This window comes from Aquimarina litoralis (assembly GCF_019295435.1).
Classification (GTDB): domain Bacteria; phylum Bacteroidota; class Bacteroidia; order Flavobacteriales; family Flavobacteriaceae; genus Aquimarina; species Aquimarina litoralis_A.
On sequence record NZ_WEKL01000114.1, the window covers coordinates 1 to 57,671 of the forward strand.

At 32.2% G+C, this 57,671-nt stretch carries 35 protein-coding genes (1 of these 35 running past the window's edge); 9 read left to right on the forward strand and 26 right to left on the reverse strand.

Annotation, left to right across the window (positions count from 1 at the left end; genetic code table 11):
• The 6 genes from GBO31_RS26635 to GBO31_RS26665 all read left to right on the forward strand — a co-directional run.
• Positions 1-813, forward strand: an 813-nt coding sequence (locus GBO31_RS26635; RefSeq protein WP_219011686.1) for a metallopeptidase TldD-related protein, incomplete at its 5' end; no start/stop codon positions are given.
• Positions 814-997: 184 nt separating this feature from the next.
• Entirely contained in the window at positions 998-1,618 is a 621-nt protein-coding gene (locus GBO31_RS26640) for a DUF4159 domain-containing protein (protein WP_219011687.1), read from the forward strand.
• A 14-nt stretch (positions 1,619-1,632) separates the two neighbouring features.
• The gene (locus tag GBO31_RS26645; protein WP_219011688.1) at positions 1,633-2,634 is read left to right on the forward strand and encodes an AAA family ATPase; all 1,002 of its coding nucleotides are present in this window, start codon (positions 1,633-1,635) and stop codon (positions 2,632-2,634) included.
• Between the two features lie 20 nt (positions 2,635-2,654).
• Positions 2,655-3,551, forward strand: a complete 897-nt coding sequence (locus GBO31_RS26650) for a DUF58 domain-containing protein (RefSeq protein ID WP_219011689.1) — start codon at positions 2,655-2,657, stop codon at positions 3,549-3,551.
• 1 nt (position 3,552) lies between these two features.
• On the forward strand, positions 3,553-4,845 hold the full coding sequence (locus GBO31_RS26655) for a BatA domain-containing protein (RefSeq protein ID WP_219011690.1): 1,293 nt from the start codon (positions 3,553-3,555) through the stop codon (positions 4,843-4,845).
• A 2,260-nt stretch (positions 4,846-7,105) separates the two neighbouring features.
• Positions 7,106-8,860 carry a hypothetical protein gene (locus GBO31_RS26665; protein WP_219011691.1) on the forward strand — a complete coding sequence of 585 codons (1,755 nt, stop codon included), beginning with the start codon at positions 7,106-7,108 and terminating at the stop codon, positions 8,858-8,860.
• A gap of 97 nt (positions 8,861-8,957) precedes the next feature.
• Here the strand turns inward: GBO31_RS26665 and GBO31_RS26670 are convergent, their stop codons facing one another.
• The 12 genes from GBO31_RS26670 to GBO31_RS26725 form a co-directional block, all read right to left on the reverse strand.
• Positions 8,958-10,631: an ABC transporter transmembrane domain-containing protein gene (locus GBO31_RS26670; protein ID WP_219011692.1), complete on the reverse strand. Its 1,674-nt coding sequence runs from the start codon at positions 10,629-10,631 to the stop codon at positions 8,958-8,960.
• A gap of 133 nt (positions 10,632-10,764) precedes the next feature.
• Positions 10,765-12,108: a DCC1-like thiol-disulfide oxidoreductase family protein gene (locus tag GBO31_RS27145; RefSeq protein ID WP_246616003.1), complete on the reverse strand. Its 1,344-nt coding sequence runs from the start codon at positions 12,106-12,108 to the stop codon at positions 10,765-10,767.
• A complete protein-coding gene (locus tag GBO31_RS26680) occupies positions 12,108-12,566 on the reverse strand; it encodes a hypothetical protein (RefSeq protein WP_219011693.1) in 459 nt (152 codons plus the stop codon). Before GBO31_RS26680 ends, GBO31_RS27145 begins: the two co-directional genes overlap by 1 nt.
• Positions 12,567-12,608: 42 nt before the next feature.
• Complete coding sequence (locus tag GBO31_RS26685; protein WP_219011694.1) at positions 12,609-13,652, reverse strand: hypothetical protein; 1,044 nt, start codon at positions 13,650-13,652, stop codon at positions 12,609-12,611.
• 68 nt (positions 13,653-13,720) lie between these two features.
• Complete coding sequence (locus tag GBO31_RS26690) at positions 13,721-14,572, reverse strand: DUF2490 domain-containing protein (protein ID WP_219011695.1); 852 nt, start codon at positions 14,570-14,572, stop codon at positions 13,721-13,723.
• A gap of 141 nt (positions 14,573-14,713) precedes the next feature.
• Positions 14,714-17,557 (reverse strand): CHAT domain-containing protein, encoded by a 2,844-nt coding sequence (locus GBO31_RS26695; protein WP_219011696.1) that lies wholly within the window; start codon positions 17,555-17,557, stop codon positions 14,714-14,716.
• A 171-nt stretch (positions 17,558-17,728) separates the two neighbouring features.
• Positions 17,729-19,375 (reverse strand): S8 family serine peptidase, encoded by a 1,647-nt coding sequence (locus GBO31_RS26700; protein ID WP_219011697.1) that lies wholly within the window; start codon positions 19,373-19,375, stop codon positions 17,729-17,731.
• A 63-nt stretch (positions 19,376-19,438) separates the two neighbouring features.
• Positions 19,439-20,125 (reverse strand): hypothetical protein, encoded by a 687-nt coding sequence (locus GBO31_RS26705; protein ID WP_219011698.1) that lies wholly within the window; start codon positions 20,123-20,125, stop codon positions 19,439-19,441.
• A gap of 70 nt (positions 20,126-20,195) precedes the next feature.
• Positions 20,196-20,765, reverse strand: coding sequence for an RNA polymerase sigma factor (locus tag GBO31_RS26710; RefSeq protein WP_219011699.1), 570 nt, complete (start codon positions 20,763-20,765; stop codon positions 20,196-20,198).
• Between the two features lie 273 nt (positions 20,766-21,038).
• A complete protein-coding gene (locus tag GBO31_RS26715; protein WP_219011700.1) occupies positions 21,039-21,362 on the reverse strand; it encodes a hypothetical protein in 324 nt (107 codons plus the stop codon).
• Positions 21,363-21,679: 317 nt separating this feature from the next.
• A complete protein-coding gene (locus GBO31_RS26720) occupies positions 21,680-22,441 on the reverse strand; it encodes a LytR/AlgR family response regulator transcription factor (protein WP_219011701.1) in 762 nt (253 codons plus the stop codon).
• Between the two features lies 1 nt (position 22,442).
• Complete coding sequence (locus GBO31_RS26725; RefSeq protein ID WP_219011702.1) at positions 22,443-23,486, reverse strand: sensor histidine kinase; 1,044 nt, start codon at positions 23,484-23,486, stop codon at positions 22,443-22,445.
• A gap of 170 nt (positions 23,487-23,656) precedes the next feature.
• Between GBO31_RS26725 and GBO31_RS26730 the strand changes: the two genes are divergently transcribed.
• From GBO31_RS26730 to GBO31_RS26740, 3 genes are read left to right on the forward strand one after another with little or no spacing between them, the layout of a single operon-like run.
• Entirely contained in the window at positions 23,657-23,905 is a 249-nt protein-coding gene (locus tag GBO31_RS26730; protein ID WP_219011703.1) for a hypothetical protein, read from the forward strand.
• Complete coding sequence (locus GBO31_RS26735) at positions 23,902-24,780, forward strand: ABC transporter ATP-binding protein (RefSeq protein ID WP_219011704.1); 879 nt, start codon at positions 23,902-23,904, stop codon at positions 24,778-24,780. Before GBO31_RS26730 ends, GBO31_RS26735 begins: the two co-directional genes overlap by 4 nt.
• Before the next feature lie 12 nt (positions 24,781-24,792).
• Positions 24,793-28,284: an ABC transporter permease/M1 family aminopeptidase gene (locus GBO31_RS26740; protein ID WP_219011705.1), complete on the forward strand. Its 3,492-nt coding sequence runs from the start codon at positions 24,793-24,795 to the stop codon at positions 28,282-28,284.
• 11 nt (positions 28,285-28,295) lie between these two features.
• Here GBO31_RS26740 and GBO31_RS26745 read toward each other — a convergent pair whose 3' ends face one another.
• From GBO31_RS26745 to GBO31_RS26810, 14 genes are all read right to left on the reverse strand, one after another.
• Positions 28,296-29,717 carry a TolC family protein gene (locus tag GBO31_RS26745; RefSeq protein WP_219011706.1) on the reverse strand — a complete coding sequence of 474 codons (1,422 nt, stop codon included), beginning with the start codon at positions 29,715-29,717 and terminating at the stop codon, positions 28,296-28,298.
• Positions 29,718-29,728: 11 nt separating this feature from the next.
• Positions 29,729-30,397: an ABC transporter ATP-binding protein gene (locus GBO31_RS26750; RefSeq protein ID WP_219011707.1), complete on the reverse strand. Its 669-nt coding sequence runs from the start codon at positions 30,395-30,397 to the stop codon at positions 29,729-29,731.
• A gap of 253 nt (positions 30,398-30,650) precedes the next feature.
• A complete protein-coding gene (locus tag GBO31_RS26755; protein WP_219011708.1) occupies positions 30,651-31,394 on the reverse strand; it encodes a GIN domain-containing protein in 744 nt (247 codons plus the stop codon).
• A 51-nt stretch (positions 31,395-31,445) separates the two neighbouring features.
• Entirely contained in the window at positions 31,446-33,878 is a 2,433-nt protein-coding gene (locus GBO31_RS27360; protein WP_219011709.1) for an ABC transporter permease, read from the reverse strand.
• 414 nt (positions 33,879-34,292) lie between these two features.
• Complete coding sequence (locus tag GBO31_RS26765) at positions 34,293-36,671, reverse strand: ABC transporter permease (protein WP_219011710.1); 2,379 nt, start codon at positions 36,669-36,671, stop codon at positions 34,293-34,295.
• Between the two features lie 13 nt (positions 36,672-36,684).
• Positions 36,685-38,994, reverse strand: a complete 2,310-nt coding sequence (locus GBO31_RS26770) for an ABC transporter permease (protein WP_219011711.1) — start codon at positions 38,992-38,994, stop codon at positions 36,685-36,687.
• A 67-nt stretch (positions 38,995-39,061) separates the two neighbouring features.
• The gene (locus tag GBO31_RS26775; protein WP_219011712.1) at positions 39,062-41,416 is read right to left on the reverse strand and encodes an ABC transporter permease; all 2,355 of its coding nucleotides are present in this window, start codon (positions 41,414-41,416) and stop codon (positions 39,062-39,064) included.
• Positions 41,417-41,453: 37 nt separating this feature from the next.
• Positions 41,454-43,838 (reverse strand): ABC transporter permease, encoded by a 2,385-nt coding sequence (locus GBO31_RS26780; protein ID WP_219011713.1) that lies wholly within the window; start codon positions 43,836-43,838, stop codon positions 41,454-41,456.
• Positions 43,839-43,865: 27 nt separating this feature from the next.
• Positions 43,866-46,295 carry an ABC transporter permease gene (locus GBO31_RS26785; RefSeq protein ID WP_219011714.1) on the reverse strand — a complete coding sequence of 810 codons (2,430 nt, stop codon included), beginning with the start codon at positions 46,293-46,295 and terminating at the stop codon, positions 43,866-43,868.
• 42 nt (positions 46,296-46,337) lie between these two features.
• Positions 46,338-48,755 (reverse strand): FtsX-like permease family protein, encoded by a 2,418-nt coding sequence (locus tag GBO31_RS26790; RefSeq protein ID WP_219011715.1) that lies wholly within the window; start codon positions 48,753-48,755, stop codon positions 46,338-46,340.
• A 35-nt stretch (positions 48,756-48,790) separates the two neighbouring features.
• Positions 48,791-51,217 carry an ABC transporter permease gene (locus GBO31_RS26795; protein WP_219011716.1) on the reverse strand — a complete coding sequence of 809 codons (2,427 nt, stop codon included), beginning with the start codon at positions 51,215-51,217 and terminating at the stop codon, positions 48,791-48,793.
• Between the two features lie 28 nt (positions 51,218-51,245).
• On the reverse strand, positions 51,246-53,693 hold the full coding sequence (locus GBO31_RS26800; protein ID WP_219011717.1) for an ABC transporter permease: 2,448 nt from the start codon (positions 53,691-53,693) through the stop codon (positions 51,246-51,248).
• A 55-nt stretch (positions 53,694-53,748) separates the two neighbouring features.
• Positions 53,749-56,133, reverse strand: coding sequence for an ABC transporter permease (locus GBO31_RS26805; RefSeq protein ID WP_219011718.1), 2,385 nt, complete (start codon positions 56,131-56,133; stop codon positions 53,749-53,751).
• 44 nt (positions 56,134-56,177) lie between these two features.
• A protein-coding gene (locus GBO31_RS26810) for an ABC transporter permease (RefSeq protein ID WP_219011719.1) crosses the window boundary here: on the reverse strand, positions 56,178-57,671 show its 3' portion. It continues 912 nt past the right edge of the window; the window shows 1,494 of its 2,406 coding nt (coding positions 913-2,406); its start codon lies beyond the right edge, outside the window; its stop codon occupies positions 56,178-56,180.

A 57,671-nucleotide genomic window follows, 5' to 3' on the forward strand; every position in this document is an offset into this window, starting at 1 on the left:
ACGAATGCCAGCTTTACCGTAACAATGAGAAGTAATGATGGTACGGGATCTGGTTGGGTCACTAGAGATTATAACGATGTTGCTAAATTCAATGCGGCAGAAGCTTCCAAAGTAGCAATTGACAAGGCGGTAATGTCTAAAGAAGCAAAAGCTATTGAACCTGGTAAGTATACGGTTATTTTAGAACCCGCGGCATCAGTAGGTCTCCTTGGAAATATGGCGTTTGCATTTAATGCACGTACCGCTGATGAAGGAAGAAGTTTTATGTCTAAAGAAGGTGGAGGAACCAAACTCGGAGAAAAAATTGTTGATGAACGAGTAAATATTTGGTCTGACCCATTAAATCCTGAAGTGCCTACCGGTACTTGGAACGGATCTGGACAACCTCTCAAGAAAACGAGTTGGATAGAAAATGGAGTCGTAAAAAATCTTGCATATAGTCGCTATTGGGCACAACAAAAAGGAGTAGATCCAGTGCCTTTTCCTAATGGATTTATTATGCAAGGAGGCGATGCATCTCTCGAAGATTTGATAAAAGGAACTAAAAAAGGAATTCTAGTAACTAGATTATGGTATATTAGAAGTGTTGATCCTCAAACCCTTTTATATACAGGATTGACCAGAGATGGAACTTTTTATATAGAGAATGGTAAAATCAAACATCCTGTAAAGAACTTCAGATTTAATGAAAGCCCAATTATTATGCTTAATAATTTGGAAACTTTAGGAAAACAAGTAAGAATTGATGGTAATTTAGTGCCATACATGAAAATAAGAGATTTTACTTTTACAAGCCTTTCTGATGCTGTATAATTGAAATTGCGAAATTAATTTATACTATCTAGCGTAATCATTTAATAAATCTTTTGAGTGTTGTTGTATGATTATGCTAGGTAGGATTTATATATGTATCGTAATAGAATCCTAATTAACTTTAATTTTAGATCATCTTCTTAATTAATGATCTATATTGTTATTTCACCTATTTAATTTAATATTGAGTACTAAGTTTTTCTTTACGCGATTGCAATACGAGTCTGGAGATTGGGATGTTGATCAACGAATGCCTTCTAATCTATTAAACTCACTAGTAGAGTACACTACTTTAAAAGTAGATACTCAGGAAAAAATAATTTCCTTAAGTAGTGATGAAATTTTCAAAAGTCCGTTTTGTTATATCTCTGGTCATAAGTTAGTTCAGTTCACGAAAAAAGAACGAGAAAACTTTAAAAAGTATGTGAATAATGGAGGATTTGTTTTTGCAGATGATTGTAATCATGATATAGATGGATTATTTTCAAAATCCTTTGAACGGCAAATGGCAGATATTTTTGGCCCTCAAGCACTAAAAAAAATACCTAACAACCATGAGTTATATAAGGTGTTTTTTGAGTTTGAAGATGGTCCTCCAACAACTTCACAAGAATTGAATGGATGGGGAGATGATATCGTTCATGATTATCTAAAAGCTATAGAGATTAATGGAAGAATAGGGGTTTTATATAGTAATAAGGATTATGGATGCGAATGGGATTATGATTTTAGAAATAAACGATGGTATAAAATAGACAATACCAGATTTGGTGTTAATATCGTCATGTATGCATTGACGTCATAAAAGAATGTATGTAAATGGATAAAGAGTTAGCAAGTATAGAACACGAAATAGATACACTTACTGGAAAGTTACAAAACCTACGAAAAGAAATAGGTAAAGTAATAACCGGTCAAGAGGAAACAATCGAGCAACTATTAATTACTTTTCTCGCTGGAGGGCATGCTTTATTAGAAGGAGTTCCAGGTTTGGCGAAAACCTTAATGATTCGAACATTGGCAGAGGCGATAGATTTACAATTCAAGAGGATTCAGTTTACACCAGATTTAATGCCCTCAGATATTATAGGTACTGAAATATTAGAAGAAGATTATAGTACCGGTAAGAAATTTTTTAAGTTTAATAAAGGACCTATTTTTTCTAATATCATCTTGGCAGATGAAATTAATCGTACGCCTCCAAAAACACAAGCAGCTTTGTTAGAAGCCATGCAAGAATTTGAAGTTACCTATTCTGGGAAAACCTACGAACTAGATAGGCCATTTTTTATTTTAGCTACCCAAAATCCAATTGAACAATCCGGAACTTTTGCACTTCCCGAAGCGCAACAAGATCGTTTTTTATTATATATTAAAATTGGATATCCAACAGAATCGGATGAGACAACGATTTTGAAAAATACAACGGGTATACAGGATATAACTTTAAATAAGGTAATTTCTGGTGCTGATATACTTAGATTACAACACTTGGTAAGAGAAGTACCTATTAGTGATGATTTGGTTTCTTTCGTAAGTAAAGTAATTAGAGCTACCAGACCAGAGACAACAACAAATTCTTATGTTAAAGAATGGGTGAGTTGGGGAGCAGGACCAAGAGCTGGACAAGCCATGATATTAACTGCTAAAGCAAGAGCTTTAGCGCAAGGAAGATTAGCAGTTACTTTAGAAGATTTGAAACACGTGGCGATACCTGTATTAAGACATAGAGTGATTGTAAATTTCCGTGCAGAATCTGAAAGAATTACATCTGATGATGTTACAAATCACTTATTGAATCAAATTCAAGTCGGAAAATAAGGAAATAAAAACGCAAGTACGTGAGACAGGATTATCATCAATTATTAAAACCAGAATTGATTAAAAGTGTATCTGGCTTGTCTCTTATCGCCCGGATTATTGTTGATGGATATTTATCTGGATTAAATCATAGTCGCAATGTTGGAACTGGAATGGAGTTTAATCAGTTTCGAAATTACGAACCAGGCGATGATTTGCGATTATTAGATTGGAAAATGTTAGCCAGATCTGGAAGGTATTATATCAAGCAGTCAGAAATAGAATCTAATATTTCGATAAAATTTATAATTGATGCCAGTGCTTCAATGTTGCATACAGAGCACAAATTTTCTAAAATGGACTATGCTAGGGTATTGGTCGCTTCCTTAGGATATATCTGTCAAAACCAAGGAGACGCTATTGGTTTATTTGGTTTAAATGAACATCAGTTGTATGATTTGTATCCTAAAATTCAAAAACAACATTATAATCGTTTCCTTTTAGAACTTACTGCCATAGAAAACAAGGGGAAATGGCCAGAAAATCCTAATGTTTCTAAAAGTCTACATACTAGAAATCGTAAAGAAATGATATTTTTTATTTCGGATCTTTATGAACATACGGAAGAGCTAACTTCTTTTATAAAGCAGCTTAAAACGCCAAAAAATGAGGTCATTATATTACATCTTATGGGTGAAAATGAGCTAACCTTCAATTATAAAGGAACCGTAACTTTTGAAGATTTAGAAACAGGTACAAAACTTAAAATAGATACAAAAACTGCTAAAAAGGAATACTTAGCCGCGATGGAAGCAATGATAAAAAAATTAAAAAACACATTGCTTATGAATGATATAGACTATCATTTATGTCAATTGAACCAACCTGTAGAAGAAATGCTTCGGTTATTTCTTAAAAAACGAAATAAATTAGTCTGATATGTCTTTTTTGTATCCTACATATCTTTGGGCTTTATTGGGAGTTATGATTCCAATCGTTATTCACTTTTGGGGTAAAAGAGAAGGGAGAACAATCAAAGTTGGTAGTACTAAATTATTAAATGAATCAGACTCAAAACAATCTAGAAGTATCCAATTAAATGAACTCTTATTACTACTCTTAAGAATAGTATTAATTGGAGTTCTTGTATTACTTATTTCCGGAGTTCAATTCAAACAAAAAACAAACTTTACACCAGTTACATATCTAGTAGAGCCTTCTCTGGTTAAAGATGATCGTATGGCTAGTATATTAGACTCTATAGAAGAAGGAGAATCTCTGAGACTATTGAAAACTGATTTTCCTCTGTTGGATAAAGATCAATTAGATATTGATCAATTAAGTGTTCCAAATTACTGGAAGTTAGCTAGAGAAATGGAAATGTTACCAACAGATAGTATCGTGGTGTTTACCAAAGCTTCTATAGCGGGAATGAAAGGAGCTAGACCAATCATTAATAAAACTATTAATTGGATACCTATTGATATTAATATATCTAATGAGCATGTTTTAAGTGCTCTGGTAAAAGAAGATACCTCTGAGATTGTTAGATTAAATAGTAACAAATATCAGTTGACTTTTAATAAAGAAAGGGTCTCAACTAAAAAACTTGAGTTAACAAATACAGAGGATAGTGTTATTTTTTCCAAAAAAGGAACTCGACAAATAATCCCCATCACTAGTTTTGTTCCCAAAAAAGTAGCATTGGTTTATGAAGACAGTCTTTCTGATCAGAAAAATTTGATAGTTTCTTCATTAAAAGCCATCTCAAAATATATAAATAAAACTATTGCGGTAAAGGAGTTTACAAACACCAATATTAATGATATGACTGGTTTTGATCTTGCGATATGGTTATCTAATGATCCGCTACCAAATACATCAACAAAGATATTGGTATATAAACCAGATGAATTTGCAAAACATAGTATCGAACCAAGTAATTCAAACGAGCTTTTCTTTCTTACGGAATCACTTAATGTTGAAACTATTCTTACTAAAAATGTTTCTGAACAGATTTTAGAGTTGTTAGGTTATCATAAAGAATTTACGAAAGATATCAGAAAATATGATAAAAGAAGTATCGATGTTTCTGAAATTCAACCTTTGGCTCTTAATAAAAATGTAAAGAAGAAGCAGTTTGAGCTTTTAGATATTTCGAAATGGCTATGGTTACTCTTTGGTACAATATTAATTGCAGAACGTGGAATAGCAAAATATAGAAAACAATAATGAAGTTGGGGTATAATATATTGGTAGGATTTAAGCGCAAATGGCAGTTGTTTCTTTGCGTAGAAACCTTATTATATGCTTTAGGCCCTGCACTAATAATTTACTTATTATTTCATAATATCCTCTGGTCATTAATAGTTTGTATGGTGATATGCGGAATAATGCTAATTTTTACAAAACCATGGAAAACTAGCTTAGAAAATGTAGCCAGTTATATAGATCAACATTTAGATGCTACAGAGTATAGCACAGGACTTATACTAAAGACTGACGGAGAATTATCTGGATTAGCTAAAATTCAACAAAATAGAATTGAAAATACGCTTGTTGAAAAACGAAACAAAATACAACCACCGAGTTCTATAAAAAAGGGAGCATTAATTCTTGTTCTATGCGTTTTAATAGGTTTGATATTAAGTTATACAGAAATATTTGATAGGTTTAATCATTCTGGTGTACCACAAAATAATTCAGAAAAAGTAGTTTTTAAAGCTACTGATACGACTGCAACGGTAATCAAACCTCCAAAACTAATACAACAACAATTAGTAATTACATATCCTAGATATACCAAGATCCCATCTTTGACAACTACTGATATGGGAATCAATGCGGTGGAAGGTTCTCGAGTACTATGGACACTACAATTCGATAAAGAAATTAAGGAAGTCTTGATTGAAAGCGCTGGTAATAGTCACTCAATGAAATTAGTTGATGGGATCTATAAAGGAGCATCTGAATTAAGTAATTCAGGTTTTTATAATTTTAAGTTTGTTGATTTTCAGGATAAGTCATATGTCTCTGAATTATATCCTATAGATGTAATAAAAGATAAAAGTCCCGATATACAGGTTTTGGGAATCAAGCAGTTCACTTCTTTTAATTACAATGAAAATAAAAAAGTACCATTTACTACAAAAATAAGAGATGACTTCGGAATTGATGATGCTTATATCATTGCTACCGTTAGTAAAGGCTCAGGAGAGTCTGTGAAATTTAGAGAAGAGAAACTTAAATTTTCTAATTTACAAAAAGGAAGTAAACAGATGAATTTGTCAAAACAAATCAATCTGGACCAGATGAATATGGAACCTGGTGATGAACTTTATTTCTATGTCGAAGCTGTAGATCAAAAAAGACCTGAAAAAAATATAGCAAGAAGTGAAACCTATTTTGCAGTTATAAAAGATACTATTTCGGATTCGTTTGCTGTTGAAGGAACCATGGGAGTTGATTTAATGCCAGATTATTTTCGAAGCCAGCGTCAGCTCATAATTGATACAGAAAAATTACTGAAAGAAAAATCTAAACTATCCGCTGAAGCATACAAATCGAGAAGTAATGAATTAGGTTTTGATCAAAAAGTACTACGACTAAAATATGCCGAATTTATGGGAGACGAGACAGAAGTGGTTCATGCTGCTGAAGGAGACGACCATGAACACGATCATGAAGGAGAACATGATCATGAAGAAGATCATGATGATCATGAAGAACATGACGACCATGAAGGACATGAGGATCATGAGGAAGATCCTCTGGCAAAATATACACACAATCATGATCATGATAATGAACACAATCTTGTACAAGAAGAAGAAAAAAAGAAAGATCCTTTAGCAGAATATTTACATAACCATGATGATCCTGAAGAATCTACATTATTTACCCAATCTTTAAAAAGTAAATTACGACAGGCACTTAACGAAATGTGGGATGCCGAATTGTATTTGAGATTATATACACCAGAAAAGTCTTTACCTTATCAATATAGAGCGTTAAAGCTTATTCAAGAGATAAAAAATAGCGCGCGTATTTATGTACATCGAATCGGGTTTGATCCACCACCTATAAAAGAAGATAAAAGATTAACAGGTGAGATAGATAAAGTGCATGGGTATCGAAAAACGGCTGAATTAGAAGAAGAAGATATACATAAAAATATGCGTTTGGCTATTGCTACATTAGAAGCTTTAATCTTCACAAAAAATAAAGTTACTATTACAGAAAAAGACAAATTAATTTTTAAAGAAGCAGCCAATGAATTAGCTGTAAAAGCTACGCAAACACCAGGAAAATATCTAAAAACATTACAACAATTAAAATGGATATCAGAAGATGTAGAAACTCCTTTAGAAGCTTTAATTGAATTGNAAAAAGGGTTACTCTATGCAATTCCTGAAATGGAAGCAAGTGCTATCAAAAAAGAACAACCAATGAGTGAGATCAATGAGTTATTGTTAAAAGAACTTGAAAAAGAATGAGTAGCGAGATTATCTTTTTACATAGTCATTGGATCATTCCTATAACAATTTGTAGTCTTGTCGTATGGTTGATGTGTATTTGGAAAGAGTGGGTTCATTTTGGAAAGCGTACGTTTTGGATACGAATTTTAGTAGCTTTTTTTGCAATTATATCGATAGCAATAATAGCGTTAAAACCTGCTTTACCAGCACTTCCTAAGAATACCAAAATAGCAATACTTACTCCAAATTATCATCAAGAAGCTTTGGATAGCCTTCAAAAAGTGTATAAAAAAATTAAATTACTTACGTACAAGGAAAATTATCCTATTCTTGAACAGCTTCATACATTAGATACTATTTTTGTATTGGGGAATGGTATAGCTCCTTATGATTTTTGGCAATTAGAAGGTTATAAAACAACATTTATTAAAAGTGATATTCCTTCGGGTATTATAAAATATAGATATAATCAGAAAGCTACTACTGGAGAAAAAATACTATTTAAAGGAATATATAACAATCCAAAAAAAGGTGCTCGATTGTTTTTAGAAGAACCTGGAGGAAGCAATGTCGATTCTATTATCTTACAGGGTAATAAAAATGAGGAAATTCAGCTGTCAACAAAACTTAAAATAGTTGGTAATTATACCTTTAGAATAACTGAAAAAGACTCATTAGGAAATATACTTTCTAAAAATCCTCTTCCTATTCAAGTAGTACAAAGGAAAAGTTTACGAATATTAATAGTTAATGAATTTCCAACGTTCGAAACAAAATATCTGAAAAATTATTTAGCAGAAAATGGGCATGAAGTATTGGTAAAAACCAAAATAACGAAAGGGAAGTTTAAATTTGAATATTTCAACACAGATCGTATACAGATAGGTACTTTTACAGAAAAAAATATAGAATCCTTTGATTTGATAATTTTAGATGCGGTGATTGCTAAAAATCTTGGTAAAACATCAAAATCGGTATTAGAGGCGGCTATACGAAATCAGGGATTGGGTCTTTTTATTCAACCAGATGAAAACCTCTTTCAATCTAGAAAAAGCAGCATTTCCTTTGATTTTAAAAGAGAAAAAAATTCTGAAACTCGTCTAAAAGACGCTACACAATCAAGAGTAATGAAATATCCTTTTTCTTTTAAAAAAGAATTTACTCTACAACCAATACTCTATAGTACTGATGGAGCTATTGTTGCTGCATATAAAAGAGTAGGAAAAGGTAGAGTTGGTACAGCAATTTTTCAAGGAACTTATGAACTTTTGTTAGATGGAAAAAGCACAGCATATAAAGAATTATGGTCTGATATTATCAATGACATTAGTAAAAAGCAAAATACTGGTATATACTGGGATGCCAGCAAAACTATGACTCGTAAAGATCAACCTTATGAATTTACAGTTAGAACTTCTATACCTGATCCAAAAGTTAAGACACAAGAAGGATATCGTATAGGAATGAAAAGAAATATTGATATACCAAGCATATGGAAAGGGAAAACTTTTCCTAAAAAAAATGGTTGGAATCATATAAATATAGCTCAGGATACTACAGCTGTTTTGAACTATTTTGTAGTGGATACAACTGTTTGGCGATCAAATATGATATATCATAAAATTCAAGCAAATAGTCGAAATTTTGATATATCTTCTTCGAATAATGTAAAAACAAACTCTCCTGTAGAACCGATAAACCCTATCGGATTATTTGTGTTTTTTATAAGTTGTTTGGGATATTTATGGTTGATTCCTAAAATAACCTAAAATTAACTTAAGTATATACTATAGCCATCTATCAAGAAAAGATAGATTTTCTAATGTTCTTAGCTTTTAAAACAGGTTTCATGAATATGGTAGAAGCTTATAAATAGTGAACTGCATCAATATGAAAACCTTCGACAGGATGATCATCTAAAAGAATAATGGTTTGTTGATTAGACATATTTTTAAGCATCTGAAGTAGTAAATTTTGAGTTTTTATGTTAAGTTCTTTTAAAGGCTCTTCAAGAATCAAAATAGGTTTTTTAGTTAATAAAGCTCTGCAATACATCAATATTTTTCGTTGCCCAGAGGTTAAGTTAGCTCCTAGATCACCAATTTTACTATCTAATTGGAGTTGATTTTGGTTTTTTTCAAACTGTTGTAAATGTTCTAACAGAAGTTTAGCATTTTTTCGGGTACTTTCTTTTCTATTGTATACTAATGCTTCATATACATTTCTACCATATAAAGGAAAATCTTTTGAAACAATTGCAATATTCTTTCTAATTGTTTTTTCTGATAATAAACTACTGCAAACACTGCCAAATCTTATACTACCATTAGAAGGTGACATAAATTTTGCTAGCAAGCGAATAAAGGTGGATTTTCCTGTTCCTGATACACCTTGTAAAAGTGTGGTGCTTTTAGGAACAATAGTTAGATTAATTTTTTTGAACACAGGTTTAGATGTATTGGGATAGCAATAATTAACATCACTAAAAACGATTTTTTCTAAGTTGAGCATTAAGTTTTCAAATTGCAGTTGATTCTCTTTAGGCAAACAAAAAATATTAATAAGTTTAGAAAAAGATATATTTCCTAATTTCCATACAATACTGACTCTTAAACTTCGTCTTAGTACAGGTAGTGTAGAGATAATTAATAATATCAGTATCAGGAGAGAAGATCCTTCTATAGGCATACTATTTTTTTTTGATGATATAAAAATATATAGCATTATAATTCCGAGCATACTGTATGTAATTGCAGGAATAATAGCCTGAATTATTGAAATAATTTTGGCATAACTTTTTCCTATATCATAAAGTGTGTTTGATCTTTTTCGATATCGTTTTTCTTCTGGTTGATATTTATTAAAAGCCTTGAGGGTTAATATACCGCGTAGACGTGTATTGACAAAGCTTAACATTCCTGAACGACTATTTCTCCTGGCTAGAGAAACTTTGTATAACATTTTATTGAGCATCCAGAGGATTACAGAAGAAATAAGAATACAGACAGTAATGATGAGGGCTAAATAAACATCAAAACATCCAATGACAATAATGGCAATACTCAGCAAGAACACATCTTGCAAAAATCGGATTACTCCGTTTTTTATATAATTTTGAATGCTTTTAAGATCTCCACTATACCGCAGAAGGTACTTGCCAGTACCTTTATTATTGTATACTTCCATGGTAATTTGTAATTGATTAGCAAAGAGTTTTTCTCTTAACTGTTTACTAAAGCTTTCCCCTATTAGTGAAATACCATATCGGTTTAAATATTCAAATATTAATCGAAGTATAACTAATGAAAAGAAAAAGATAAGAAAGGATCCAAAATCAGGAGCATCCATGAATGGAATAAACTTAAATGCTGCCAATCGATGTGAAGAAAAACCAAAGCTAAGTTCGTAGAATTTACCAATACTAATCGGGATCATAATGGTGAGTATATTGTAGTAAAAGCCTGTGAAAAAGGTGAAAATCAGTAATGTAATATGTCTACGAGCAAAGCTATTGATGATATTCCATTTATTGGGTGACATACTATATATAGATAAGAGTTTTATATCGGTTATTGTATCGAGGTAAAAGAATTTTTGGTTTATCCAAGGACCTCCTCCTGAGGAAAGAGAAGGTCTTTTGGACAGACAAATACTGGGGTAACAAACACTATTATTAAGTAGCAGTATTGTCTAAAAAACGTGCTCTTTGATCAGTATCCAGAAGATCGCATTGTTGTTTCTTACCAAACCACATATATCGGTTAGAGGCAACAAAATCATATATACGATCTCTAAATACCTTAGGAATTATTAAACACCATCGTATTAAATACCAAGGGTATCTTAAATTTTCACAGATTCTTAAAATAGCATCACTTTTTTGGTATATGATACCATCTTCTACTAATATTATAGAAGAAAGATCTAGAGATATAGAGTACTCTTTTAATAAAACCTTTGCAGTTTCTGATTGTAACGAGGCAAAATGGTAATGCTTGTTTTTTTCTCTTTTAAGAATAAACTGTACCCAGCTGTTACATAAATTGCAGACACCGTCAAAAAGAATTATAGATGTGGGGATCTTTTTAAGAGTGACTTTTTTTGAGAATGAAACGGTTAATTTCTTTTCTTTAATGTTCCATAGTTTTTCAATATCAAAAAATGATAAGAATATTAATCCAGTCATTTGATAACGAAAACTTATTCCCATTATAAAAAAGATACCCCAATGCATCATCCAGGTCATAATTGACCATGCCATTCCCCAACGTCTTTTTATAAGAGCTAGTGGTGCTCCCAGCTCTAAAATAAAGGTAAGAATACCCATTCCTAGAAATAACCAGGTATGCTCGAATAAAAAGTCGAATAGAGGAGCAGCTTCAGAGCCTAATACTTCTTTGCGTATAGCATCTACGGCAACTTGAGATCGCATAGCAGTTCCATTAGCCCATTCTAAGGCTAAATCTCCAGCAAGTTTAGCGATCCCAGATAAAAAATAAGAACCTGCAGTAACCGCGCAAATTAATTGTATTGGCCATCCATATTGCCAATTTGCCTTGGGAATATGACACCCTTTTTTTAATTTTTTAAAGGCATCCCAGGACCAGGCGTCTGCAGAAGCGACTAATCCAAGTATAACCATATGTAAAATAAGAGCATTACGGTTATGATAGACCATAGACCAACTATTGCGGTATGTGAAAAATAATAATATAATAACCGCAAATAAGGGGCCGGTAAACTTAAACTTCCAGCCAATGATATAGGCTATATTTAACAAAATGACCCCTATAGTGATCCATAAGAAAATTGTAGGAGGAATTGGTTGTTCCATCCAACTTAGTATTCCTATAGGGTCATAAGCTTCTACATTTTTGACCATCTTTTGAAGCATACTAAAACGTGAAAGTAAATACCATAAGCAAAATATACCAGTGGCAATTCGTAATAGCGCTAACCGCTGTGGAGTTACATTTATAAACCAATGATCTCGTATTGTTTTGAAATAAGAACTCATCATTTTTTGATTTTGTGAAAGGCTACCTTTCTTTCATGAACAGGTAATGTATCTTGTTTTAGAAAAAAATTCTCCAAATGATAATACCCTTTAACTAATTCTACGCGTATCATTTTAGAATATGGATATTCATTCTTTGTGGCGATTCTTTCGGCTATTTCTTTAGTAAATTCGGTAGCTTTGCCAGATCGAGCTGCTTTTGTTATTTGTCTCCTAACCTGATTAAATCCGCCAGTTCCCGCTAGTTTGTATGAAATTTTATATCTATTATGAGCAGCATCATATCCAACAAAGTAGTACATACCGTAAGTAGCTTGTCTTTTCTTAGAAAACATGGGATAGTATGATAGCGGGAAACTATCTGTTGGTTTTTTAGCCCAATTTTCGAGTACAGGTGATAAGATGAGTACAATGACAAATATGCTTATCCATAATGCTTGATTCTGTGAATATTGCATAACAATAGTTTTTAAAATGAAAATGATAAACAGATACTTACTTTATACAGCAACATTAACGCGCTCAGAAAGCAGATCAATTAACAAGTCTGATTCTAGTAATTTACTTAACGTAAGTACCGGAATTGAGGACTGACTTTCTACTTCGGTCACTAGAAGTGGGCTTCCGGTAAACAAACCAGCTAAAGCAAACAGACGGTCACCAAAAATAGGTGATAACAACTGCTCTCCACTTTGTACAGCAAGGCTATCACAGCATGATAGAATAACATGATCAATAGTTTCTGTAAATAAAGAATGATTTAAGAGGGCACGTGTTTCTTGTTGGTATAATCCATCTGCAACTTCTATAACTACATAATCCGGATCATTACTTGCTATTTCTGATAATAATCCCTCGTATAAATCCATAATGGTTTCTGTAGAACAGAGATAGGTAGAAGGGAATCCAAATTCAGAAAAATCACTAACTATATCAGCACCGCAATCATATGCCAGCATTCTGTCTTTATTAAATACGGTTCCAGTTAGTTTAATATAGGCGACTTTATATCCGGACGTTTTTAAGCCTCTACATAAATAGGCTGCAGTAGTGGTTTTACCGCTGTCCATACTAGATCCAATGGATAATATAGTTTTGAAATTTCTGACTTTATTTGAATTGAATTTTACCGATCTTCTATGATAATATTTGGTATTGATTACTTGATCTTCCTTTCTGGTAGCGTATCCCACTAATTTTAATTTAGTAGGTCCTTTAAGTTCTAGTTTATAAAACATGGATACCACCGTACCAACGACACCACCTTTACCTATTAGGTCATATGTTTCTTGGTATTTTTCTGGTACATAACCTTCAAATTGATTACTTGCATATCGATTACCAAACGCTAGCATTATTTTATCTCCGGGGAATATATAACTATTTCTGCCTTCAAAATCCTGAATTGCATTTAAAGAGCCTATACTTATAACTTCGAATATGGCTACATCACCTGCAATAGGTTGATGGTTTTGATTCATTGTTCTATCAATTTTATAATCGACTACATTTTTACAGATATTTGATCTTTTAATAGTTTTCATAATTAAGGATATTGGTTAAAAATTAAATATTGATTCTTATTAGATGTTTTATGTGTTTAGCAATCAGTTTAATAGGTCTTGGTGTCTGTGATCTGTACAATTGGTAAAGAAGTCTTTGGAATACGATTACCTATAGATTTTGATCGAGGAGACTTTTGTCTTAAATCCAGTTGATAAGAAAACCTGAACATCAAGACAGAAAAATTGTTAAAAGCTCTTCGTACTCTTCCATTTCTTGGATCTACTACATTTATTTCGCGATACTTGCTACCGATGTTAAATTCTGTTTGCTGCATATAACTTATACTGGCATTGGCTCTTCTGAAGGGTCTGAAGCGTATGCCTAATGTGACTCTATGTGCGTGTAGACCATCAGGAGATTGTTTTACTACCTTATCACCCGATGCATCTCGGTATTGTAATGGTCTTCCGGAAAGATAATAATGCACCTCATTAGTTATAAAAGGAGTGGTTTTAAGTGGTAATCCCCAATTTCCACCATGAATACGAAGTCCATAACGAATACGATATTCAAATTTACTTCTCTCTGGGAAGTGCCATTCCGCTCTTAGACTATTAGCAAAACGTACCTTACCTAATCTGGCATTTAACCGAAAACGACCAGTGATTCGGTTTCTTGCTTCCTGATCCGGATCTGAAGGATCTGATGATCTAAGGTATCCCGTACCAAAACTCATCCTTTTGCTCATTCTATACCTTATGTTTACACTATTTTGCATCGAGGATAGTTCAAAAGGCTCTTGATTAAACAATAATAATTGACCAGCGGAAAGTCTCCATTTTTTGGTAAGTTTTGCTTGAGCGCTATACCCTGTCCATAATTTAAGATCTTCTTGTGCGATTGCGATACTTGTAAAGAAGTATATAAATAATGCGGATATTATCTTCAGTTTAGTCACTTTAGTAATTCTTATTGAGTTAATATTGTTATCTCTATAAGAAAGAAAAGAAGATAGTGTGACAGGCTTTTTTTAGATTTTTTTTTAAACTTGAAAAAAGCTCTACTGTATGAATATAATACTATATAAGTTTAGGTAATTTTATACTTTACGAGTTGATTTAGAATAGCGTAGTAGAAAAAAGAAAAGGACTATTATTCCTAATAATATCATCCAAACTGAAAGACTTTTGGATCCTTGATACTTATCCACCTCTCCTAATAATATAAAATTAGCCCAATAGTAAGGATGTTTTTTATTCGGTTCTGTTTTAGAAAGATAATCTAATTTAGATTGATGTAAAGCTACATCTGTTGCTTGTCCTGAATGTATATTTTCTAGGAAAGAAGTCGTAATGAACAGAGAGCTAGCCTCAGTAGCATTCCATAGACTAGACAGAATATTATGTGCACCTCCTAGTAGAAACGATTTACTCATTCCCTGAACACCTTCTCCACTATATATTTTACCACTGGCAGAATGACAAGCGCTGAGTAATACCAGATTTGCTTTTAACCTGTTTCCATAAAGATCCTGAGAAGAAAGTATAAACTCTTGATGTTGGTCATCAAAAATAATCGAAGATCTACCAGGATCATCCATATCCACTAAACCGTGTAATGAAAGATGAATGATATCGGCATCTGTACTATGTGATATGAAATTTTCTAGAGAAGCTTGATCATTTATAAATGTTTTTCCATCAAAAATTGCAGCACCTCGTTTTATTTCTTCTTGTGATAAAGCAAGTTGCGTCAGGTTTTCGCTTCCGAAAAAACGTTTTCTAGCCTTCAGTTTTTTATTGAGGTTTTCGCTATATTTCGTACCAAACCCAATATAATTATAGGTACGGTTTTGTTGTTTTCTAAATAACAATGAGATTGAATAGGAGTAGGAGATACTGTAGTCCTGAATCAAATATTTTTTAGGTGTTTCATCAGGATCCGTCAACGCTTCAAAAGATAGCTTATGTAATTGGCCATCAGGAATAATGCAAATACGATTGATATTCGAATCGATTTTTTTTAATCCCTGTTGTAAACATCGTTCAAATATTAATTTAGAGAGTTTCTCGGATACTTCAAATGCTGGGTTATGACATTGTGCTATAAAATCGTCAAGAGCTTTTTTAATAACAGTATCATAAGGTGTACTAATAGAGAAAAAATCATCATTTGTAAGCCAAAAACTATACATGGTATTATCCGAAATAAAATATTCTATAACGACCATATCTTTTGGTAAATCTTCTCTAATTTCCTTTAACTTTGGGGGAAGAATAAAGGTGTATTTTTCTTTGAAATAATCGGGTTCTTTTTGTTCTATTTCCTTTAAGTACTTGTCTAATTCATATTGTGCTTTGGTATACGTGTTTAGTAAGGAATCTTGATTGTCTATAGCCTCCATAAGTAATGCTTGTTGTGTATGCATCTCTTCACGGAGGGTTTTTTCTTTTTGAAGAACTTCTTTAGATACATTGGATTTAAAAGCATCAACCTGATTTAACTCATATTGCAACACGATAGCTTTTGTTTTTGAGGAGAAATAATAGGCTTCTTCTAGGTAGTACGTATTGTTAGTAATCTCGTATAGTTGTAAGGCATCTTCTATAGCTTTACCATAATGCTTGAACTTTAGATTTAAAAAATCCAGTTTGGATTGTTCAAATTGAAATGATACTAAACTTCTGTTAATAACAGAATCTATTTTATGCTGTGTACTAAGCGCTTTCTTTAAAAATTGGACATCCTTTGAAGCTTTATATTGAGCTTCGAACGCTCGGATTTTTAACTCTATTAATCGAATAAGATGAGCATCATCAAGCGCTTTAGATATTCTTATAATAGGTAAGTTGTCTTGATCAAAGCTACCAACAGGGACCAACATTTTAAATTCTTTTGAAATATAATCATCTGCTTTTGCAATATCCCCTTTCCGTATTAAAATATCGCTAAGATTTTCATAGACTCTACCCATTTGTTTTTGATTCCCATCCTCTGAGTATAGTTTTTTTCGAATCTCTAAAACACGACCCATGTCTTTTTCAGCAGCATTAAAATTTCTTTCATCTGCATGGATCATAGCTATTATTTCTAAGGCAATCGAATAATAAAAAGGTTCTGTTTCCTCATTTAGTATAAGTAACGATCTCTTTGCCATTTCTTTTGCAGACTGATACTCTTTTAGTTCAAAATATGTGCTACCCGCATTTAGATATACCATCGCTAGATTAAGTTGTGGAATTGCTTCTGGAAAAGAATTGTAAATAGAAAGTGCTTCTTTAATATATTTTTTTGACTTATTATATGCTCTAAAATTATTATTCATTGCTATAAGGTTATTTAAAGCATCAAATTCTTTAAATTTATTGCCACCTTGTTTTCGATATAGATTTATAGCATTTTGATAATATAGTTCAGCACGAAAAGCATCGTTAAGTTCTTTATAAAATCTACCAATTCCATGATATTTTCTGGCTAATTTTTCACTTGGGTAATTAGTGTCGTTTTCAAAAATATTCAAAGCTTGATCTATATATTTTTTAGCAGCTTCCATATTGTTGAGGTATTGGTATGAAACACCAATATTATAGATCGTATTAGCTTTCTCTGATGCTGGTACCTGTGGACAATCCTCCCAAGAATTTAACACTTTGTCTTTATAATATGTTATCGCTTCTTTTTCCCGGTTTAATTTATAATAAGACACTCCGATCTTATGCCAGATTTTTCCTTTTTGATAGCAATCAAGTTCTTGATAACGTGCTTCCTTTTCGAGTTGTTTAATCAGTTGTAGATTGTCCTTATAGTACCCTTGTCTGATATTTTGATTGATCTTTTGATATTGTTCTTTAAAAAAATCATTGTCATTAGTCGAGGCTGCTAAGGAAACAGAAAGAAATAATAGAAAATATGTGGTAATGATAAAGGTGGGGTTCAAAACCATAAGTTAGTTATTTGATAAATACGTAAACTATAACGCTAAATTTTTCATTACTAAGGTAATGAAATGTTAAAAATATAACAATTCTATGTGAAGTTTTAAATGATTAAAACTCAAAAGAGGGATACATGATTAAAACCATATATCCCTCTCCAAATGCAGATTGATTATGTTTTATCTTTTTACTACCGTATGTGTACTTGAATTATCTTGTGTGTATATTTTTACAAAATAAAGTCCTGGTTTCAATTGTTTAGTTTTGGTGATATTAATTTTTTGAGGGTTGTCAGTAACATACAAAAGGTCTTGTAGAACTAATATGCCACTTTGATTGTAGATGGAAATGGTAATTGTTTCATTAATAGGTTCTTTAGTTTCAAATTGAAGCATATCACTAAAAGGATTTGGAAAAAACATAGATGGAGATTTTGTAATCGTATTAGTTTTTTGAATCCGATTCGTGCAATTGGTGTTTAGTTGATTAAATGCTGCAGAAAAATTGATGACTCCATTAGCAGCTACTTTTCCAAACAAACCTGATGAGGTTGTGGATGTGTTTATCAATGCACAACGAATCTGTTGATGATCAAAAGTTGCTTGATGTGTACCCAGAATGGCAGCAAGTGCCGTAAGATTAGCGGTAGCAAAAGAAGTTCCTGATTGATATCCTAGAGTTCCAGTTAAACTGGGACCAGGAATGTTTTCTCCTAATAGTGCTACATCTACCATTTGTTGACCATAACTACTAAAAAGACTCAACTTGTTAATACAGTTCGCAGACGCTACTGATAAAATATTGGCATTTGGATAGGAGGCAGGAAATGATATAATGTCATTAATATCATTATTTTCATTAGTGTTACCTGCTGCTGCTATAACCATAGCGCCCATCTGTTCTGCGTAATCAATGGCCATTTTTAAGGGTTTGCCTGCTGGATTTACGTTATAGTTCTGATAACTAAAACTAAAGTTAAGAATGTTAGCTCCTTCATTTACAGCATCTAAAATTGCAGGAACGAGATTAGAAATGTATCCTCTTCCGAGATGATCATGAGTTTTTCTGATGTCAAAAGAAATGGAGGACATAGCTCCTTCTTGTTGATCAAGGATATGGTGTATAATACCAGCTATATGAGTACCGTGTCCATTTTGATCATTAACCACTGACTCCTCATTGTTGATGTAGTCATATCCCGTATATTCTCCAAGAGAAAAAGAATAACCCGGATAGTTAATATCAGATTGTGGTTTGAAACCTGTATCAAAGATAGAAATTTTTATAGGGGTGTTACCTAATGAATGTTGAGGCATGGTATTCTGAAAACAGAAGTTTTGGATATTCAATGGAGGTTGTGGTACAATATGACCGATGTTAAAATCAGTTCCATCTACATCAGTTTTACTTTCGGCATTGGTTATTTGCCCATCTATATTTGTTATATTTTCTCCTTGTGCATTTCGATAAGGAAACTTTATAGTATTCCATAACCTTAAGTTAATTTCTTCTCTATACCAAATCTCTTCAGAGTTGAGTTCATCAAGTAATCTATCTACTGCTTCTTGGGTAATAGTTGGAGAAAGTTTTACAAAATATAACGAAGGGTGTTTGATCACTTCTTCCTCCTCTTCTTCCTCATCCTCATCGTCATCGTCGTCATCGTCATCGTCGTCATCGTCATCGTCGTCATCGTCATCGTCATCATTGGATTCTAGAACATTAGATTGTTGATTTTTAAGATTCACATCATTTTCCTGACTTAGAATAGGTTGTATACACAATAAGAAAAAAAATAAGTTTAAAAAATACCTCAAGGTTTTCATATGTAATTAATTTAAGTGGTTTGCTATAGTAATGAGAAGTGTTAGCATGTTTATAGTTAGTAGCTATTCTTCATTCAATTCTTTTAATAATTGTTGTGCGTTTTTGTAATTCCAGTCCGTACTGTTTATTCTTTTTAGTTGAGTTAAAGCATTATCGTTTTGCTCATCAAGTATATATGCGATAGACTGATACCAGTTTAACTCCTGACCATAACGATCACTTATGGCACGTACCATTCTAAATTTCTCAATTGCTTCTATGTATTTTTTGTCTAGAAGTAGTGCTAACCCGTGATAATAAGTATCTTCTTCTTTTTGTGTTTTCATATTCTGAAAATATTGAATGGATTGAGCATAATCTTTATTATTAAATGTGAGTATTGCCAATATTCTGGTTTGATTTTCATCAGAAGCACCTTTAGAAGTTCCAGGATGTAATATCTCTTGCTGGGACAAATATTGTTGTGCCAGTATTTGCGAATCCGTGTTTGTTTTATCTAATAGTTGTAATGAAATAATGATACTTATACAAGCCGCAGCAGCTAGGAATATTTTTAGATATCCGGAAGAAAAAAACTTTCCTTTGCCATTAGTTTTACTTCTTGTGATGCCATATTCCTGAGACAACTTTACTGCCCATTGCGCCCTGAGATCTTCATCCAACTTTTTTTTCAGGATTTCTCCAAAAACTACATCTAGTTCTTTTTTTGGAGTATTCGGATCTAAAAATTTATTTAATTTATTTTCCATCTGCTTATTATTTAATTGTTTTTTGATTATGAAACTTTCTCTAGCATTGATTCATATTCGTGAATAGTATTTAATCATTGGGTTTTAAAATTGTTTTTAAGTTAAACTGATCTTTAAGTTTTTGTATACACCGCTCTTTTTGTTTTCGTATCGTTGCTGGGCTTTTTTGAATTTCTTCTGCTATTTCTGATAATTTCATTTTTCCATAAAAATGCCAGGTAAGCAGTTGTTTACACGAATCTCCTAATAACTGCCAGGCAATATTGAGTTGGCTGAGATCTTCGGATTCTAAAAAGTCTGTATCTTCCTCTTGAGTCAATGACAGTACATCATCTATAGATGTTTTGTTTTTTCGTTGATTTCTAAGTAACATCTGTGATGCCATTTTTGTGAACAGAAATCGTAGATTCCCATATTGAAGTTTTCCTTCTACAAAACGAGTTCTAAATTCGATAAGCGTATCCATAGTTGCATCATAAGCATCATCTTGGGTAGCTTTGTATTCTCTACGAAGGTATTTAACGGTTTCTCCAAATTGTTTTAGAAATACTTGCTCAAAAAAATAGGTATCATTCTTTTTCAGATCGACTACAATTTTTTTAAATGATACTTCATTCAGTCCAAAATTTTTATATTCCATTCCTATTTGATTTAGCCTTTTTACGATATTATGTGCCAGACTAAGTAATTATGAAAAAAGGTTTGATTCTAGAATTACTTATCTCTATAAGTCATAAAGTTGAAAAACGTGACATGATAAAATGAAAATTTTTTAAAATTCATTTTTATCGATTATTTATACTTAGTAAACGATTAGTTTTATCATCCAAAACCTATAAATGAAAAAAAACAGTTCTTTGATTTTTAGATACTTAATTTTGTCTTAAGTCTAAAAAAAGAAGTTTAGAAATATTTATGCTTGTTCTGGAGGAGGAATAAGAATATCCAGATGAATATTACATATGGAATTTTTTTTTGAAGGATATAATGTCTTCCTATTATATGGAGCAGCGTAAGAGCTTTCCTTGATAAGTCGTTCTTCTATTTTTTTATCTTCCTTTTCCTGTATTTCCTCTTCTTCAATATCTTTATCCCAATTGTGGTTAACTAATTCATAGTCATCTCCAATAAAAAAAGAAAAAGTTTGTATTGCTGGTTGAATGATTATCGAATATATTAATAGAATGAATACAAATTCACTAAGAAAATAAATACTGCTTTTGGTCTTATTATTCATTGTCTAATAGATTTACAACCAAACTAATAGAAAGATATATTGATTTTTTTGTTGGATTAATCATGCTTATCTTCCTTTCTTAATTACATAGTATCCAATTTATAAATATAGCAGTATTGATTTTTTATTTACTAGTTAGATTTTGGGTTAACTAGATTTTAACAATAATAAAAAAGTGTAATTCATTAAAAAAGAGATCGTTTCATACCTTGAATCTATTAGTATTAAAACAAAGTCGTTGTTTAATGAATTAAAGAAAATCTTTAAAGTTTAACAAAACTTAAGGATGTCTAATCGAGAGACAATCGATGTTTTTATTAATAGTTCACCCATTTTTTAAATGATGAAGTCTTACTATTAGAAGTATACACTATAGTATCAATTTCTTGTAACACTATTAATAACCTATTTTTAATATGTTTATCGTATTTTAAAATGAAATTTTTGTTGATAATTTCACTTCTATTAATTCTATAAAATAGGTTTCCGTTTAATTGACTTTCAATTTGAGCTAAAGATTCATTGATGATATGTTTTCTTTTAAGTATATCAATAGCGATCACAAAATCTCCTTGTGCCTGAAAATATACAATATCACTTACTTTAAGTAGAAATACACCATCTCTCTTTTTAATAGAAAATGTAGACTTATAAGGCTGTTTTTGAGTAGTAAGGATATATTTTAATTTATCTAAAATTGCATCAGAATTTTTTAGATCATTTCCGTTACAAAGCAATAAAAACTTATTCCACGCTTCATTAAAAGCTTCAGAAGTATAAGGTTTTAATATATAAGCAATTCCATTTGTCTTAAATGCATCTACATAAAATGTATTGTAAGCAGTACAAAAAATAATCGGACAATCTGGTTGTATGTGTTCGTAAACTTTAAATACATTTCCATCCAACAATTCAATGTCAGAAAATATAACATCAAGAGCTGGACTATCGATCAAAAAACTTATTGTTTCTTGGATACTTCTTTTCCAGGTAATTTTTGGATTATCAGTTACAGATTCAATAGCATCGATTAATTTCTCTCCAGCTCGTTGTTCATCTTCCAATACTAAAATGTTCATGTCAGTGTATATTTTTAATTAATGGTAGAGCTACAGAAAAAATGTTTGTGTCAACAATAGAAATTTCTTTACTACTTAGATGTTGATATCTTGATTTTAGATTTTTCAAACCGGTTCCCAAACTCTCCGTAGTATTCATCTTAGGCCTTTTTTCATGATGAATGCAAATTTCTTCCTGATGTACTTCAATATGAACGGCTAACGGAGTATCTAAAGATCCATGATTGTGTTTAACAACGTTTTCTATAAGACTTTGAATTGTGGTAGGTGGAATTAGATACTGGTAAAGATCTATGGTAGCTTTTGAGATCATAAATTGATAAGCTTCTCCATAACGTTCTTTTAATAGAAATATGTAATCATTAATAAAATCCCATTCTTCCTGAAGGCTTACCACATCCTTTTCAGAAGTTGTTAATATGTAGCGGTATATAGTAGATAGTTTGTGCAAATATTCTTTGGCTTGCTTGGGATCTCTATCAATTAGATCATCAAGAGTGTTTAAATTATTAAATAGAAAATGGGGATTGACCTGAGATTTTAAAAAAGCAAGTTCCATAGCCGTTTTTTCAGCTTTTAATTTGTCGATTAGTGTATTGTTTAGAATCCAATCTCTAGTAAAACGATATGCAAATGAAAACTGTAAACATAAAACAATAGGAGTAAGTCTACCTAAAATAATATTATCATAACTATTGAATTCTCTTATAAACTCCTGAATGAAAGTAGTAGGAATTCCTTGGATATACAGATGTAAAAGAATTCTAATACATTCTATAACTATTATTATCAATGAAGTGATCAATATATACAGTAACCATTTTCTTTTCTTTAAATATTTTGGAATAAACCAAAATGCATTGAAATAAAAGAATAATGGAAATAATAGTATTGAAAATTGAGACACTGTTTCAGGYCTTATACTCCTATCAAACCAATTGATTGTCCAAGTAGCATGAATAGATGCGAAATAGAATATCCAAAATAGGATATGAAAGTAAAATTCTTTGTTTCTGAGTATGCTTTTTATTTCTGAACTGCGCATCTATCGATTTGGATATGTTATAAATATAAGACGATATTTCGTATAGTTTGTAACAATTATTGCTGGTTTTTCGAAGTGAAAATACCCTAGTTCGAAGCTGATTTTTCCCAGTTCAATGGAATGTTTAGAAATCCAAGTAACATAAGATCTTCATTAGCGTGTAATAAGTAATGAAGAAAGCCATAATAAATACGCTGTTTTGCTTTATAGTTATGACTATCAATATAATGATAGAGTTATATCCGATAGCACAATTATATACCAAATATTATATCTGTACTGCTAGAGTACAAGAAGTAGTAGATCATATCGAACGATATAAAAAGGACGTTTTTTTTGAGGTAGCACTTTCTAATGACATTCTCGAAATCGAGAATTTTCAAACTGAATTCTGTAGTAAAAAATATATAAAATTATGAGTTTACGAATACAAGATTTAAGAAAAACGTATTCCAATGGTGTAGTCGCCATCGATCATCTTAATTTGGAAATCCGTAAAGGGATGTTTGGTTTATTAGGACCTAACGGAGCAGGAAAATCATCATTAATGAGAACCATTGCCACCTTACAACAACCTGATGAAGGTGCTATTGGATTTAAAGATTTTAGCATTTTGGATCATCCTATGAAACTTAGAAAGTTATTAGGGTATTTACCACAATCTTTTGGGGTTTATCAAAAAGTATCTGCAGAGAAACTACTAGATTATTTTGCCATATTAAAAGGAATTGCTTCAAAAAAAGAACGGAATTTAATCGTAGCGAAAGTTTTGGAGCTTACAAATCTTTATGACGATCGGAAGAAACATGTTAGTGGTTATTCTGGCGGAATGAAGCAGCGTTTCGGAATTGCTCAATTATTACTCAATAATCCTGAATTGATTATTGTGGATGAACCGACTGCAGGATTGGATCCAGCAGAACGAAATAGGTTTTTAAATGTATTAAGAGAAGTGGGTGCAGAAAACACAGTTATATTTTCAACGCATATCGTAGAAGATGTAAAAGAATTATGCACCGATATGGCCATTATGAATCACGGTAAAATTCTTCAGAAAACAAATCCTTCTGAAGCTACAAATGCTATTAAAAATCAAATATGGTCTATTTCTATTGCCAAAGAAAGGCTACCTGAAATGATGGATAAATACAATGTTTTGTCTTCTAACTATAATGAAGATAATTCTTTGCGTATTCGAATACATGCTTTGGAAAAACCTTCGGAAAAGTTCGAAGCTGTAGACCCTAATTTAGAAGATGTGTATTTCATAGCATTGCAAAAGTCTAACCAATAAAATTTAGAAGTAATGATCAAGCATATTTATACATACGAATTAAAATATTGGTTTAAAAAACCGGTTTTGTATCTCTACACTATTGTATTTTCAGGATTAGCATTTATAGCAATAGCAGGAACTGGAGGTTTGTTTGATTCACCAACAACAGGTAATGCAATAAGAATAATTAATTCGCCTTTTGAGATAAATTATTTACAGCAGTATTTTAATAAATTAATGCTATTCTTATTACCCGCAATTATAGGTGCAACGATCTATAAAGATTACAAAAACAATACGCATAGTATTTTGTATAGTTACCCAATTCAAAAGAAAGACTATGTGCTTGGCAAGTTTTTAAGTGCCTTAACTTTAGTTTTCTCAATAGCAACAGCTGTAATGCTTGTTATGATGATCACCGAACATTTGCCTGGTTTAGATCCAAATAAAAGAGGAGATTTTCGTTTGGAAGGGTATCTACAAACATTCTTACTTTATACAATTCCTAATCTATTTTTTTATGGAAGTATTGTTTTTGCAACTGTAGCCTACTTCAGAAATTTGTATGCTGGATTTATCATTATTTTGATGCTATTCTTCTTACAAAATATAACAGAAAACATATTTGATGGAACTTGGATAGCACTTTTAGACCCTTTTGGGCAGAACACAGTCCTTTATGAAACACAATACTGGACATTAGAAGATAAGAATACCAAAACATTACCTATAGTAGGAATGCCCTTATATAACAGATTGGTTTGGTTGATGATTGCAGTAACTATTATTGGGTATGTGTATCGAAAATTTGCTTTAATAGAGCACGCAGTAGGAACATTATTTAATAAGAAAACAAAAAAGACAACAATTAGAAAAATTACTAGTGAGATTGATACTATTCGATTGCCTAAAGTGTCTTATACATTTTCCAGGATACAGGAATTAAAAAACAGTTGGTTATTAGCCAAGGCTAATTTTAGAAGTATTTCAAAGAGCTGGATGTTCTATATAATAGTTGTTTTTGGGGTTTTAGCAGTTCTTTTTGCAATAGCAAGAGTTACCAATAATAGTGAGATNACAATATTACCAGTAACGAATGTAGTGCTAACGATACCAGCATTTTTCTTTACCAGTATTATTATGCTATTGACCTTTATTTATAGTGGTATGCTTGTCCATAAAGATAGAGCATCTCAAATGCATCAATTGGTAGATGTTACACCAATAAGTAATATGACATTACTAGTGTCCAAAATTATTGCTATTATACAAATGCAAGCAGTTCTTCTTTTGACTATGATGTTATCTGGTATAATCATTCAGATGTATAATGCTTATTATCATATTGAGTTAGGATTATACCTTTTTGATTTATTTGTTGTAAAGTTTAGTGGACTCATCATTTGGGCTTTTGTTTCGGTTTTTGTGCATACGCTTTTTAGAAACACTTATGTAGGGATTTTTGTCCTTCTTATGGGATGGTTTGGTATATCAGGATTAGAACAAATAGGAATTGATAGCTTTTTGATATTGTTCAACTTTTCTGAACCCATGCAATACTCTGATATGAATGGGTATGGTCATCAATTGACTCCTTATTTTTTAGTAAAGATATATTGGTTTCTTTTTGCAATACTAGTAACGATCTTTTCATATGTCTTATGGAATCGGGGAGTTTCGTCAACTATGAGTGAACGATTTTATATGTTAAAAACAAGGTTTAAGAAAAATGTGAAGATCTTTAGCATATTAGTTTCACTATGTTTTTTAATTGTGGGATTCAAAATTTACAAGGAAGAAAACAGCCAAGTAGAAGTATCTACAAAACAACAAAACAAGGCATTTGAACAATTCGAAAAAAGTTTTTCTAAATATGCTTCCGTCACTAATCAACCTAAAGTTACTGATATTGACTTAAACATAGCTGTTTTTCCAAAGACGAATGAATTAGTTGTAAATGGGAAATACATCTTAATAAATAAATCGGAAAAAGCAATCGATACAATTTTAGTGAAAACAGGTTTTGATGAAGTCACTTCTTTCAATTTAGATAAATCTTCAGAAATTATCGATGAAGACACTTATGTCAAGTTCTCTGTAATAAAGCTAGTAGAACCATTACAACCAAATGATAGTATACGCTTAAGTTTTACTCTAAAAAATAAACCGAATACACTTTTTAAGAACCATGCAGGGATTTTAGGTAATGGAACATTTTTTAAAAATAATATCTTTCCAAGAATCGGTTATTTTCTAAATGCTAATAAAAAACATCCAAGTGATAGTACAGCTATGAACAAGCATTACTATTCTTTGGATTCAGATTTTATTCATCTAAAAACTGTTATAAGTACTTCTAAAGATCAAACGGCAATCGCACCTGGATATTTAAAGAACCAATGGACAGAAGATGATAGGAATTACTTTGAGTACGAAACAGATACCAATATTAAAAATTCATTGAGTTTTAGTTCTGGAATCTTTGAAATAGTAAAAGAAAACTACGAAAATGTAGATTTAGAAATTTATCATCATAAAAATCATACGTATAATCTTTCAAAAATGATGGAAGGATTAAAAGCGTCATTGGATTATAATACTAAATATTTTGGAGCATATCAATTTAAAGAGGCAAGAATTGTTGAGTTTCCAATAACCGAAGGGACCTATGCTTCTGTAATGGCCAATAGTATTCCCACTTCAGAAATGCGCTTTATAGCTAATAACGCGAATGAAAAGATAGATATCTCGTTTTACACGATTGCTCATGAGTTAACACACCAATGGTGGGCTAATCAATTGGTGCCTGCAGATGCTTTGGGAGCTATTATGCTAAGTGAAAGTATTACAGAATATATATCCTTGCAGATTTTTGAAGAGCATTATGGTACAGAGAAAAAACGTGATTTCTTAAAAATGCAACATAATAGATATATACAAGGAAGAACTAAAGAAATAGATGAAGAACCACCGCTTTATTTGGCAGAAGGAGATCAACAATATTTAGCATATGGAAAAGGAACTGTTGCGTTGAATACCTTAAGTCATTATTTGGGGAGAGAAAAAATGCATATGGTTTTAAAAGATTTCTTTGATGTATATAAGAATAAAGAAGCACCTTATCCAACATCTATAGAATTAGTAGAAAGACTAAGAAAAGCCACTCCAGATTCTCTGAAATATATGGTGAATGACCTTTTTGAAACAGTAACATTTTATGATAATACTATTGAAAACGTAACAGTGAACCTAACGAAAAATAATACCTATCAAACAACAATTGATTTTACAATTTCAAAATATAGAAATAAGGAAGAAGAAACTTTACTTGACCTAAATGATTACATAGAGATTGGTTTTTATAATAAACAAGGGAAATTAATAGAGATAGAGACTATAAAGGTCTCTACCTCAAAAAGTAAGGTGACTTTTAATGTAAAAGAAAAACCTTATGAAGTGGTGATTGATCCTAACTTTCTTTTGATTGAAAAGGAGGTTAGTGATAATAGATATGATTTATAATTATCTAATTATCACAACGCTTTGCCACGATAGAATTCTAATACTTTTACACGTAATAAGTATTCATATTGTGCATTGGTAAGATTGGTTCTAGCATTGTCCAAATTGTTTTTACTAGTGATATATGCGATAAAATTAGAAACACCATTATTAAATCGTATTTCGTTTACACGATAAGATTCTTCAAAAGCAGTTACCTGATTCTGTAAACTTTGATAACGATTATAAGCAGTTTGCATATCAAAATGTACCTGATCAATCGCATTTTTTACTTGTTGTGATGTTCGTTCTAATTCGATGAGGGATTCTGCTGCTCTAATTTTTTCTAAAGCGACATTGTTTTTTGCTCTAAATCCATTAAAAAGAGGAATATCTACGGCAATACCTACCACGGTATTCAGGTTGTTATCAAATTGATCTAAGTATTCGATACTTTCTCCTCTAAACTGTGTTTGATCCGTAAAAACGGAAAGCTCCTCGTTATTCACAGTTACGAAATCGCCAGTTTCTATAGTTTCTGTTCCTATTTCGGTAAAGGTTTCGGCTACACTAGAATAATTCGTATTTATTTGACCAAAGAACGAAATCTCAGGAATGTATTGGGCTCTTGCTACCTGAATTCCTTTTTTCGCAGCTTTTACTCTTAGTTCTTGAGCTTTAAAAGTGGCTAAGTTTTGCATGGCATCTTTAAATACATCATCAGAACTAAAGGTATATTCTTTAAAATCTAATAAAATCGATCCCTTATCTACAGAGATATCAGTGTCTATATTCATCAATTGTGCAAGACTCAATTTTGCATTATTCAAACTACTCTCGGCAATTAGAATGTTAGTTTCATCAATAGTCTTTTGACCTTTGATATCGGCAAAATCAGCAGGGTTTCCAAACTCTTCATTATACAAATCTTCTTGTTGTTTTAGTTGTTTACTTGTAGTCACTAATCGGTCTTTTGCCAGTGTTAACACATCTGTTTGATTAAGTACTTGTAGGTAGGCTAATGTAACATTCAGAATCAATGTCTGCTTGGCTTCTTCAATTTCCATTTCAGATGCTTGTCTATTATAGCGTTGTTGTTTTATGGTATTTAAAACTCGAAAACCATTAAAAATCGTAGCATCCAGATTTAATCTTGCATTAGAGAATGTAAGCTCCTGATTGATAAAATCATTGGTAAACGGATCAATACTTCTACCATTGTTTACTCCGATATTGTAATTACCATTTAGGCTTGGAAGTACGTTGGCTTTTGCCTGTCGATGATTGATTAATGCTGTATTCGCACGCAATGTAGTAGATTTTAGATCTAGATTGTTTTCTAAAGCGATAGCTATACATTGGTCAAGAGAGTACCTTTCTGTGTCTTTTCTTTGTGTAAATCCTGTAAAAGATAAAAGAAAAGCACTGATATAAATAATTGATTTCAGTGACATGAGATGTTAGATTATTCTGTGACGATACGTCCGTCTAATAAATTAATAATTCTAGAACCATACGAAGAGTTTTTTTCGGAGTGTGTAGCTTGTATGATGGTTACTCCTTCTTTGTTTAATTCAGAAAATAACTCCATAATTTCTGTACTTTGTTTGGAGTTTAGATTTCCAGTGGGTTCGTCTGCTAATATAAGCTTAGGCTTCGTAATTAAAGCTCTTGCAATACCTACTAATTGTTGCTGGCCACCACTCAATTGCGCTGGAAACAAATCTTTTTTACCTACAATATTAAATCTATCCAGCATATCGGCTACTAATGCTTTTCGCTCTGAAGATTTTACGCTTTTATAGAGTAGGGGAGTTTCGATATTTTCATACACATTGAGTTCATCGATCAGATGATATGCCTGAAATACAAAACCGATATACTCTTTGTATAATTTGGATCGTTGTTTTTCTTTTAGGGTATGAACTTCTTCGTCCAAAAATCTATAATTCCCTTCTGTGAAGCTGTCTAACATTCCGATACAATTAAGTAAAGTAGATTTTCCAGATCCAGATGGTCCCATTAGGGATATAAATTCTCCTTCTTTTACCTCTAAGCTAATGTTATCTAATAAGGCTATTTTCTTTCCTCCTGAATTGATTACTCTAGAAGCATTGTTAAGTTGTAAAATCATAATTGTTTTTTGCTGATGATTATTTATGTTGTATCATTCGATTTTGTGAAAATTATATCAATTTGAGTTTCAATACCATTGACAGGAACTAAAAAGTAAATTTTCGTTATGTTTTCTCTATGGCAATTGAGCTATAGATTTAGTGTTCTTCTGAGAGATTCGTCTTGGACGAATTGTAGTAAAGACTCTTGAATTTTCTTGTCTCAGATTAATATAATTTTCATTGATCGAATTCATCTTGTTTTGTTTTCTATTATTGAATTTCTGAAATTGCTACTTCTCCAAAGTTTAATCCTTTATGGATGCTTGCATCACCTTTGTAATATAGTTTTGCTTCTCCAAAAGCAGTAAGCTTAATTTTATTAGAGGAGTTAATCTTAAACTCAGCTTCACCAAAAGCTTTGAGTTTCGTGTTTTCATTGTCAACTCCAACTAGATCAGAAAAGCTTTCTCCAAAGGCTGTAATTTTTTGATTTTCAATGGATCCTTTTTTAATTTTTAAGGTACTTGCTCCAAAGATATCCACATCCAAATATTTCAAATCTACCTCGTTTATAGTGATATCTGATTCTCCAAAAATTCTTAGTCTAAATGTGTCTGTATCCAATTTACTTTCACAAATCGCTGCCTGCTCTCCACGAACAGATAGCGTCTCAAGTTGTTTATAATGTACCGTAATCGTAAGTACTTTCCCTTTATAGATAGGTACTTTTCTTTTAACACCATTTTTTACAATGGTTTTATGCTTGGTAGTTTCTTTAGCATCATCGAGATATACCCGTAGTGTATTTCCGTTTACTTCGATATTTACTTTATCTTCTGGTTCTGTACTTTCTTCTATTACTACAGATTCTTCTGTGCTTTCTACAAAACGTGCTTCTATATGTGGGCTAATAATTACTTTATCAAAAGTAGCAACGTCTTTCTTTGTTTGTCCAGCTAATAACTGTGCTATGGATAAGGCAATAAGTGCTAAAAAATATTTTAAATGTTCCATGATGAATGAGTTTTTATGTTCGTTTTTATGATTGAATTGATGATAAAATTTTTATTCTGTTTTTAAACTTTTAATTGGATTTGCTATAGCGGCTTTAATGGTTTGAAAACTTAAAGTGATAATAGCGATCAGTAATGTAATTATACCTGTGATTGCAAAAACCCACCAGTTTAGTTGAATTCTAAAAGCAAAGTCTCTAAGCCAACTACTCATAAACCACCAGGAAATAGGAGTAGCTATGCAAAAAGCAAATACAATTAATTTTATAAAATCTTTCGAAAGTATTTTTACAATAATTGCCGTAGAAGCTCCCAACACTTTACGTATTCCAATTTCTTTAGTACGTTGTTCAGCAATATAGGTTGCCAATCCAAACAGTCCTAATGCAGCGATAATAACAGCAAGTATTGTAAAAATTAAAGCAATGGTACCGATTCTTTGTTCTTGTTGATACATATCAAGATAAGAATCATCCAGAAAACTATATGCAAAAGGCATTTCGGTAGAAGTTGCTTCATATTTCCCTTGAATTTTACCAATAAATCCTTCTACATCGGCTGTGTTAAATCGATATGCAGTTCTCCAACTATTATTCCCTAACCTAAGGCTCAAAGGACCTACATCATGACGTAAAGACTCGAAATTAAAGTTTTTAACTACACCAATGATGGTGTAAACTATATTTTGGTTACTATCCGTTGATTTATATAGTTTCTTACCAATTGGATCTTTGAATCCAGTTAAGGCAACTGCTTTTTCATTGAGGATAATTGCGGTAGAGTCTGTTCCAAAAGAACGAGAAAAATTTCTACCCGCTACAATTTCCATTCCCATGGTTTCTATATAGTCATAATCTGTTCGCCAGTATTGCATATTAAAACCATTTTCAGAAGTAGCTACACTTTCTGTACTAAAAGTGGTATCTGATCGTGCAGATGCTGATACTGGAATAAATCCTGCAAAACATGCTGACTTTACCTCAGGAAATTGTTCTATTTCTGATTTTAACGATTTACGGGTTTCTTCTGATAAATTAGAATTCTCTACGATTAGTACCTGATCCTTATTGAATCCAACATCGGTAGTCTGAATATGTTTAAGCTGTTGATACACTACAATGGTTCCAATAATCAGTATGATAGAGGTAGTAAATTGAAAAATAACTAAGAAGTTTCTTAAAGTATTTTTGTTCATCCCTTTGGCTAAATTTCCTTTTAATACACTTATTGGTTGGAATTTAGAAAGAAAAAATGCTGGATAAATCCCTGCTATAGGCCCTACAACAAATGGTAATACAATTAGAAAAATTAAAAAATGTGGTTGTAGTAAAGCTTTTATAGAAATTTCTTTTCCTGCAATGTTATTAAACCAGTCTAAAGAAAGGAACACAAATAAAATAGCGATAGCATGCGCTATTGTTACAATCAATGTAGACTCACTTAAAAACTGAAAAATGAGTGATTTTTTTTCTGTTCCTAATACTTTACGAATACCAACTTCTTTAGCTCTAACAGAAGATCTTGCTGTGGTAAGGTTCATAAAGTTAGTACAAGCAATAAGCAAAATAAATAAAGCTACCGCTGAAAAAATGTATACATATTTAATAGAACCATTAGCACCAAGTTCTATACTTTGTGATGAATGCAAATGAATATCGGTAAGTGGAATTAAAGAATATTCTAATTTGTTACCGGCAGCTTCAATATCTTCTAAACTTTTAATTTCCATGTATTGCGACATCTGTGGTAACAAATATTTTCCTAAAATTTCCTGAAAATTGGAGGCAAACTTTGTATGATCCGTACCTTCTTTTAATACTACATAGGTATGAAAGTTATGACTTAGGTAATTTCCGAAATCATAATTTACATTAGCCATAGGCATTAAAACATCAAGCTGAAAGTGTGAATTTTTCGGCATGTCTTTGATAATAGCAGTCACTTTATGAAGCGTATTGCCATTACTGTTAATTTCCAAAGCCTCTCCCATCGCATTATCTACACTACCAAAATATTTGATTGCTGCTGTTTCAGAAAGTACCACAGTATTAGGTTCCTGGAGTGCGATTTTAGGATTTCCTTTTAATGCAGGAAAGGTAAAAACATTGAAAAATGTTGAGTCTACATAGGCAATAGCATACTCGTTTATAATTTCTGTTCCTTTTCTAATTAATTTAGATCCTTCTGAAGCATATATTCTTGTATACTCTTCAACTTCAGGATAATCTTTTTTTAGAGTAGCACCCATTGGATCAGAAGTTACTGCCATGTGCATTTGAGTACCACCAAAAAGAATGTCAGAGTGGATGCGATATATTTGATCTGATTTTTCATGAAACTGATCATAACTTACCTCATCAGTTACAAATAGTGCGATAAGAATAAAACAGCCTATCCCTAATGAAAGGCCTATCGTATTGATAAAAGTAATCCCTTTGTTTTTAATAAGATTTCTCCAAGCTATTTTAAGATAATTTCTAATCACGATGTTGGTTTTATGTTGATTGTTGAATTTGATATCTATATAGTGAAGATGATGCCAAAAACATAAAAACCTGTAAATGTGGTAGTTATTGTTATTTTTAAAATCAAAAGTGTTCGATTTTGATACACTTTTTGTTCAAAATCGAACACTTTAAAAATACTAGTTAATGTGAGTTCGACTTAATAGGAACTACAAAACACTTATTTTAAAAGATTTGCATTTTTGTTTTGAAAAAACATCCTAATCCTTTCCGATGCTTGAACTCAGCCATCACTGCCATGATTTCGTTTCAAAAGAGAGGAGTCAAAAGTCCCTCTTTCGAAGAGGGGTTTAGGGAGATGTATTAGCTCGTTTATTGTTAAAGTATTCATTTTCATAATGGAAAGGAAACCAGCGCTTAATTTAAGGCTTTTATTATTCTGATCGTAATGCGGTTGTAGGGTTTGCCAAAGCAGTTTTAATTGCTTGAATACTTATGGTAACAAAAGCAATAAGAATAGCCACCAATCCAGCAATTACAAATATCCACCAATCTATGTGTATTCGGTATGCGAAATCTTGTAACCAGCGATTCATTAATAACCAGCCAATAGGAATTGCGACAACTATAGCAATTAAAACGAGTTTTAAAAAATCTTTAGATAGTAGTTTTACAATTCCCATTACACTGGCACCCAAGATTTTTCGTACACCAATTTCTTTTCGTCTTTGTTCTGCGTTAAAAATGGTAAGTCCCAATAATCCTAGACAAGAAATTAGAATTACAAACAGCGTGAATATTTTTGATAAGGAAGCAACTTTGTTTTCAGCCTCATACAATTGCTGGTATTCAGTATCTAAGAAAGAAAATTCAAACGGATATCCTGGTTGAAAATCGCTATGTAATGAAGCAATTTGATCTATAGTGGCTTCAGAAGGAGTTCCATTTAGTTTTAGCACGATATCAGAACCAAATTTTCGAAATCTTAAAATTAGTGGTTCTAATTTTTTATGTAGAGAACCATATTGAAAATCGGCTACAACTCCAATAATTTCCATTTTTTGATTACTCTTATCTATGATAGTACCAACAGGGTTTTGTAATCCCATCAGTTTGGCTGCCGAGGCATTTAGAATAATTTTGTTATAGTCATCATTGAACTCTTTAGAGAATCGTCTTCCTTCCAGAAGCTCAATACCCATTACCTCAGTAAATTCGTATCCAACTCTTGGAGAATGAAACATAATATTTTTATCAGAAGGATCGCCACCCCAATCAAATCCACCTTGGCCATCTGTTGCGTCCAAGATGCTTCCATTCATAAAAGAAGCAGAGACAACACCTGGAATATGTTGTATTTCATTGATAAAAGTTTCTAACTTATTGGTGTCTCCGTTATATGGAAAAGTAATGATATGATTACGTTCATATCCAAGGTTTTTTTGCATTACAAAATGCATTTGATTATTTACAATAGATACACCAATAATAAATATAATGGCTAAAGTAAATTGCACAATAACCAACCCTTTACGAATCCAAATGTCTCCAAAAGATTTTAATAACTTTCCTTTTAAGACGAAAACGGGCTGAAATTTTGCTAAATAAAATGCGGGATAACTACCCGCTAGTAATCCTGTAATTAATAATAGTCCAATAAGAGAAATGACTAGTGTAGGATTTATAATCAATTGAATTTGTTTGGCTGTAATTTGATTAAAGAAAGGCAATAACAATATCACAAGTCCTATTGCCACGATTAGAGAAATAAAGGTAAGTACAAAAGATTCTCCAATAAACTGAAATATCAATGCTTTCTGCCGACCACCTAATACTTTTTTGATACCAATTTCCTTTAGACGTTTACTTGCTTGCGCAGTAGATAAATTCATAAAATTGATACAAGCAATCAGTAAAATCAAAAATGCTATAATGGCAAATAGTCGAATATAGACAATACGCCCACCAGTTTGGATTCCATTTTCGTATGTTCCTTTTAGATAACGTTCTGAAAACTTTTGAGTAAACAGTGTAAACATTTCACGATTATCAACTTTGGTAGATAGATATTTGGCAATTTTTTTGTTGAAATTATCAATATCTGTTCCTTCTTTTAAAAGCAAGAATACCTTAGCATATCCACTTTTCCAATCTGTAACCCAACGGGATGCTTCTTTGAGTAAATCAGAATGAACTACTGCATCGAATTGAAGTGTTGAGTTATCTGGTATATCTTTGAATACTCCCGAAACTTGAACTGTTACTTTTTTTTCACCATCACTCCATTTATAGTCCCAATCCAAGGTTTTTCCAATGGCATTTTCAGGGCTGTTAAATAGTTTAGTCGCTAATTCTTCAGATAATACTACATTCTTTTTACTATCCAAAACAGTTTTAGTTTCACCAATTAATAAATCAAAAGAGAAGTTTTCGAAAAAATTTGGACTCGCAAAAATTCCTTGAGCTAGTTGTTCTGTATTCTGATCAGAAAATATACCTTTTGGCGTTATAAAATCAGCATTAATTACGGTAGACGATGTTACTTCTGGAAACTCCTTTACCAAGGATTCTCCCAATAAGAAAGAAGTATTGTCCATGGTTATGATCTTATTTTCCACCTCGAAATTTCCCATTACCTGATACAGGTTTTCCTGATTCTGATGGAAAGTATCTACGTTTTGTTCATCTTGTATCCAAAGAAATATGAGTATTACACATGCCAATCCTGTAGATAAGCCTACAGTATTGATTAGGAAACTGATCTTATTTTTTTTCAGGTTTCTTATAGCGATTAAAAAGATGTGCTTGATCATAACGTTCGTTTTATTATTCAGATTTCAAGGATATCGTAGGATTGGTCAAGGCAGTTTTAATAGCTTGTAAACTAATAGTTGCTAATGCAATTACTATTGCTGTTAATCCTGCTATTATAAAAACTAACCAATTAATCTCTATTTTGTAAGCAAAATTTTGAAGCCAATTGTTTAATACATACCAGGCGATCGGTATAGCAAGAAGAATTGATATAAAGATCAACTTTATAAAATCTTTTGAAATTAATGTCAATATATTTAACACACTTGCTCCTAGAACTTTTCTAATTCCAATCTCTTTATATCGTTGACTGATATTAAAAGTAACCAAACCAAATAGTCCCATACAGGATATGATGATAGCAATTCCTCCAAAAAACTTTAATAATGTCGCCACTCTATTTTCAGCTTCATAGAAGGTTTGGTAATCAGTATCTAAAAACCTAAAATCAAATGGTAAACCGTAATTGAAATCTTTATAAAAGCTTTCTAATTGACTCAATGTTGTTTTTTCAGAACCAGATTTAATTCTTATTAAAATCTCATCACCCTTGTCCGAAAGTTTTATAAATAAAGGATGTATCTGATCATATAAAGATTGAAAATGGAAGTTGTTTACCACTCCAATAACCTCGTAATCTGATCCCCATATTTTTATAGAGGCTCCAATTGGATCTTTTAATTTCATTTCTGAAACTGCAATTTCATTTAGAATTATTTTTTGCTTTTCCGCACTGAAAGTATTCGAAAATGCTCTTCCATTTTTCAATTCTATCTCTAAAGATTCAATGAAATTATAATCGGCTAGTATATATTTAAAAGAAGTATTGTTTGAGGATTCTTTTCCATTCCAGATTACATTCCTCGTATTTGTTGTATTGTTGGTCAAATGATGAAGAGATCCACTTGTAGCATTGATGACTCCTGGGATATTTCGGACTTCGGCTAGAAATAATTGAGTACTTGTTTTTAGTTTACCATCTTTTTTTAGTACCAAAACCTGGTCTTTATTATACCCAAGTTCTTTGTTTTGTATCATATCAATTTGATTGGTAATAATTACCACAGCGATTATTAAAAATATAGATATAGTAAATTGAAAAACCACTAAACTTTGTCGTATTCTACTTTCATTACCTTTTCTAGTAATTTTACCTTTTAATAAGGTGGTTGCTTTAAAACCAGATAGATATAAAGAAGGATATATACCAGATACGATACCTGTTAAAAATGCTGTAACAAGGCAAAATGATAATAACCTGATATCAAATTTTAATAGAATGCTTTTATTTACCACTTCATTAAAGTAGGGAAGAAGGATAATAACAAAGGATAAAGCTATCACCAATGCTACCAATGAAGTCAGTATGGATTCTCCTAAAAATTGGATAATCAACCCCTTTTTTTCGATTCCTAATACTTTTTTAACTCCAATTTCTTTGACTCTATGAATTGCTTCAGATGTTGACAAATTAGTAAAGTTGATCGCAGCGATAATTAAAATGAAGAAAGCTATTAAAACAAATAGTTTTACATAAGAAATTCTTCCACCTGCCTGAACTCCATTTTCATAAGTATTGTAAAGATATTTATCAGAAAACTTTCTAAGAAAGACAGCACTGAGGTTATCTGATTTAGCGTTATTCTTAACAATATTAGTTATTTGATCATTGAAATTATCAATATTGGTTGCTCCAGACAAAGAAACAAAGGTGAAAGGCTCATTAGAACTCCAGGAATTTATAGAGGGTAGTTTGGATAGTAAATGATCAAATGATAATACAGCATTAAATTGAAGTGTAGAATTTGTAGGGACTTCTTTAAATACTCCAGCTACTTTGTAAGTCCCACTTACTTTTTCTTGCTCATATACTATAGTTTTACCTATACTGTTTTCAACGGTATTAAAAATACTTTTAGCCAAAGTTTCYGATAAAACAATGCTATTGGGATTATTTAGCACATCATTTGGGCTTCCTTTTATAAGGTCAAATGAAAAAATAGTAAAGAAATCACCTCCAGCAAAAATTTCCTTGATCCGTAGGCTAGAATTGTCATTGTTTCTTATAATCCCTTCATTGTTAAATGAATATACGTTGGTTGCATGAGAAACGCCTGGTAATTGCTTTTTTATTTCATTTGCAAGTGGTGCAGGTGTCCACTCAAAGGTGAAGATATCGTTTCCGTTTTCAAAGTTTTGTAATACCTGATATATTCGACTTTCATTTTTATGAAAACGATCTGTTGAAAATTCATCCTGTACCCAAAGCGCTACCAAAATTATGGAGGTAAAAGCTGCAGATAACCCCAAAATGTTGATCAAGAAGTTTCTCTTAAATTTTTTGAAATTTCTAAGGGTAGTATTTATAAAGTATCTAAACATAATCTCTTTATTCAGTTTTTAGACTATTTACAGGATTAGCTATTGCAGCTTTAAAAGCTTGAAAACTTACCGTTGCTATCGCGATAAGGATCGCAGCTATTCCTGCAATTACAAATACCATCCAATTAATTTCTATGCGATATGCATAATCTTGAAGCCAATTATTCATAAAGAACCAAGCTAGAGGTATAGCCAATAAAATGGCAAAACAAACTAACTTTAAAAAGTCTTTGGATAACAGCTTTACAATACCTGTTACACTGGCACCTAGCACTTTGCGTACTCCGATTTCTTTACTACGTTGTTCTGCTGTATAGGCTGCTAGTCCGAAAAGTCCTAAACAGGAAATAAATATGGCTAATAAAGCAAAGATCTTAGATAGCTGACCAATGAGTTGCTCACTTTTAAATTTTGCTTCAAAAGCTTCATCGACAAAAGTATATTCGAATGGAAAAGCCGGATTATGTGTTTTTAATACCGATTCAATACCTGATATAGCCTCGTTAATAGGAGTTCCAACTTTAGTTTTTATATACATGTATCTGGCATAGCGTGCATTGTTAATGAATAATACTGGATCACTAGTATCAAACATATCTCCATACAAATAATCTTTAACGACTCCAATAACTTCATAGGATTCTGGACCTCTTTTGATTTTTTTGCCAACAACATTATTCGTTCCCATTAGTTTTGCTAATGATTGAGAAACCATTACATTGATACTATCTGCATCAACATTCTTGCTAAAATTACGCCCTTCTACAATTTCCATACCTGTGGTATCAAAAAATCCTTCGGTAATGTTTCTAAAAGAAAGTAATATATCTTCGGTATCTGTGCCTCCTTGCCAGGAAAAACCGGATCCATTATTGCCAGCAGATAGAATTTGTGAATTACATAGTGCTGTATTATGAACATATCCAGTTTGAATCAAGTCTTGTTGAATTATCGAAAATTTATTTCTTATTTCATCATTAACACGCATAGAAATTAGTTGTTCCTTATCATATCCAAGTTCTCTGTTTTTAGCATGTTGAATTTGTTGATATACGATGATGGTACAAATAATAAATACAATGGAAATAGTGAACTGTCCCACAACCAGCCCTTTTCGTATAAAAGAAGCAGAACCACTTGTTACCTTTATTCCTTTTAGTACTTCTACAGGTTTAAAAGAGGAGAGATAAAATGCTGGGTATAATCCAGCAAATAATCCACATAGAACAGTAATTATTAGTAGCGCTGCAATATGCATAGGATTAGATACTCCAAGAATGAGGTTTTTGTCAATTAAAAGATTGAACTGAGGTAATAGTATCAATAAGAATAGGACACTGAGGGCTGTTGCAAAAAATGCCATCATCATAGACTCTGAAACAAACTGTGTCATTAAACGTGAGCGACTAGATCCGATCGCTTTTCTAACACCAACTTCATTGGCTCTCTTTTCACTTCTTGCAGTTGATAAGTTCATGAAATTAATACAGGCAATCAACAAAATGATCAGTGCGATTAATGAAAATAAACGTACATATTTGATTTTTCCACCTACTTTTTCGCCATCTTCAAATTTTGATCTTAAATGCCAATCTTTTATAGAATGTAAAAATGCATAGGTATCGCTATTAGGATCTTTAGCAGGAACAAGTGCTCTGACTTTTTTATCTACCTCTGAGAAATTAGCTTCGGGAGATAATTCAACAAAAGTATCAGAGAAGTTACTTCCATATTCTGTCATCCATACAAGACCTTCACTATATCGTTTAAATGGTGCTACCCAATCAAATGGGAAAGAAACATTTTTAGGTAGGTTTTCAATAACTCCTGTAATGAGGTAGTTATCTTTATTGTTCAGTTTTATCGTTTTTCCAAGTGCCTTTTCGTTTCTCCCAAAAAGTAATTCAGCTGTTTCTTGAGTAATTACAATAGCTTCTGGATTTTGAAAGGCATCCTTTCTGGAGCCTTCAATAAATTTTAAACTAAAAATATCCAAAAAATCAGGATCTGCATATCTACCAATTCTATTGATAGCACGATCACCTACGGTAAAAAGTCGTTCTTCAGAACTAGATCGTGTAGCTTTTATAACTCCTGGAATTTCGTCCTTCATAGCTTGTGCTAACGGACCTGGAGTAGAGTAGAAGGTTCTCCATTCTCCTTCGTAGTTCTGATTGGTAGGAACGTAATAAATATACTCTTGTTTGGCAAAATCTTCATTAAAACTGATTTCATCTTCTACCCAAAGAAAAATTAAGCTAGCACAAGTAATACCGATAGCTAATCCAAAGATGTTTAAAAAACTATATCCCTTGTTTTTTAATAAACTTCGGAAAGCGATTTTTATATAGTTCGTAATCATAATTGTTCGTTTTTGATAGGTTTATGAGATGATTGATTTATTCAGTTTTAAGACTTTTGATAGGATTAGCAGTTGCTGCTTTAATAGCTTTATAACTAATGGTTAATAATGTGATTACTAATAATAGTCCAATGGCAGCTATAAAAATCCACCAACTTATTTCAGTATGATAGGTATAGTTTTGTAACCAGCCATTCATAAAATACCAAGCTATCGGTGATGCTATAGCACCTGCTAGTAAGATCAGTTTGAAGAAATCCTGCATGACTATCGCCAGTATATCTTTTACCTTTCCACCTAATACTTTTCTTATGCCTATTTCTCTTGTTTTTAATGCGATAAAGAAAGAAATAAGTCCATAAAGCCCTAAACAACTAATAAAAATAGCTAGACCAGAAAATATTTTGGTCATTGATAAGAAACGCTGTTCTTCGATGTATTCTTGAGCGACACGCTCATCTAAAAACTTATATTGATATACAAATTTTGGAAATACCTCTTTCCAGCGACTTTCGATAGCTTTTAGAGCAGCACTCATATCAGTACCATCTATTTTAACCGCTAGTTCGGCATAGCCACTTTTTTCGGGTGCTATAAAAACAGGACCAATACCGCTTAAGAAATTTTGATCGTGAAAATTGGCAATAACACCAACAATCGTTGCTTTAACTGTACCACGATTAGCTTCTAATTGTTTTCCGATCAGCTCTTCATAGGAAGAGAGTCCTAATTTCTCAGCTAACCTCTGATTTACTACAACTTCTATAATAGAATCAGCAGTGAAAAAATTACGACCAGCAATCAGTTCTAAACCGAATGTATTCAGATAATCTTTATCTGCGAGCTTTGCTGCAATTGAAAATTCTTCATATTGTGGTCTGGTATGATATCGAAAACTAGTTCCCCATTCATTATCCGCTGCTCCAGGACTTGATAGACAAGCGGTAGTATTTGAGACTCCTGGAATGCTATTCAATCTGTTTTTTAATCCTTGTAATTTTAATAGTTCGATTTCTTCCGGAATTTCTAACATTACAATAGCATCTTTATCAAAACCTAGATCTGAAGTAATTGCAAAATTGATTTGTTTACCGATTACAATGGTAGCTACAATGAGCATAATGGAAATTGCAAATTGAGTTGTTACCAATACTTTTCGAGTTAATTTACCACCAGTATCATTCTGAGTAAGTTTCCCTTTTAATGCTAACGTTGGTAAAATTCTGGCCATTAAAATTCCTGGATAACTACCAGCAAAAAGAGATACTAGAAGTAATAGTGTGATTACAAAACTTATCACTTTAAAGGAAAGCAAAGATTGAATACTTAGCTGTAGCTCGAATAACTCATTGAATTGCGGTAGTACAGCAATAGCGATCCCAATTCCTAGTAGTAATGAAAAAATACTTATCAAAAAGGTTTCTAATATAAATTGCCAGAACAACTTTGTTTTGCTTACGCCTAGCACTTTTCTAACCCCAATTTCCTTGGATCTCGAAAATGCTTGAGCAGTTGAAATATNAATGAAATTGATACAAGCGACTACAATAAGAAATATCCCTATTAAAGAAAATATCAATAAGAANCCCACATTAATACCGCCGTATTTTTGTTCTAAATGAACTTCAGATAGCTGCTGTAATTTGTATCGATGTACGTTTTTACTTTTAGGACGATATTTAGAAACCAAAGGTACTAGTGTCTTTTCAATATGGGTAATATCTTGATGAGGTCTTAAAAGTGTATAACATTGTAAACTATTTGTGATACCTCCCCAACTTCTGCTATAAGCGAACTGACTATAATTTTTAAGGCTCTCATAGGATATAAATATATTTCCTTGTATAGAAGAATTAGTAGGGATATCATCTAATATTCCTACAACTTGTATGGTCTCTGTATTCTGAAGTGTAAATGTTTTTCCTAAAGAAGATGCAATATCGCCATACATTTTCTTGGCAAAACTCTTAGTAATATACGCTACATTAGGCTCCGCGAAATTATGATTACCTAGCGATTCCTGTACAGGGAAATTGAATATTTCAAAAAATTCGGGCTCTGCAAAAACTATGTCTTCTAGTAAACGATTGCTGTTAGAATCCGTTCCATCAACTTGCCATTCTTGTCTAGTAAATATGTTCGCTACTTTTTCCGAATAATTAAAATCAGATTTGAACACTCCTGCAAAACCAGGAGGGACACTCGCTTCATATCCAATTGCATCTTGATGCTCTTCAGTGACGACTCTATAAATCCTATCAGAGTTATTATGAAAGTTATCGAATTGCAAATGATAGTTTACATATAGAAATATTAAAATTGAACATCCAAATCCAAGTGCTAATCCTAAGATGTTGATAAAGGAAAACACTTTTCGTTTCTGTATATTTCTCCAAGCTATTTTTAGATAATTCCTGATCATAATCGTTCGTTTTGAGTTTTTTTGATGTTATTCTGATTTTAAGCTATCAATTGGATTGATGAGTCCGGCTTTGATGGTATGATAACTTATTGTAGCTAATGTGATAATGATACCTATAAAACCACTTAGCGCAAATACTTCCCACGATATAGAAATGCGATATGCATAATCCTGTAACCAATTATCCATGATGAAATAAGAAATTGGTATAGCAATGACTATTGCAATTACTATAAGTATTAAAAAATGGGTAGTAAGTAGTTTAAACAAGTTATTTAAAGAGGCACCTAATACTTTGCGTATGCTTAATTCTTTTTTACGTTGTTCTACCAAAAATGATGATAATGCAAAAAGACCTAAACAAGCAACTAGAATTGATAAGACAGCAAAACTGATAATTAGTTTTCGCATACGTTCTACATTAGTATACATATTGGCGTAAGATTCATCCATAAAGGTGTATCTAAAATCTAGGTTTGGAACGAAAGTTTTCCACTTGTTTTCTATAGATGCCAATACTTGTGGAATATTGTCGGATGATATTTTTATAGAACTAATAGTGGTTTCATTACCATAAAACATGGCCAATGAACCTACTTCCTGTTCTAAATTTTCGAAGTTAAAATCCTCTACAACTCCTATAACAGTATACGTAGTATTACCACGAAGTATCTTTTTTCCAATTGGTTCTTGCATTCCGAAGTTTTCAGCAAGCGTTTGATTTATGATAACCGATTCGGTATCTGAAGAACGGTTCTTTTCGAAATTTCTACCTAATGCTAATTCGATTCCAAAAGTGTTCAAATATGCATCGTCAACAATCCAAGCTTGTGTAGGAACACCATCCGCATTAGGAATCTCCTTATTGTACATTGTATTACTATTGCGTTTAGTGCCTTTAATAGGTAGATAGTCGCTATTACTCACATATTGTACTCCCTGAATTTGTTGGAGCTCATTCGTAAATGTATTAAGTTGATCTTCTAGCATTTGTACTCCATGAATTTGAAGTACTTGATCTTTTTCATACCCTATTTCTTCATTAAGGATAAAATCCATTTGATTATTAATGATTAGTGTACTAACAATAAGTATAATGGAAATTGTGAATTGAAATACAACTAAACTGCTTCGTATTCCGGAAGATTTAGCACCTTTACTCAGTTTGCCTTTGAGTACATTAATTGGAGCAAATTTGGATAGATAAAAAGCAGGATACATACCAGCGATTAGACCAACGACTATTGCCATTAGTACGATAACAGGTATAAATAGCCAACTGTTCCAAGGTAATGTGAGTGCTTTACCTGAAATATCATTAAATAGCGGTAAAGTAATAATTGCCAAAACGATTCCTATTCCAAAGGATAATATGGTTATCACCGTAGATTCAACCAAGAATTGTAGAATTAGTTTTTTTCTACCTGATCCAATTACTTTTCGAAGACCAACTTCTTTTGCTCGATTTGCAGATTTTGCAGTAGATAGATTAATAAAATTGATACATGCTATAAGTAAAATAAAGAATGCAATAGCACCAAATATCCAAACAAACCGAATATCTCCATACGTTTTACCATCCATTACATCTTTAGAATACAGGTGTATATCAGCAAGTGGTTGTAGATCTAAACGCGAATTTTGTAAAACACGTTCAAATTTATCAAAACCATCTTGTTTAAAAGCAGGTAATATGTAATTCTGAAGTATTACTTGAGTAAGTCGATCTTCAAAAACCTTAATATTGGTATTGGGTTTTAATTCAATATAATTGAAATAATTATTTTGAGTCCATCGTGTTTGTTCGCCTTCCCCAAATTCTACACCTTTTAAGGTCATTAGATAATCGTAGTCAAAGTTTGAAGTTTTGGGAAAGTCTTTATATACTCCTGTAATTCTGTATGGATTCGTTTTGTCTCCATTTAAATATATCGTTTGACCAGTAGCATTGTTATTCTGGAAAAACTTTTTTGCTTTACTTTCAGAAATAATAATGGTTTGTGGAGTGAGCAGTGCTGAAGAAGCATCTCCTTGAATCATTTCCAGATCAAATATATACACAATAGCTTGATCGATATATGCAAAATGCTCTTCGTGATACTGTTGTGGTAATTCATTGATGCTTATTTCGTTACTTCCTGCTCCATACATCAACTCATTATCCATTATTCTACCAGCATTTGTTACTTCTTCAAACTGGTTGTTTATGGTACTAGCCATTAAAGCTGGATGGTGTGCTCCCCAACCTTTGATCTCATCAAATTCAACAAAATGCGTTAGCTTGAATATATTATTTTTATTAGGAATTTGATCATCATAACTGGTCTCGTCTATAATGAATAATGTGATCAATAGACAAGCAGCCACCCCAATACTCAATCCTAAAATATTGATAGTGCTAAAGACTTTATTCCGAAGAAGATTTCTCCAAGCTATTTTAAAATAATTCCTAATCATAATTGTCTGCTTTTTTATCTGCTTTGAGCAGAATGATTAATACTATTCGGTTCGTAAAGAATTTACTGGATTCGTAGTAGCTGTTCGTACGGTTTGGAATGATATGGTTAGTAATGCTATCAATAAAACAATACATCCAGCTCCTATAAATAACACTATATTTAAGTCAATACGATATATATAGTTTTGTAACCATTTGCTCATCATCCACCATGCAATGGGTGTTGCAATTAAAAATGCAATGGAAACTAACTTTAAAAAATCTTTAGTAAGTAGTATGGTAATAGAAGTAATGTTTGCTCCAACAATTTTACGAATGCCTATTTCTTTTTTTCGTTTTGCAACAATTAGTAGTGACATGGCGAATAGACCGATACAACTTAAGATAATAGCTAATAAAGAACCACTACTAATCATCGATATCATATCACGTTCTCTCTTTAGTGTTCTATCAACATTTTCATTTAAAAATGAGGCTTGAAATTCTGCATTCGGCTCTATTTCTGCCCAAGCTGCTTTTACGGTATCGAAAGATGCTTCCAGATTTTTTGGTGCAACTTTTACATAAACATTTCTCAAATTCCAATTTGGTAACGCAAAAAGTGACATTGGAGCAATGTTTCTATCGAGATCCTGAAAATTAAAATCTTTGATCACACCCACAATTGAAAAGAATTTATCATCAATGTCTAACTGGGCATTCAGTATTTCTTCCTCATTTAATTGTCGCGCCATAGATTCATTGATGATTACTGATAAACTATCACTAGCAAGGTTTTTTCTAAAAGATCTACCAGATACAAGTTCTAAATCTAATGTTTCAATATAGTCAGCATCAACAACCAGCATATGGGTTTCAACACCAGTACCTTTATGATCAAATCCTAAAACACTAGTCGATCGAGAGCCATCTTTACCTAACCCTAAAATATTATTGGATGCTGATACACTTAAAATATTTGTTTCGTTCTGTAATTTATCTCTTAATAATTGCAATGCTTGCTGGTCATTTCGTTTTCCATTGAGAGGAAATGCAAGTACTTGTTCTTTATTGTACCCTAAATCCTTAGTACGCATAAATTCCACCTGTTGCCAAACTACGAGTGTACCACAAATTAATAATGTAGCAATCCCAAATTGCGCTACGATTAGACCATTTCTTAGATAGTTTTTTCCGTTTAGATTTAATTTACCTTTTAAACTTTGTATCGTGTTTAAACGACTCATAAGTATAGCTGGATATCCTCCAGCAATTAGTGTAATTCCGATGATAACTACCAAAAGGAACAGTATGGATAAAGGATTCAATAAGGTTGAAAAGGTAGCTTGAGTTTTAAATAGGATTTTAAAATGCGGTAATAAAAAGGAAGTTGTCAAACCTCCTAGAATAATAGAGATTAAAAAAACTAAAACACTTTCTCCCCAAAACTGGAAAAACAGTTGCTTTTTATTAGCTCCAAGAGTTTTACGCATGCCAATTTCACGTAATCTTTGATCACTTTTGGCGACACTCATATTAACAAAGTTAACGCATGCTATGAATAGAATTAGAATTGCAATTCCAAGTACTATATATGGCATCTTTTTATTTACTTTTGCAGGGCCTTGATCAAAACTTGTAAATTTCTTATCTACAAACGGTAATAATTTTATTTGCATGTAATCACCATTAGCATTGGATTGTATCCCATCTCTTTTAGCATTTTCAATAGCATCTTTATAATGTAATTTGGTAAAATCTTTAGTGCTGTTTTCGAATTGCTCTGGAGTAATACTTTTCGCTAATTTCATATATACCTCATGATTTTCGATATCCCATCGTCCAATAGTTCTAGTATAAGCATGCTTTCCTTGACTTTTGAAGTTTAATATGATATCAAAACCTATTGAACTGGTATTTGGAAAATCCTCGACAATGGCATTGACTATAAATGGAACTTGTTCTCCATCTCTAAGAATTTTAACTGTTTGTCCGATAGGATTTTTATCGCCAAATATTCGTTTGGCTGTCATTTCTGTAATGGCAATAGAAGATTCTGAAGTAATTGGATTTTGTGTATCACCTTTAATGATAGTGAAATTAAAAATGTCAAAGAAATCAGGATCGACAAAGTTTCCACTCATACCCAACTCTTTATCTTCATAACTTAATAGTAGGTTTGCACCGATACGACGTGTTATTTTTTCTACTCCTGTCAACTCTTTTTGTAAGGTAGCAGCAAAAGGTTCTGATTTAGAAATATTAGCTTCTATGCCATTAGGTGTACTTTCTTCTGTGTATACCATATACAATTGATCCCCGTTTTTGTGAAAACGATCGAATGATAATTCGAAAACAGCATATATGGTTAACAATAAAGCTACACCAAATGCCAGCGTGAGTCCTACAATATTGAAAGAAGTAAAAATTCTATTCTTCCAAAGATTGCGAAAGGCTATTTTAAAATAATTTCTGATCATGATTGTTAGTTTACCGTTTGTTGTTGATTGATGATTTATTCGGTTCGTAATGAGTTTACAGGATTGGCAGTAGCAGCTTTTAGAGCTTCAATACTTACTGTTAAAAAGGTAATTGCCATTGTGATAACACCTGCTAATAGAAAAATCCACCAGCTTATTGATATTCTGTATGTATAGTCTTGTAGCCAATTCTCCATTATGTAATAGGCTAAGGGAGTGGCAATAAATAAAGCTATTGTTATTAGGATGAAAAAGTCTTTGGTTAGCATTCTCATAACAGTACTAACACTAGCTCCAAGAACTTTTCGAATTCCAATTTCTTTTTTCTTTTGTTCTGCCATAAAGGAAATCAAACCAAATAATCCTAAACAGCTTATTAATATTGCCAAAGTGGTAAAAGCAACTGAAATATTAGCAAGACGTTTTTCTTCCGAAATTAATTTTTCCGTTTCTTTATCTACAAAATTATAGACAAAAGGAGTTGTTTTATTGACTTCTTTCCAGGCTATTTTTAGTTGACTTAGAATCGTTTCAAAATTGGAAGTTTCTGTTTTTATTAATAACCATTCTGGAGTAGTGTCCACAAACATTAATAATGGTTCAATTTCTTCTTTCAGGGTTGCAAAATGAAAATCTTCTGTGACACCAACTACTTCTACTGTAGTAACATCTCCACCCGTTGAGAACAGAATTTTTTGTCCAATTGCATCGTCCAATTTTATATTAAAAGCATCTATAGTAGCTTTATTAACCAAAACCTGAGAAGTATCTTGTCTTTTCACAGCACGACCTCTTAATAGTTTGGTTTTTGTTGTTTGTAGATAATCCGCTTGTATACCATTTACTTTTACTAGTTTTGGTTTTGTAGGGTCTCCGTTTGGTAAATAAGCACCAACATCACTTCGTAATAATTGAGATGGGAAAATATTACATCCTGAAACGGACTTTACGCCTGAAACTGTACTCATATTGGTTTTCAAAGTTTGATATTGGGCAAAAGCTTCCTGAGTTCCTAAACGTACAGCAATAAGATTATCACTTTCATATCCCATATCTTTATTTTGAACAAATCGAACTTGTTCTGTAATAATGTATACGGTAGCGATTAATCCAATAGATATGACGAATTGAAAAACAACCAAACCTTTACGTAGTAATGTTCCTTTTGGATTAGATGCTACAGATCCTTTTAAAACACGTGTTGGTTTTACGGATGATAAAATGAGTGCAGGATAAATTCCGGCGATAAAACCTGTTAGAGCACCTACTAACAGTAAGGCTGATAAAACTCTCCAATCTAAAATGTCTATATAGCTAACATTTCCTTGAGTTAGCATATTGATTACAGGTAAAAGAATAGAAGTTACCGGAATGCTGATTAACGTTGCAAATAAGGAGAGTAGGATAGATTCTCCCAGGAACTGACCAATAAGTGATTTTTTATCTGCTCCAATGGTTTTACGAACTCCAATTTCTTTAGCTCTCTTATTAGCTCTAGCTGTACTAAGATTAATGAAATTTATACATGCTACCAATTGAATAAATAAAGCCAATGTGATTAAAAGATATAAATAACTAATATCAGATATAGGACCAATTTGTCGAGATATTCCTTTAGAATGTAGATGTATATCACTTACTTTTTGTAGAAAGAGCTGTTTTGTGAAATTTAACTTAGCAAAATCTTTAGCACCTCTCGCATCTAAAAATGCAGGAAGTTTATCCTGTACTATTGAAGCGTTGTCAGCAGTGTTTAATTTTACATAAGTGTAAACGAAGTTCTGTGTTGCAAAATTCTGTACAGTTCTCACAAATTCTCCAAGACCAGGAGTATTCATTGTAACGAGGTAATTAGGATTTATGTGTGATTTTTCGGGATTACTATCATCAAAAACACCAGTAACTTTTAACGATAATTGTTGTTCTCCACTACCGGATAAAATTGTTTTGTTAATTGCCGGAACATTACCAAATAATTTTTGGGCTAATGTAGCCGATATTACTACCGTATTTGGTTCAACTAGGGCAGTATCAGGATTTCCTTCTAAAAATTTGAAAGTAAATATATTAAACACTGTTGCATCTGCTAAATATCCTCTTGGCTCGTAAAACCCTTCATTAGTATCACCTGCTCTGATAAGTTCTTCGGTACCTTCACCCATATAAACCAATCGAGTCGCTTCAATAACTTCAGGAAAGTCTTCTTTCATTGCAAAACCAATTGGCGGTCCACTAGATGCTGCATTGAATTGTGTAGAACTAGGGTCATCAATAATTGTTCTTACTCTATATAAAGCTTCTGCATCTTCATGATGATCATCATAACCTAACTGGGCAAACACATATAATAAGATGCTCAAACAACATACAGTTCCTATTGTTAGTCCAAGAAGATTGATAGTCGTTTGTAATTTGTTTTTTTGAAGACTTCTCCAAGCTATTTTGAAATAATTTCTGAACATGATTGTTAGTTTATTGATTGATGATGATTTATTCGGTTCGTAATGAATTTACTGGATTAACACTAGCTGCCTGAAAGGTCTTGACCCCGATTACCAGTAAAGCAAAAAGCATCATTAAGAATCCACTTATTAAGAAAACCCAGAAACTGATATTGGTTCTATAAGCAAAATCTTGTAGCCAAGAATTTGTTCCGTACCATGCGATTGGAGATGCAACTATAAAAGCGATTCCTACCAGAATGATGAATTCTTTGCATAATAAAGTATTGATTTGTAATAATGAGGCTCCTAGAACTTTGCGAACTCCAATTTCTTTAGTTCTTCTATTGGTTGTATAGATGACTAGTCCTAGAAGACCTAAACAACTTATAAGGATGGATAATCCTGTTGCCCAATTCAATAACTTTGAAACTTTCTGTTCCCTTTTGTAAAATTTAGCAACTGTTTCATCCATAAAATTTATTCGATAATCTTCTTTATCTGTGTATATTTCGCCATAGGCGGATTCAATTTTGGATAAAGTAGCTTGTAAATCTTCAGGATTTGTATTGTGGAAAGCGATATGTATAGCTTGAAATCTACTAAATGTTGGTCTGTCCCAATCGCCTCTCAATGCCATTGGGCGAATTTCTGTTTTTAATGAACGTTGATAGAAGTCGCTCATCACACCAACAACCGGGGCTTTGTAGTCTCCAAAATCAATAAGTTTACCAATAGCTTCTTCTGGTGTTTGAAACCCGTACACTTTTCTTGCAGCTTCATTGATCACTAATTCTTTGATCGTATCATTTCTATGTACTCTTCCTGCAAGTAAATCCAGTTCAAACAGTTTTGGATAATCGATATCTCCAAAAATAAACTGTAAATCTGATTGTATTTCACGTTCTCCATTGTCATAAGTTGTAGTCGTGGTATTAGAAGAGAACGAGGCTGGTGGAGCNCCTCCTAAACTGAGTTGTTTAATCTGCGGAATGCTTTTTAATTTTTGAAGGTACTGTTCTTTTTTATCAAGTTGTCTTTCGGCTCTTGGACTGTAAACAGATACCACAGCATCCGTTTTGAACCCCATATCTTTATTTAATAAGAAATTAATTTGTTTACCTACCAACAAAGTACCTATGATAAAGACTTGTGCTATTGTAAACTGAAAAATGGTAAGGAATTTTCTAAGCGCTACTTTGCTTTCTCCAACGGCTAAATTATTTTTTAATACAGTTATAGTATTGAACTTAGATAATATCAGTGCAGGATAAAAACCAGATAGTAATGTAATTACTATTAATAAAACTATAATGCTAATAATTATTATAGGATCACTGAATAATTGAAATTCTACACCTTCTGCGATGAAGTCTGAAAAAAGGTTGATTAACCATTTTGATAATACCAATGATAATAAAGCGGAAAAAACAACTAGTAAGAACGTTTCTCCCATGAACTGTCCTATTAATTGTTTTCTGGAACTTCCTAATGTTTTTCTAATTCCAATTTCTTTTGCACGTCTAGTAGCTTGGGCTGTATTAAGGTTGATAAAGTTGATACAACCTAACAACAAAAGAAATAAGGCAACTAATGCAAGGTTTCGAAGTAATGGCTTACTAGCTCTACCTTGTTCCCAATCGAAAATTCCATATTTGTTATTGAAATGTATATCATTAAGTGGTTGTAGTTTAAATTTTCTTGACTGTCCATGATTACGAGAATATTCATCTAAATGCTCATCAGCTAAGACATTAAATTCTTCCTGAATTTTATCAAAATTGGCTTGTGAACTTACCTTTACAATCAGTTGAGAATTAGAATCTGTAGAATTCCAGTTTTTATTGATAAAGTTACCTCTTAACCGAGTTTTTAAAAGGGTAGGGCCAGAGATAAACTCTTCAAAAATAAAATCTGTACGTTCCTTAAATTTTTCTACAATAGCGGTAACTTTGACGTTTAAAGAATCATTATAAACTAATGTTTTTCCTACGATCTCGTGTGGTAATAAGTCTGGAAAATAGTTGGCAGCTCTGTTTTTTGTTAGAACCACATTGTTAGGATCTGCTAAAGCTGAATTTTTGTTTCCTGCTAGAAAGTTATATTCGAAAATGTCGAAATAATCGGGATCCGTAAAAATGACATGCTTTGGCCATTTTAGTTTAATATCATTTTCTTTGTTTTCAACATTTGTGGGCCTTTCAATATAAAAACCACTCACCACTTCGAAATTAGAATTATTTTGTATGGCATCCTCTAATGCCACAGTTACACCAGAATTGTGAAACATTCCTTCAGGACTATTGAAATCTGAAACGACTCTATAGATCCGGTCTCCGTCTTTGTGAAAAGTGTCAAAGGTATAGTCATAATACACCATAAGACCGATAAGAAATGATACACTTAGGCCTATGGTAAGTCCAATCACATTAATAAGAGAAAATATCTTTTGTTTTTTGATGTTTCTCCACGCTATTTTAAAATAATTCCTAATCATGATTGTGGTTTTACTGTTCGTTTTTTGATCCACCTAAGGCGGACAGGTTGATGCTTTATTCCGTTCTTAATGATTTTATTGGATTAGCGATAGCAGATTTAATGGCTCTTAGTCCTAATGTAAATGAAGTAATGAATACTGCAATAAGGGCTGCTAAACCAAACATCCACCACTTAATTGATATACTATAGGCAAAACCATCTAGCCACGAATTCATCGCGTACCATGCAATTGGAAATGCAATAAGCGCTGCAATACCTACTAAATAGATATAATCTTTAGATAGCAAGATTACTATCTTTGTTACTCCAGCACCTAATACTTTGCGAACCCCAATTTCTTTTACTCTTCTTTTTGCTGAAAAAGAAATGAGTCCAAAAAGACCTAAGCAGGAAATAAAAATTGCAAGAATTGCGGTAATACTTACGGACTGTAGAATTCCTTCAATTAATAAGTATTGACCACTAACTTTATCCGTTAATCTTGATTGTACATATCTTTTTCTTGATGGAATACTCTCAAAAGCCGTAGTAATCATTTTCTCAATACTAGTTTCATGACCTTCTTGCACACGTACCGTTAAAAACCTATGCTTATCTAATGTTGTGCGATCTCTATAAATATGAACCAAAGGTTCAATGGCATTTTGTAAATCTTGATAATGAAAATCTTTTACAACACCTACTATAGGTTGTTTTATTACATTTTCTCCTTTAGAACCAAGTGTTTTTCCATCGATTGTTTTCCACCCAAAAGCTTTTAGGGCTGCTTCATTTATAATGACGGGATATTCGTCAGCTTGATCTAGGTTTTTGTTAAAATTACGTCCCTTAGTGATTGGAATACCTAATGTTTTAAAATAGGAATCATCTGCATAGGACCTTCGGATTCGTACATCCCTATTATTTGCCTTATCATAATAGGTAGTATAGTTAAAATAATACTCTGATGGTACTGCCTGACTTGTCGAAATACTATTTACATAAGGATTGGACTCTAATTCATTTAAAAGTGCATTAAATTTAGATTGGGCGACATCAAAATTTTTATAATCTAAATCTATATTCCCGACTAAAACATTAGAACGCTCAAAACCTAAATCCGCATTTTTCATAAAACCAATCTGTCGGTTAAGTATAATAGCAACACTTATACACAGAATAGCAATAGTGAATTGAAGAATTATAAATGAGTTGCGTAACAAAAAGTTACTTTTTACCTGTTGGATTTTTCCTTTAATACCTAATGTAACAGGAATTTTTACAAAGCGAAGACTAGGTAATATTGATACTACTAATGTTGCAAAAATTCCAATCAAAATAATTCCTAGAATAACTGGATAATCTTCAAGTATATTAAAAGAAATTCTTCCAAACTCTGGACCAAATGTATCATTAAATCTAGGCAAGTTTACAGTTAAGAAAAGTAACATAGATAAAAGGATAGATACAAAAACCAGAATGCCATTTTCTATACAATATTGAATAATGAGACCTTTTTTATCACTTCCTAGTACTTTTCTCACAGCAATTGTTTTGGTACGACCTAGCATAGTAGAAGCGTTCAGATTCAGAAGGTTAACCAGTATGATTAGTAAAATAAACAATGCTGCTGCAATGGAACTTGTGATAATAATATCGACAACAGGAATAGCATCTGTTCTCATATCAGCGAATGGTATTATCTTCATTTCTGCAATCGAACTTCCATCTGTGCGATTTCCAATAATCAATTCTGTTATACTACTTTTAAGTTTTGTTAGATCACTATTAGGTCTCACTTTGAAGTAGGTAGGAGAAAAACTATTTCCCCAAGTATTCTGAGCGATAAAAGAAGGATTTGTTTCAAGTAGCGTATTAGGAAGTAAAACTTCAAATCTAAAGGAAGAATAAGGACTAATAGGCTCAAAAACTCCTGTAACTTTTAAGTTGAGTGTATCTGCCCCAACTATGGTTTTACCAACGGGATTAATGTCTCCAAAAACTTGTTTACTTACTTTATCTGTAAGTACTATAGAATATTTTTCTTTTAAAGCTGTTGTTTTATTCCCATACTTCAAAGGAAGATCGAATACCTCAAAAAACTCAGGATCAGCATAACTTGTATTATTTTGAAAATCCTTTCCATCGGATGCTAACCACATATTGTTCCAACTGTGCAAATGTGTTCCTGCAAGAACATCTGGAGAGCTATTTAACACGCGATCTAGTAATGGGTATGGTACTTCATTATAATCATTACCGTCTGTTAAAACCGTTTTTGTATAAACAATGTTCTCTTTATTTGGTATTGGACTATCAGCATTATAATAGGCGTATACCGAAAACAAGAGTGTTAATACACTAGATATTCCTATGCTTAAACCAATAAGGTTTAACAGAGAAAGTGTCTTGTTTTTTTGTAAGTTTCTTAGCGATATTTTCAGATAATTTCTAAACATTACTGTTCGTTTTTTGATCCACTTAAGGCGGACAGGTTGATGATTTATTCTGTTCTTAATGAATTAGCAGGATTTGTGGTTGCAGTTCGTATTGCCTGAATACTAACTGTAATGATTGTGATGAGCAATGCACCCAATCCTGCAATTAAGAATGTGGAATAAGATATATTAATACGATACGGAAACTTTTGTAACCATTGACTCATAAAATAATAGGCTAATGGTGTTGCGACAATAAGAGCGATAATAATTAAGGTAATGAAATCCTTAGATAGTTGCATCCATAAATGTGTAATTGAGGCACCTAATATTTTGCGAATACCTATTTCTTTAGTTCTTTGCTCTGCTACAAATGAAGCAAGTCCAAATAATCCCAATAAGCTGATGAAAATAGCCAATACTGTAAAGACTTTGGAGAGACTAGCAACTCTTTCTTCAGCTCGGAATTTTTTCGCATATTCCTGATCTATAAATTGGTAATCAAAAGGCACATTAGGGAAATTCTTTTTAAATACTCTTTCGATAAATCTTAGGTTTTCACTAATACTGTTTTTGGGATTTAATCTTAAATTATAGAAGGATACATTTCCATATCTATCAAAAACATACATCGATTGTTTTACTGGAGTGTACGGAGATTGCATGATGATATCATCAATAACACCTACGATTTTAAGTGGTGGTTCAGGAGTTGGATCGTCAATATCAGAATCTCTTATTAGTTTTCCAATTGGATCTTTAATTCCCATATATTCTACAGCAGTTTTATTCAGAATAACACCTAAAGAGTCTGTTGGAAAATCCCTGGAGAAACCTCTTCCTTCGATAATTTTTGCTCCCAACGTTTCTACAAATTCATAAGAAACACTTGTATGTGCTAGATCTTCCTGAAAACCTACGGGTTTACCTTCCCAAGTATAGCCAGATCTATTAGACCAAACATCGGTAGTAGGACTGCTGGTAGTTGCCATTTCAATAGCTCCACCAGAAGCAATGAATTGATCCCTCATTACATCAGCTTTTCCAATAAATTCGGTGCTCATTACAGGCATTTGAATCAATCCTTCTTTATTGTATCCTGTAGGTCTATTTTTACTATGCTGGATTTGATTCATAACAATCAAAGTACCTATTATCAATGCTATAGATACTGTGAACTGAGTGACCACTAATACTTTTCTTGGAAGTGCTGCAAAACGACCAGCTTTAAAAGTACCTTTCAATACTTTGACTGGGTTGAATGATGATAAATACAAAGCAGGATAGCTTCCAGATAAAAAGGCAGTAACTAGGATAAATAAAATAGATATTATCCAGAAAATTGGATTTGCCCATGGAAAAACAATGGTTTTACTGGCTAGGTTATTAAAACCACTAAGACTAATTAATACAATGGAAATAGCCACTACGAATGAAAGTAAAACGATTAAGAAAGATTCGCTTAAAAATTGAAATATAAGTTGTCCTCGTTGAGAACCAATGGATTTTCTAATTCCTACTTCTGTTGCTCTTTTTTCGGAACGAGCGGTACTTAGATT

Bases quoted from the DNA above. Each gene is read 5' to 3' on its own strand.
- GBO31_RS26710 (WP_219011699.1), bottom strand. From the start codon at position 20,765: ATGGAATATAAAAATTTTGGACTGAATGAAGTATCATTTAAAAAAATT.
- GBO31_RS26700 (WP_219011697.1), bottom strand. From the start codon at position 19,375: ATGAAAACCTTGAGGTATTTTTTAAACTTATTTTTTTTCTTATTGTGT.
- GBO31_RS26665 (WP_219011691.1), top strand. From the start codon at position 7,106: ATGAGTAGCGAGATTATCTTTTTACATAGTCATTGGATCATTCCTATA.
- GBO31_RS26755 (WP_219011708.1), bottom strand. From the start codon at position 31,394: ATGGAACATTTAAAATATTTTTTAGCACTTATTGCCTTATCCATAGCA.
- GBO31_RS26790 (WP_219011715.1), bottom strand. From the start codon at position 48,755: ATGATCAGAAATTATTTTAAAATAGCCTTTCGCAATCTTTGGAAGAAT.
- GBO31_RS26805 (WP_219011718.1), bottom strand. From the start codon at position 56,133: ATGTTTAGAAATTATCTGAAAATATCGCTAAGAAACTTACAAAAAAAC.
- GBO31_RS26795 (WP_219011716.1), bottom strand. From the start codon at position 51,217: ATGTTCAGAAATTATTTCAAAATAGCTTGGAGAAGTCTTCAAAAAAAC.
- GBO31_RS26735 (WP_219011704.1), top strand. From the start codon at position 23,902: ATGAGTTTACGAATACAAGATTTAAGAAAAACGTATTCCAATGGTGTA.
- GBO31_RS26730 (WP_219011703.1), top strand. From the start codon at position 23,657: ATGAAGAAAGCCATAATAAATACGCTGTTTTGCTTTATAGTTATGACT.
- GBO31_RS26705 (WP_219011698.1), bottom strand. From the start codon at position 20,125: ATGGAAAATAAATTAAATAAATTTTTAGATCCGAATACTCCAAAAAAA.
- GBO31_RS26785 (WP_219011714.1), bottom strand. From the start codon at position 46,295: ATGATTAGGAATTATTTTAAAATAGCTTGGAGAAATCTTCTTCGGAAT.
- GBO31_RS26695 (WP_219011696.1), bottom strand. From the start codon at position 17,557: ATGGTTTTGAACCCCACCTTTATCATTACCACATATTTTCTATTATTT.
- GBO31_RS26765 (WP_219011710.1), bottom strand. From the start codon at position 36,671: ATGATCAAGCACATCTTTTTAATCGCTATAAGAAACCTGAAAAAAAAT.
- GBO31_RS26745 (WP_219011706.1), bottom strand. From the start codon at position 29,717: ATGTCACTGAAATCAATTATTTATATCAGTGCTTTTCTTTTATCTTTT.
- GBO31_RS26655 (WP_219011690.1), top strand. From the start codon at position 3,553: ATGTCTTTTTTGTATCCTACATATCTTTGGGCTTTATTGGGAGTTATG.
- GBO31_RS27145 (WP_246616003.1), bottom strand. From the start codon at position 12,108: ATGAGTTCTTATTTCAAAACAATACGAGATCATTGGTTTATAAATGTA.
- GBO31_RS26750 (WP_219011707.1), bottom strand. From the start codon at position 30,397: ATGATTTTACAACTTAACAATGCTTCTAGAGTAATCAATTCAGGAGGA.
- GBO31_RS26645 (WP_219011688.1), top strand. From the start codon at position 1,633: ATGGATAAAGAGTTAGCAAGTATAGAACACGAAATAGATACACTTACT.
- GBO31_RS26685 (WP_219011694.1), bottom strand. From the start codon at position 13,652: ATGAAAACTATTAAAAGATCAAATATCTGTAAAAATGTAGTCGATTAT.
- GBO31_RS26775 (WP_219011712.1), bottom strand. From the start codon at position 41,416: ATGATTACGAACTATATAAAAATCGCTTTCCGAAGTTTATTAAAAAAC.
- GBO31_RS26670 (WP_219011692.1), bottom strand. From the start codon at position 10,631: ATGTCACCCAATAAATGGAATATCATCAATAGCTTTGCTCGTAGACAT.
- GBO31_RS26715 (WP_219011700.1), bottom strand. From the start codon at position 21,362: ATGAATAATAAGACCAAAAGCAGTATTTATTTTCTTAGTGAATTTGTA.
- GBO31_RS26720 (WP_219011701.1), bottom strand. From the start codon at position 22,441: ATGAACATTTTAGTATTGGAAGATGAACAACGAGCTGGAGAGAAATTA.
- GBO31_RS26680 (WP_219011693.1), bottom strand. From the start codon at position 12,566: ATGCAATATTCACAGAATCAAGCATTATGGATAAGCATATTTGTCATT.